Annotated in this window: 54 protein-coding genes, 1 tRNA gene and 1 pseudogene (2 of these 56 running past the window's edge); 27 read left to right on the forward strand and 29 right to left on the reverse strand. The window is 68.5% G+C overall.

The window, feature by feature from the left end; translation table 11 throughout:
• A protein-coding gene (locus ACWEOI_RS09365) for a hypothetical protein (protein WP_452359355.1) crosses the window boundary here: on the forward strand, positions 1 to 183 show its 3' portion. Its footprint begins 168 nt before the window's first position; 183 of the gene's 351 nt are visible here — the last part of the coding sequence; the start codon falls outside the window, past its left edge; the stop codon is at positions 181 to 183.
• On the opposite strand, the gene ACWEOI_RS09370 is transcribed toward ACWEOI_RS09365, so the two are convergent.
• A complete protein-coding gene (locus ACWEOI_RS09370; RefSeq protein WP_452359356.1) occupies positions 184 to 2322 on the reverse strand; it encodes a LuxR C-terminal-related transcriptional regulator in 2139 nt (712 codons plus the stop codon). It lies immediately after the preceding gene.
• Positions 2323 to 2490: 168 nt separating this feature from the next.
• The gene (locus tag ACWEOI_RS09375) at positions 2491 to 3048 is read right to left on the reverse strand and encodes a MarR family transcriptional regulator (protein WP_433668280.1); all 558 of its coding nucleotides are present in this window, start codon (positions 3046 to 3048) and stop codon (positions 2491 to 2493) included.
• Positions 3049 to 3120: 72 nt separating this feature from the next.
• On the opposite strand from ACWEOI_RS09375, the gene ACWEOI_RS09380 reads away from it, so the two are divergent.
• From ACWEOI_RS09380 to ACWEOI_RS09410, 7 genes are all read left to right on the forward strand, one after another.
• Complete coding sequence (locus tag ACWEOI_RS09380) at positions 3121 to 3795, forward strand: hypothetical protein (RefSeq protein ID WP_433668282.1); 675 nt, start codon at positions 3121 to 3123, stop codon at positions 3793 to 3795.
• A gap of 23 nt (positions 3796 to 3818) precedes the next feature.
• Complete coding sequence (locus tag ACWEOI_RS09385) at positions 3819 to 4640, forward strand: SGNH/GDSL hydrolase family protein (RefSeq protein WP_452359357.1); 822 nt, start codon at positions 3819 to 3821, stop codon at positions 4638 to 4640.
• Positions 4641 to 4650: 10 nt separating this feature from the next.
• Complete coding sequence (locus ACWEOI_RS09390) at positions 4651 to 5331, forward strand: hypothetical protein (RefSeq protein ID WP_433668285.1); 681 nt, start codon at positions 4651 to 4653, stop codon at positions 5329 to 5331.
• Between the two features lie 107 nt (positions 5332 to 5438).
• Positions 5439 to 6284 (forward strand): 3-hydroxybutyryl-CoA dehydrogenase, encoded by an 846-nt coding sequence (locus tag ACWEOI_RS09395; protein ID WP_357091916.1) that lies wholly within the window; start codon positions 5439 to 5441, stop codon positions 6282 to 6284.
• Between the two features lie 206 nt (positions 6285 to 6490).
• Entirely contained in the window at positions 6491 to 6901 is a 411-nt protein-coding gene (locus ACWEOI_RS09400) for a hypothetical protein (RefSeq protein WP_452359358.1), read from the forward strand.
• Positions 6902 to 7001: 100 nt separating this feature from the next.
• Positions 7002 to 7370, forward strand: a complete 369-nt coding sequence (locus ACWEOI_RS09405; protein WP_357091922.1) for a nuclear transport factor 2 family protein — start codon at positions 7002 to 7004, stop codon at positions 7368 to 7370.
• 73 nt (positions 7371 to 7443) lie between these two features.
• Positions 7444 to 8262 (forward strand): alpha/beta fold hydrolase, encoded by an 819-nt coding sequence (locus ACWEOI_RS09410; protein ID WP_452359359.1) that lies wholly within the window; start codon positions 7444 to 7446, stop codon positions 8260 to 8262.
• Between the two features lie 11 nt (positions 8263 to 8273).
• Here ACWEOI_RS09410 and ACWEOI_RS09415 read toward each other — a convergent pair whose 3' ends face one another.
• Complete coding sequence (locus ACWEOI_RS09415) at positions 8274 to 11012, reverse strand: ATP-binding protein (RefSeq protein ID WP_452359360.1); 2739 nt, start codon at positions 11010 to 11012, stop codon at positions 8274 to 8276.
• A 306-nt stretch (positions 11013 to 11318) separates the two neighbouring features.
• Between ACWEOI_RS09415 and ACWEOI_RS09420 the strand changes: the two genes are divergently transcribed.
• Together ACWEOI_RS09420 and ACWEOI_RS09425 are read left to right on the forward strand one after the other, a co-directional pair.
• Positions 11319 to 12800 (forward strand): DHA2 family efflux MFS transporter permease subunit, encoded by a 1482-nt coding sequence (locus ACWEOI_RS09420; RefSeq protein ID WP_433668292.1) that lies wholly within the window; start codon positions 11319 to 11321, stop codon positions 12798 to 12800.
• A gap of 115 nt (positions 12801 to 12915) precedes the next feature.
• A complete protein-coding gene (locus ACWEOI_RS09425) occupies positions 12916 to 13227 on the forward strand; it encodes a hypothetical protein (protein ID WP_433668294.1) in 312 nt (103 codons plus the stop codon).
• A gap of 11 nt (positions 13228 to 13238) precedes the next feature.
• Here the strand turns inward: ACWEOI_RS09425 and ACWEOI_RS09430 are convergent, their stop codons facing one another.
• The 7 genes from ACWEOI_RS09430 to ACWEOI_RS09460 form a co-directional block, all read right to left on the reverse strand.
• Entirely contained in the window at positions 13239 to 13379 is a 141-nt protein-coding gene (locus tag ACWEOI_RS09430) for a hypothetical protein (protein ID WP_452359361.1), read from the reverse strand.
• 170 nt (positions 13380 to 13549) lie between these two features.
• On the reverse strand, positions 13550 to 15016 hold the full coding sequence (locus ACWEOI_RS09435) for a peptide MFS transporter (RefSeq protein ID WP_452359362.1): 1467 nt from the start codon (positions 15014 to 15016) through the stop codon (positions 13550 to 13552).
• A 130-nt stretch (positions 15017 to 15146) separates the two neighbouring features.
• Positions 15147 to 16166 carry a Ppx/GppA phosphatase family protein gene (locus ACWEOI_RS09440; RefSeq protein ID WP_452359363.1) on the reverse strand — a complete coding sequence of 340 codons (1020 nt, stop codon included), beginning with the start codon at positions 16164 to 16166 and terminating at the stop codon, positions 15147 to 15149.
• A 52-nt stretch (positions 16167 to 16218) separates the two neighbouring features.
• Complete coding sequence (locus ACWEOI_RS09445) at positions 16219 to 16767, reverse strand: DUF501 domain-containing protein (protein WP_357280342.1); 549 nt, start codon at positions 16765 to 16767, stop codon at positions 16219 to 16221.
• Complete coding sequence (locus ACWEOI_RS09450) at positions 16764 to 17441, reverse strand: septum formation initiator family protein (RefSeq protein WP_433668301.1); 678 nt, start codon at positions 17439 to 17441, stop codon at positions 16764 to 16766. Before ACWEOI_RS09450 ends, ACWEOI_RS09445 begins: the two co-directional genes overlap by 4 nt.
• Positions 17442 to 17492: 51 nt before the next feature.
• Positions 17493 to 18779: a phosphopyruvate hydratase gene (gene eno, locus ACWEOI_RS09455; RefSeq protein ID WP_452359364.1), complete on the reverse strand. Its 1287-nt coding sequence runs from the start codon at positions 18777 to 18779 to the stop codon at positions 17493 to 17495.
• A 108-nt stretch (positions 18780 to 18887) separates the two neighbouring features.
• Positions 18888 to 19640, reverse strand: a complete 753-nt coding sequence (locus ACWEOI_RS09460; protein WP_433668303.1) for a lytic murein transglycosylase — start codon at positions 19638 to 19640, stop codon at positions 18888 to 18890.
• 215 nt (positions 19641 to 19855) lie between these two features.
• On the opposite strand from ACWEOI_RS09460, the gene ACWEOI_RS09465 reads away from it, so the two are divergent.
• The 7 genes and pseudogenes from ACWEOI_RS09465 (at position 19856) to ACWEOI_RS09495 (ending at position 29629) form a co-directional block, all read left to right on the forward strand.
• Positions 19856 to 20944, forward strand: coding sequence for a TauD/TfdA family dioxygenase (locus ACWEOI_RS09465; RefSeq protein ID WP_452359575.1), 1089 nt, complete (start codon positions 19856 to 19858; stop codon positions 20942 to 20944).
• Positions 20945 to 20967: 23 nt separating this feature from the next.
• On the forward strand, positions 20968 to 21930 hold the full coding sequence (locus ACWEOI_RS09470) for an ornithine cyclodeaminase family protein (protein ID WP_357092372.1): 963 nt from the start codon (positions 20968 to 20970) through the stop codon (positions 21928 to 21930).
• Positions 21931 to 22099: 169 nt separating this feature from the next.
• Positions 22100 to 23476, forward strand: coding sequence for a Y4yA family PLP-dependent enzyme (locus ACWEOI_RS09475; RefSeq protein WP_452359365.1), 1377 nt, complete (start codon positions 22100 to 22102; stop codon positions 23474 to 23476).
• Positions 23477 to 23536: 60 nt separating this feature from the next.
• A pseudogene (locus tag ACWEOI_RS09480) lies at positions 23537 to 24568 on the forward strand (PLP-dependent cysteine synthase family protein); the annotation flags it as partial.
• Positions 24569 to 24948: 380 nt separating this feature from the next.
• Positions 24949 to 26346 carry an MATE family efflux transporter gene (locus tag ACWEOI_RS09485; RefSeq protein WP_452359366.1) on the forward strand — a complete coding sequence of 466 codons (1398 nt, stop codon included), beginning with the start codon at positions 24949 to 24951 and terminating at the stop codon, positions 26344 to 26346.
• A 96-nt stretch (positions 26347 to 26442) separates the two neighbouring features.
• Entirely contained in the window at positions 26443 to 27396 is a 954-nt protein-coding gene (locus tag ACWEOI_RS09490; protein WP_433668309.1) for a metallophosphoesterase, read from the forward strand.
• A 142-nt stretch (positions 27397 to 27538) separates the two neighbouring features.
• Positions 27539 to 29629 (forward strand): hypothetical protein, encoded by a 2091-nt coding sequence (locus ACWEOI_RS09495; protein ID WP_452359367.1) that lies wholly within the window; start codon positions 27539 to 27541, stop codon positions 29627 to 29629.
• Positions 29630 to 29651: 22 nt separating this feature from the next.
• Here the strand turns inward: ACWEOI_RS09495 and ACWEOI_RS09500 are convergent, their stop codons facing one another.
• The 5 genes from ACWEOI_RS09500 to ACWEOI_RS09520 all read right to left on the reverse strand — a co-directional run bounded on the left by ACWEOI_RS09500 (position 29652) and on the right by ACWEOI_RS09520 (position 32860).
• A complete protein-coding gene (locus ACWEOI_RS09500; RefSeq protein ID WP_433668312.1) occupies positions 29652 to 30491 on the reverse strand; it encodes a DUF4389 domain-containing protein in 840 nt (279 codons plus the stop codon).
• A 131-nt stretch (positions 30492 to 30622) separates the two neighbouring features.
• Positions 30623 to 31003, reverse strand: a complete 381-nt coding sequence (locus ACWEOI_RS09505) for a hypothetical protein (protein ID WP_452359368.1) — start codon at positions 31001 to 31003, stop codon at positions 30623 to 30625.
• A 73-nt stretch (positions 31004 to 31076) separates the two neighbouring features.
• A complete protein-coding gene (locus tag ACWEOI_RS09510; protein WP_433668316.1) occupies positions 31077 to 31274 on the reverse strand; it encodes a hypothetical protein in 198 nt (65 codons plus the stop codon).
• A complete protein-coding gene (locus ACWEOI_RS09515) occupies positions 31271 to 31630 on the reverse strand; it encodes a hypothetical protein (RefSeq protein WP_433668318.1) in 360 nt (119 codons plus the stop codon). The genes ACWEOI_RS09510 and ACWEOI_RS09515 overlap by 4 nt, the downstream gene beginning before the upstream one ends.
• Positions 31631 to 31681: 51 nt before the next feature.
• Positions 31682 to 32860 carry a hypothetical protein gene (locus ACWEOI_RS09520; RefSeq protein ID WP_452359369.1) on the reverse strand — a complete coding sequence of 393 codons (1179 nt, stop codon included), beginning with the start codon at positions 32858 to 32860 and terminating at the stop codon, positions 31682 to 31684.
• A 183-nt stretch (positions 32861 to 33043) separates the two neighbouring features.
• On the opposite strand from ACWEOI_RS09520, the gene ACWEOI_RS09525 reads away from it, so the two are divergent.
• Together ACWEOI_RS09525 and ACWEOI_RS09530 are read left to right on the forward strand one after the other, a co-directional pair.
• Entirely contained in the window at positions 33044 to 33295 is a 252-nt protein-coding gene (locus ACWEOI_RS09525) for an Rpn family recombination-promoting nuclease/putative transposase (protein ID WP_452359370.1), read from the forward strand.
• Positions 33292 to 33525, forward strand: a complete 234-nt coding sequence (locus tag ACWEOI_RS09530; protein WP_433668323.1) for a hypothetical protein — start codon at positions 33292 to 33294, stop codon at positions 33523 to 33525. Before ACWEOI_RS09525 ends, ACWEOI_RS09530 begins: the two co-directional genes overlap by 4 nt.
• Positions 33526 to 33529: 4 nt before the next feature.
• Here ACWEOI_RS09530 and ACWEOI_RS09535 read toward each other — a convergent pair whose 3' ends face one another.
• Genes ACWEOI_RS09535 through ACWEOI_RS09545 form a run of 3 tightly spaced genes read right to left on the reverse strand, consistent with a single transcriptional unit; the run spans position 33530 to position 34903 of the window.
• Entirely contained in the window at positions 33530 to 33826 is a 297-nt protein-coding gene (locus tag ACWEOI_RS09535; protein ID WP_433668325.1) for an MTH1187 family thiamine-binding protein, read from the reverse strand.
• Positions 33823 to 34398 (reverse strand): TerD family protein, encoded by a 576-nt coding sequence (locus tag ACWEOI_RS09540; protein ID WP_357091978.1) that lies wholly within the window; start codon positions 34396 to 34398, stop codon positions 33823 to 33825. The genes ACWEOI_RS09535 and ACWEOI_RS09540 overlap by 4 nt, the downstream gene beginning before the upstream one ends.
• Before the next feature lie 16 nt (positions 34399 to 34414).
• Positions 34415 to 34903, reverse strand: a complete 489-nt coding sequence (locus ACWEOI_RS09545) for a hypothetical protein (protein ID WP_433668327.1) — start codon at positions 34901 to 34903, stop codon at positions 34415 to 34417.
• A gap of 443 nt (positions 34904 to 35346) precedes the next feature.
• On the opposite strand from ACWEOI_RS09545, the gene ACWEOI_RS09550 reads away from it, so the two are divergent.
• A complete protein-coding gene (locus tag ACWEOI_RS09550; protein ID WP_433673481.1) occupies positions 35347 to 36795 on the forward strand; it encodes a stealth family protein in 1449 nt (482 codons plus the stop codon).
• A gap of 27 nt (positions 36796 to 36822) precedes the next feature.
• On the opposite strand, the gene ACWEOI_RS09555 is transcribed toward ACWEOI_RS09550, so the two are convergent.
• From ACWEOI_RS09555 to ACWEOI_RS09580, 6 genes are all read right to left on the reverse strand, one after another.
• The gene (locus ACWEOI_RS09555; protein WP_452359371.1) at positions 36823 to 37923 is read right to left on the reverse strand and encodes an esterase/lipase family protein; all 1101 of its coding nucleotides are present in this window, start codon (positions 37921 to 37923) and stop codon (positions 36823 to 36825) included.
• A gap of 166 nt (positions 37924 to 38089) precedes the next feature.
• Positions 38090 to 39100, reverse strand: a complete 1011-nt coding sequence (locus tag ACWEOI_RS09560; RefSeq protein ID WP_433668330.1) for a hypothetical protein — start codon at positions 39098 to 39100, stop codon at positions 38090 to 38092.
• Positions 39101 to 39218: 118 nt separating this feature from the next.
• Positions 39219 to 39896, reverse strand: a complete 678-nt coding sequence (locus ACWEOI_RS09565; protein ID WP_452359576.1) for a MazG family protein — start codon at positions 39894 to 39896, stop codon at positions 39219 to 39221.
• A 47-nt stretch (positions 39897 to 39943) separates the two neighbouring features.
• Entirely contained in the window at positions 39944 to 43561 is a 3618-nt protein-coding gene (mfd, locus tag ACWEOI_RS09570) for a transcription-repair coupling factor (RefSeq protein ID WP_452359372.1), read from the reverse strand.
• 232 nt (positions 43562 to 43793) lie between these two features.
• A complete protein-coding gene (locus ACWEOI_RS09575; protein WP_357091991.1) occupies positions 43794 to 44441 on the reverse strand; it encodes a TetR/AcrR family transcriptional regulator in 648 nt (215 codons plus the stop codon).
• 229 nt (positions 44442 to 44670) lie between these two features.
• Entirely contained in the window at positions 44671 to 45285 is a 615-nt protein-coding gene (locus tag ACWEOI_RS09580; protein ID WP_357092380.1) for a TetR/AcrR family transcriptional regulator, read from the reverse strand.
• A 207-nt stretch (positions 45286 to 45492) separates the two neighbouring features.
• On the opposite strand from ACWEOI_RS09580, the gene ACWEOI_RS09585 reads away from it, so the two are divergent.
• The 5 genes from ACWEOI_RS09585 to ACWEOI_RS09605 all read left to right on the forward strand — a co-directional run bounded on the left by ACWEOI_RS09585 (position 45493) and on the right by ACWEOI_RS09605 (position 49290).
• Positions 45493 to 45563: transfer RNA gene (locus ACWEOI_RS09585), tRNA-Gln, on the forward strand.
• Positions 45564 to 45639: 76 nt separating this feature from the next.
• On the forward strand, positions 45640 to 47142 hold the full coding sequence (gene glmU / locus ACWEOI_RS09590; protein WP_452359373.1) for a bifunctional UDP-N-acetylglucosamine diphosphorylase/glucosamine-1-phosphate N-acetyltransferase GlmU: 1503 nt from the start codon (positions 45640 to 45642) through the stop codon (positions 47140 to 47142).
• Positions 47139 to 48119, forward strand: a complete 981-nt coding sequence (locus tag ACWEOI_RS09595) for a ribose-phosphate diphosphokinase (RefSeq protein WP_357091997.1) — start codon at positions 47139 to 47141, stop codon at positions 48117 to 48119. Before glmU ends, ACWEOI_RS09595 begins: the two co-directional genes overlap by 4 nt.
• A 157-nt stretch (positions 48120 to 48276) precedes the next feature.
• A complete protein-coding gene (locus ACWEOI_RS09600) occupies positions 48277 to 48609 on the forward strand; it encodes a hypothetical protein (protein ID WP_357092000.1) in 333 nt (110 codons plus the stop codon).
• Between the two features lie 42 nt (positions 48610 to 48651).
• Complete coding sequence (locus ACWEOI_RS09605) at positions 48652 to 49290, forward strand: DUF2461 domain-containing protein (protein ID WP_452359374.1); 639 nt, start codon at positions 48652 to 48654, stop codon at positions 49288 to 49290.
• A gap of 6 nt (positions 49291 to 49296) precedes the next feature.
• Here the strand turns inward: ACWEOI_RS09605 and egtD are convergent, their stop codons facing one another.
• Genes egtD through egtA form a run of 4 tightly spaced genes read right to left on the reverse strand, consistent with a single transcriptional unit; the run spans position 49297 to position 53783 of the window.
• A complete protein-coding gene (egtD, locus tag ACWEOI_RS09610; RefSeq protein WP_452359375.1) occupies positions 49297 to 50268 on the reverse strand; it encodes an L-histidine N(alpha)-methyltransferase in 972 nt (323 codons plus the stop codon).
• Positions 50265 to 51116 (reverse strand): class II glutamine amidotransferase, encoded by an 852-nt coding sequence (locus ACWEOI_RS09615; RefSeq protein WP_433668339.1) that lies wholly within the window; start codon positions 51114 to 51116, stop codon positions 50265 to 50267. Before ACWEOI_RS09615 ends, egtD begins: the two co-directional genes overlap by 4 nt.
• Complete coding sequence (egtB, locus tag ACWEOI_RS09620; protein ID WP_452359376.1) at positions 51116 to 52459, reverse strand: ergothioneine biosynthesis protein EgtB; 1344 nt, start codon at positions 52457 to 52459, stop codon at positions 51116 to 51118. Before egtB ends, ACWEOI_RS09615 begins: the two co-directional genes overlap by 1 nt.
• A gap of 25 nt (positions 52460 to 52484) precedes the next feature.
• On the reverse strand, positions 52485 to 53783 hold the full coding sequence (egtA, locus tag ACWEOI_RS09625; protein WP_452359377.1) for an ergothioneine biosynthesis glutamate--cysteine ligase EgtA: 1299 nt from the start codon (positions 53781 to 53783) through the stop codon (positions 52485 to 52487).
• A gap of 124 nt (positions 53784 to 53907) precedes the next feature.
• On the opposite strand from egtA, the gene ACWEOI_RS09630 reads away from it, so the two are divergent.
• Both ACWEOI_RS09630 and ACWEOI_RS09635 read left to right on the forward strand, forming a co-directional pair.
• Positions 53908 to 55080: an aminotransferase class V-fold PLP-dependent enzyme gene (locus ACWEOI_RS09630; RefSeq protein ID WP_452359378.1), complete on the forward strand. Its 1173-nt coding sequence runs from the start codon at positions 53908 to 53910 to the stop codon at positions 55078 to 55080.
• A 107-nt stretch (positions 55081 to 55187) separates the two neighbouring features.
• The gene (locus tag ACWEOI_RS09635; protein WP_433668347.1) at positions 55188 to 56834 is read left to right on the forward strand and encodes a fatty acyl-AMP ligase; all 1647 of its coding nucleotides are present in this window, start codon (positions 55188 to 55190) and stop codon (positions 56832 to 56834) included.
• 74 nt (positions 56835 to 56908) lie between these two features.
• On the opposite strand, the gene pth is transcribed toward ACWEOI_RS09635, so the two are convergent.
• On the reverse strand, positions 56909 to 57045 hold the end of the coding sequence (gene pth / locus ACWEOI_RS09640; RefSeq protein WP_357092023.1) for an aminoacyl-tRNA hydrolase. 445 nt of this gene lie beyond the right edge of the window; the window shows 137 of its 582 coding nt (coding positions 446-582); the start codon falls outside the window, past its right edge; it ends in the stop codon at positions 56909 to 56911.

Genomic DNA, 57045 nt, shown 5'->3' on the forward strand with positions numbered 1-57045 from the left:
GGGTATTGGGCCAGTTGGGTCGCGACGTTCGCCGTGATCATCGCGATCGGGGTGCTGGGGTCGCGGTATCGGTATACGCGGGCCGCGGCTGCGCCCGCGACGCTGTGGTTCGCGATCGTCGCCCTTCCGCTGGCCCTGCTGTTCATCGCGTTCGACTTCGGTGGTGCGCCGCATCCGAGTTGATCAGGCGGTTTGCTGGGCTTGTTGTTTGATCACCAGGGCGACGTGGAGGCGAGAGGGGCAGTCGAGTTTGGTCATGACCTGGCGGAGGTGGTTGACGACTGTCCATTCGGCGATGCCGAGGCGGCTGGCGATCATGCGGTTGGTCATGCCCTCGGTGACGAGGCGGGCGATTTCCAGTTGGCGTTTCGTCAGGCGGGAGACGGGGGAATCGGGGAGTTCGGCAGGAAGGGGCGGGGTGGAGAGGGCGTAGGCGATGGCCTCGTCGATGTCGAGGACGGAGCCGACGGTGGAGATGGCGGGGTCGTCGGAGTCGAGGGCGGGTTCGGGGATGCCGACGTGGTCGGTCAGTTGGGGGAGGGCATAGGCGTCGCGGATCCAATGGGCCGCGGCCGATAGTCGGTGCACATGGTCGGAATAGTGTTCGCCCGCAACGTGATAGGCGCGGGCGCAGCCCTCCAGGGCGACAACCATCTCGACGGCATTGCGGGCGGGGTCGGGGGTGCGGAGGGCGAGGCGGAAGACCTCGTGGGCGTGCTGGGGTGCGCCGGCGCGCAGGAGGGTGCGGCCGAGGGCGGCGAGGAGGCCGAGGCGGTCCCGGCGGTGGGGCAGGGCGGCGGCGCGGTCACGTAGGGTCTGCCAGCCGCCTTCGCCGTCCTGGGATCGGTCGAAGTGGATCAGCGCTTCGACCAGTTCGCCCGCTTCGCGTTCGCGGGGTGTGCGGGCGGTGGCGGGTGGGGCGCTGTCGACCAGGGTTCGGGCCCGCTGCGTGTCCCCCACTTCGTAGCAGGCCAGGGCTAGTCGCCAGACTGCCGAACCGGTCGGTTCGACGGCGGAGGTCAGCAGGCCGACGGCGTCCGCGAATCGGCCGGAGCGTAAAGCCCAGTGGCCCAGCAGTTCCCGGCCCAGAGCCGCCGCGACCGGATCCGCGGTCTTCGACATCCGGATGAGCGTCGCCTCCGCCCAGGTGAACGCGCGCCGCTCGATCCAGACGTCCTCGAGTTCGCGCAGCATGCGCACCGCGCGGGCCGCCTCGCCCTGGATCGTGAAGTAGTCGATGGTCGCGACCAGGTCGCCGTGCCAGCGCTCGGCCAGCCGCACCGCGGCGGGGCGACGGGCCGGATCGTCGAGCATGCGCGCGATACGGGCGGCGAGCTGACTCATACCGGCCGCGCGCATGGCCCGAATACGCAGTGCGCGTTCGGGATCCGCGGAGAGCAGCTGCCGCAGCCAGGTGCGCGTGAACCCGGACATGGCGTAGGTGTAGTGCCCGTTGCCGGCGACCGCGTGGTCGAGCAGGCTGCGGTTGACCAGGTCCGCGAGCCGATCCACGATGGCGTCACGCTGCTGACCGCACAGCAGCAACAGCACTTCCTCCAGATCGGTGAGCACGTCGGAGGTCGCGATCTGCAGCAGCAGATCGGTGGACAGCGGGTCGAGATCGCCGGTCCCCCACTCCAGGCACTCGCGGACGGTGCGATGCCGGGCGGGCGTGTCGACGAACGGCGACGGCGGCAGCGGCTGCCCGGATTCGATGCGTCGCAGCGTCCGCTCGGCCCCGAACCGCGCGATGGCGGCCGCGGCCAGTTCCAGCGCGAGGGGCACGCCGCCCAAGGCGGCCGCGATCTCCTCGACGATCGCGAGGTCCGCGGATGTGGCTCCCCGGAAACGGGTTTCGATGCTGTCGAGCAGCAGCCGCGCGGCCGGGCTCGGTGTCTCGGGGTCCGGAGAGATCGTTGTGGGCAGCGGGTGCACCTGGAAGAGGCATTCCTGGTAGAGCCCGAAGGCCCGGCGACTGGTGGTTACGACGGTCAGATCGGGACAGCGATTCAACACCGCCGGAAGCTCGTCCGCGAGCGCGCGAACGAGACGATCACAGTTGTCCAGGAACAGAATCGAGGGAACAGGCCCGGCCTCGATCGCGGCCCCGACCGCTGACGCATCCTCCAGCTCCGCCAGATCCACCGCGACCACCCGCGACACCCCATCCTGCACGGCTTCGGCGGCCAGTCGACTCTTGCCCACCCCCGCGATCCCGGTCACCGTCAATACCCGGACCCGAGAGTCCGCGATGAGCCGCCGAACCTCGTCGACCTGCCCTTTCCGCTCGAGTAGCGCGGGGATTCTGTAGCTGTCAGGCATCGCGAAGGCATCCCATCCGATCGAAATCCGGCAGTCGTCCCCCCGAAGCCGCAGTCTAGGACCGGTTCCGCAGGCCCGCGCCTCGACAGTGCCCCTGATTTCACCGGCACGGACCTGGCAGAAACTTGCCGGTGGCCGCCGCGACCGCAGGTCGGATACGTTGGCCGGTTACCGATTTCGCGCGTGGCCGGGATATCCGGCGGTGGCGCCGCGCACCTTTTCATCCGCGGGCAAGGAGGCGTATCCGGGATGCACGCCGGGGGTCAGGCCGCGAGCGGCGACCAGGCGATCCAGTAGGTCGGCGAGCTGCCGATACTCGTCGTCCGACAGCGCCGCGGTCTGTTCCCGTTCGTGCGCGAAGGCGATCGCGCCGAGCTGGGCGAGGAGTTCGCCCGCCGCCGGCGTGAGATGCAGTTCGTGGTTGCGGCGGTCGGCGGGGCTGCGGCGGCGTTCGATCAGGCCCTTGGTGTCGAGGGGGTCGATGAGGGCGACCACACGGCTGGGGACGACACCGAGTTCGGCGGCCAGGGAACGCTGACTGCGGCCCGGCTCCGCGGCGATCATCCGCAGGATGCCGACTTCGGGTGGGGTGAGCCCGATTTCGGCGATTCGCTCCGAGAACCGTTGCGTGGCCCGGGCGCCCAGCTGAGCGAGCTGGAAGGCGACCGCGCGCATGGGGCGGGTCGGCTGCGCTCGCCCGGATTCCTCTTGCTTCGCCTCGGCCACGGCGTTATCGTACACGGCAGGCAATCGTTCACAGAAGAGAACGATTCATGCAAGAGAACGGAATCATCCGTCATGTCTGCCGAATCCCCCGCCATTCCGAAGCCCGAGGCACTCGAGCCACCCCTGGGCAGCCTCGGCGTCGCCGTCGCCGGACTGTTCGTCGCCGGACTCGTCATCAGCACCGTTCAAGCAGGTGGCAGCCCATTTCCGTCACCCTTCGCGGATGCCGGGGACGCGCTCGCCTACTTCCGCGACCACTCCTCGGCCGTGCGCACCGGCGCGGTGTTGCAGTACGCGAGCGCCATCCCCTTGACCCTCTACACAGCCGCCGCCGCGGCCCGGCTGCGACGGGTCGCCGACGGCTTCGGGCCCACGCTCGCCGCGATCGGCGGCGCGCTCGCTGTCGTCTTCCTGATCTGCTCCGGACTCGTCAGCTGGGCGCTCACCGTGCCCGAGGTGGTGAGCGATCCGGCCCTGGTCCGCGGGTTGCACACGCTCGCGTTCCTGTGCGGCGGCCCGGCCAATGTGATGGCCACCGGCTTGCTCATCGCGGGAATCGCCGTGAGCGCCACGCCGCGACGGCTGCTCGCCCCGTGGCTGATCAGCGCGGGCCTGGTGATCGCGGTGATCGCCCTGTGCACCACCGCGGCGCTGGCCGTCACCGCGGCGGCTTTCCTGCTGCCGATCGCGCGCTTCACCGGCATGGCCTGGTTGATCGCCGCCGGATTCCTGCTTCCCCGTTCGTAATTCACACTCCCAGGAGAAATCCGATGACCACCCCGATGATCACCAAACTGGTGCGGTTCCAGCGGCCCGAACTGTCGCTCCCCTATCTGAACGGCATCGATGACGCCCATGTGGCCGCGCTGTTCGGCCTCGAATCCGACGGATATCGCTCGCTGTGTGAGGAATTCACGACGCAGGCGCGAGCCGCGGCGGCGGATCTGCTGACCGAGGACGCGGTCGCCGAGCAGGTCGACAGGCTCCCGTTCGCCCCCGGCGCGCGTGTGGTCGCGCTCGGTGAGAGCAGCACCGCGGATCGCCTGTCCTGGTTCGAGATCCTGCGCCACCTGCTCGAACTACGACGGCCGGGAGACGCGATCACCCTGCTCAATCTGGCGGTCACCGGTGCCACCACCACGAACACCCTGAAAGGCATTGCGGCGCTGGGCTTCCAACGCCCCGACTGGGTCCTGTGCCAGCTCGGCGCGAACGACGCGCAGCGCCTCGGCCCCGACGGGCCCCGCGTGGTCAGCGCCGAGGAGACCACACGCAATCTGGGCGTCCTGCACGACGAAGGGGTGCGGCTCAGCGGCGCGCGCTGGGTCTGGCTCACCCCGACCGACGCGGACGAGTCGCTGATCGCGACCTTCCCGCCGTTCCAGCAGGCCGGAATCAGCTGGCGCGCGGCCGATCACGAGGACACCGCGCGGTCGCTGCGCGAGCGGCCGGAACCGGTGATCGACACGCTCAACGTCACCCGCCCCGGCTCCGGTCATCGGCTCTACGAGCCGGACGGCGTGCACCTCACCCCGGTGGGCCAGGTCGCCGTCGCCCGGGCCGCGGTGTCGGCGCTCGCGGCGATGGCGTGAGGAAAAGCCCATGCGAATGACCATGATCGCCCTCGCTCCCCTGCTGGTCGCGGGCGTGTGCGCGACCCAGCCGACCGCTTCCGCCGCATCCGATGACGCCGTCGCGGTCACCGCTGCCCAGATCGGCGATGCCGCGGTCATCACCGTGCAGGACGGCGTCCTCGCCCTGCGGGATGGCGTGCTCACCATCGCGTCGCCCGGCGGCACCGTGCTCGCCGGAGCCGAAATGTCCTTCCGCGTGGACGATTTCGTCTTCCCGATCGCGGCCGCCATCACCGACCGGACCGCGACGCTGGTCCCCGACCTCGATCCCGCGCACGCCGTCTACGCTCCGGTCGCGCTGCCGTTCGAGGACTCCGCCGGATTCCAGACGCCCTATCAACGCGAGCAGGCCGCCTGGAATCGAATGAACAGCACCATCGGCATGGGCGCGGTCCTGGGCACGCTGGTCGGGGGTGTCGGCGGGGCGGCGGTCGGTTGCGTGCTGGGCGCGGCGGTCGGGGCCACGGTCGCCGCGGCCACCATCGTCGGGCTCTTCGGCCCGTTCCTGCCCGGCGCGGTGGTCGGGTGCCTGGGCGGTGTGGTCGCGATCGGGACGCTGGGCACCATCGCCGGCCAATTGCTGGTGACCGCGCCCGTGGCGGTCCTGGCGGCGGTCCAGTACTTCACCACCATCACCGCTCCCCTCTGACGACCGGGGCGGGTGTGCGGTGTACCTCACAATGTCCGCCCAGCTGAGAGTAGGTGCGGGCGGTCCAGGAAGATGGTGCCCGAGTAACTCGAGTACAAGGAGATTTCGTGGAACGCATTGGCGTGATCGGCGGCGGCACCATGGGTGCCGGTATCGCCGAGGTGGCGGCCCGCGCGGGCGGGTCGGTCCTGATCCTGGAGCGCGACACCCAGGCGGCGGACGCCGCGGTGGAGCGGATCGAGAAGTCGCTGGCGCGCGCGGTGAAGTCCGGGCGGCTCGAGCAGGCCGCGGCCGACGAGGCCCGCGCCCGCATCGCCCTGACCACCTCGATCGACGACTTCGCCGATCGCGAGCTGGTTATCGAGGCCGCGCCGGAGATCGAGTCGCTCAAGGCCGACTTCTTCACCAAGCTCGACGGCATCGTCTCCCCCGAGACCATCCTGGCCACCAACACCTCCTCCATCCCGGTGATCCGGCTGGCCAACGCCACCGCCCACCCGGAGCGCGTGGTCGGCGTCCACTTCTTCAACCCGGTGCCGGTGCTGCCGCTGGTCGAGATCGTGGTCACCCTCAAGACCGACCGCGCCGTGGTCGACAAGGTCACCGGCTACGCCCGCGACGTGCTGGGCAAGCGCACCATCGAGTCCAAGGATCAGGCGGGCTTCATCGTCAACGCCCTGCTGATCCCGTACCTGTGCAGCGCGATCCGCATGTTCGAGACCGGCTTCGCCAGCGCCGAGGACATCGACGAGGGCATGGTCAGCGGCTGCGCCCACCCCATGGGCCCGCTGCGTCTGTGCGACACCGTCGGCCTGGACGTCACCCTCGCGGTCGCCGAGTCGCTGTTCGCCGAGTTCGGTGAGCCGCAGTACGCGCCGCCGGTGCTGCTGCGCCGCATGGTGGACGCGGGCTACCTGGGCCGCAAGACCGGCCGCGGTTTCTACACCTACTGATTCACCCCGAATTCGGCCGCCCGCACTCGAAGTGCGGGCGGCCGTTTCGTGTCCGGCTGTGCGCGAACGAATGACGGTCACGAACTTATCAATTGTCCAACATGGTTGGTTTGTTATGCACTACCCTGACCCGCGATGCGCCGCTGACTTCCTGAAATCTGGTGCAGGAAACAGTGAATCGGTTCCGGAACAGCAAGGAAACAACCGTGCACGCACGCAGCCTCGTCACCGCCCTCGGCGCGTTCGCCGCCGCCGTCACCCTGGCCGCCGGTAACGCGCAGGCCATTCCCGCGCTGGCCGTCGACAGCGCGCGCGAGACCAATGGCAATGCCGTGATCACGGTTTCGTATTTGTGTACCGGACCCGCCGCCGCCCTGTCGGTGACCGTGCGGGCGACGCCCTACCAGGGGTCCGGGGTCAATGGCAGCACCCTCGCACCGGTCGTGTGCGCCGGGCAGCCGCAGCAGGCCACGGTCACGGTCAATCCGGTGCAGCTGTTCGGGGAATCGGCCAAGTTCCAGTCGGGGGCGCTCACCGACGTGACGGTCACCGTGCTGGACCTGACCCTGAATTCGCCGGTCAACACCACCAAGAGGCGGATCGAACACCTCGGCTGAGCGAGACCGGTCGTCAGTACCTAATGACGACAGATTCCCGGTCGCCGCGATCTTCATAACGTTGTCCTCATCAAGTTCACACGAACCGAGGAGAACGACAATGAGTGACATCACCGAACTCGTGCAGCGCTACCTGACCGCCTGGAACACCACCGACGCCGGGCAGCGGGCCGCACTGGTCGCCGAACTGTTCACCGAGGACGCCGAATACACCGACCCGCTGGTGTCGGTGCGCGGGCACGCCGGACTCGACGCCACCATCGCCGCCGTGCAGGCGCAGTTCGCCGGGCTCGAGTTCACCCTCGGCGGGGCCGTGGACGCCAACCACCACATCGCCCGATTCACCTGGCACCTGGGCGCTCCCGGCGCGGAACCGCTGGTGATCGGCTTCGACGTGGCCGCCCTCGCCGCCGACGGACGCATCGAGCGCGTCTACGGCTTCCTCGACCAGGTCCCGGCCGGACTCTGATCCACGACCGGCCGGGCGGGACGCGATACCGCCCGGCCCTCCACCGAAACTTCGGTACGACAAGGGGATTCCCATGTTCTTCACCACTCCCGCCGACAGCACCGTTCTCGCCTACGAGGACTACGGCACCGGCGCACCGCTGGTCTTCATCTCCGGCTGGGCCCTGCCCACCGACATGTGGGAGTGCCAGGTGCCCTTCTTCCTCGAGCAGGGCTACCGCTGTGTCCTGCTCGACCGCCGCGGCCACGGCCGTTCAGACCGACCGTCCTCCGGCTACGACACCGACACCCGCGCCGACGATCTCGCCGCACTGCTCGAACACCTGGACCTGCGGGACGCGACCCTGATCGCGCACTCCACCGGCGCGGCGGAAGCCGTCCGGTACCTCGCCCGCCACGGCGCGGACCGGGTATCGCGAATCGCCTTGCTGGGCCCCGCGATTCCGTACCTGCTCCAAACCGAGGACAACCCGATCGGCATTCCCGCCGCGATGATCGACGCCTCCACCGCGGACCTGCGCGCCGACCGCGCCCAGTGGCTGGCCGACCGCGCCCAGGGCTACTTCGCCACTCACCTGGGCACCCGGGTCTCCCCCGCCGCCATCGAGGCCGAGGTGCAGCGCAGCATGAGCTGCTCCCCGATCGCGGCGCTCGAGGTCCAGAAGGCGGTGGCCCGCACCGACCACCGCGCCGACGTCGCCGCACTGACGGTGCCCACCCTGCTGCTGCACGGCCTGCACGACCAGTCCATCCCGATCGAGGTCAGCAGCCACCAGGCCGTGCGGCTCTACCCCGCGGCGGTGCTGAAGGAGTACCCGACCGCCGGCCACGGGCTGTACCGCAGCCACGCCGACCAGGTGAACGCCGACCTCCTCGAGTTCGTCAAGGCGTGACGGCGCCGCGATCAATGCAGCTGCGCGGCAATTCCTTTCAACTCGCCGCGGGAAGTCACCCCGAGCTTCGGGTACGCCTTGTACAGGTGGTAGCCGACGGTGCGGTGACTGAGGAACAGCTGGGCCGCGATATCGCGATTGGACAGGCCCTCGGCGGCCAGGCGGACGATCTGCAACTCCTGCGGGGTCAGGCCGGTAGCGGTCGTCCGCGCACCGGAGGGATCGGCGGCGGGAGCGCCCGCCGCCGACAGCTCGTGGCGGGCCCGCTCGGCCCACGGGCGCAGGTCCAGGCGGTCGAAGACCTCGAGCGCCTCGGTCAGGTGGGTGCGGGCCTCGGACTTGCGGCGGGCGCGACGCAGCCATTCGCCGTACAGCAGTGCGGTGCGGGCGAATTCGATGGGGCGGGCCTCGCGATCATGGATCGCCAGAGCTCGGATGTAGAGGTACTCGGCGTGATCGTCGTCGAGCAGAGCGCGGCAGCGCAGTACCAAGGCCTCGGCCCACGGCTGGCCCACCGATTCCGCCCAGCCTGCCAGCTTCGCGAACGGGGCGGCGGCGCGGTCCGGGGCTCCGAGCCGGACGGCGGCCTCGACCAGATCCGGAATCGAGCGGGTGGCGCAGATGTGGTGGCTGAAGGGGACTTTCGTCAAACGCTCGAAGCGGGACAGGGCGGACTCGGCGCGGCCGGCGCCGAGGTCGAGCAAGCCCAGCGACCAGTGCGCCCAGGGCGCGCCGGGGGCGATCGATCCGGGAGTGTCGCCTTCCAGACCGAGGTCGGCGTGCGCACGGCATTCGGCCTCATCGCCGCGCAGGGCGTCGAGATGCGCCAGCACACTGCTGAGTTGGCGCACCCACTGCTGCTGGCCGGTGTCGCGGGCGAGGTCGCGGGCTTCGACGGTGGCGGTGCGCGCGTCGGTCAGGCGGCCGGTGAAGATATCGGCTTCGGCGGCGAAGAACAGCACGGTCGGCAAGCGGCCCGCGGCACCGGCGGCACGGTGCCGGGCCGCCAGGGATACGGCCAGATCGAAGGCGGGGCCGTCCTGGCCGCGGGCCAAGGCCACGCCACACAGGATCAGCAGAACCTGGTCGGAAACCTCACCACGGGAACGGATCTCGGCGAGTGTCTCGGTGAGTGACAGCGGTGTGCCGGGGCCGCTATCGAACAGTCGGCCCAGGAACCGCACGACGGGTGCCACGGCGGGTTCGTCCGTCAGGCGTAGGTCGCCGAGGCGCTTCAGTACCTCGGTCAGTTCCGGCTCACCCAGGTACCAGCCGGTATGGATGGCCTGCACCAGCATTCCCGCGGCCTGCTCCGGATCGTCGGCGGCGATGCTCGCGGCCGCGTCGATCAGCAGCCGATGCGCCTCGGGGAACTCGCCCTGCCAGAACTTGGCCAGGGCCTGAACCTGGGAAAGACCGGCGCGCAACGATTCCGAACTCACCTCCCGGGCGGTGCGGCGGGCCAGCTCTCCGGCCCGCTCGACATCACCCGATTCCAGGGATGCCTGAGCGGCCAGGGCCTGTCGGCGCGTACGGTCCTCGGGCCCATCGCTCAGCCGCGCCGCGCGATCGTAGGCAGCGGCCGCCGCCGTGTGACCGCCACGCTCACGAGCCCGAACGGCGGTGCGCTCCAACGCATCCGCCACCTCGGCATCGGGACCCAGCGCCGCCGACGCCAGATGCCAGGCCCGCCGATCCGACTGTTCCGGCGCATCGAGAGCCTCGGCCAGTGCCCGGTGCGCGGCCAAACGCTGTCCCAGCGGCGCACGTTGGTAGACGGCCGCGCGAATCAGCGGGTGGCGGAAGGTGATCGAGGTCCCGGAGTCGGGGCGCAGCAGATCCGCCGCCTCCGCGGGTGCGAGATCGTCGATCCCCGCGCCCAGGCTCGCCGACGCGCGCAGAATGACGGCGGGTTCACCGGATTCATCCGTGGCGAGCACGGTCAGCAGTGTTCGGGTCGCCTCCGGCAGGCGGCTGATCCGGCCGTGGAAGGCCAGCCGCAGCCGATCGGTCAGCGGCAGCGCGCCCGCGGCGAGATCGGGGGTGGCCTCGGCGGCCATGGCCAGCGGCAGTTCCCGCAGGGCGAGGGGGTTGCCGTGCGCTTCGGCCAGCAGCCGGTAGCGGACGGCCGGGGTGAGCTCGTGCTCGTCGAGCAGGGCGGCGGCGGCCTCGGGTGACAGACCGGTCAGTCGCCGCTCGGTCAGACCGACCGCCTCGAACGTGCCCTCCCCGTCCCGCACGCCGAACACCATCACCACGCCCTCTGCCCGCAGCCGCCGGGCCGCGAACAGCAGCGCGTCCCGTGACGCCCGGTCCAGCCACTGCGCGTCGTCGACGACGACCAGCAGACCCGATCCGTCCGCGTACTCGGTGAGCAGCGACAACACCGCCAGTCCGGTGAGCATGGGTTCGCGACCGCCGGGGCCGAGTCCGAGGGCAGCCGACAAGGCCTCACGCTGCGGGTCTGGCAGGCCGGGCAGCCGATCCAACGCCGGGGACAGGAGTAATTGCAGACCGGCGAACGGCAGTTCCGCCTCCGCCTCCAGGCCGGTGCCGCGCAGCACCCGCAATCCCTCGGCACGCGCGGCGGCGTCCTCCAGCAGCGCGGTCTTGCCGATCCCGGCCTCGCCGCGCACCACCAGGACCGCGCTGCGGCCCTCGCGCGCACCGTCGATCAGCGCGCCGAGCGCCTGTTGCTCCTGCTCGCGTCCACGCAGCGGCGGAAGCTGTTCGGCCACGGTCGTTCTCACACCGTCCATCATGGCGGGTAACAGAACATGCGCCGCCGGGCCGGTGGATACGAGAAAACGTGACCTGCCTCACTTTTCAATCTTTCCGGCCGTCATAAGCACTGGTGAGAGCACATATTCAGCATCCCGCTCAGCGGTGAGACGGCCGATAATCGGATGAATCCTGTCGGACCCCGCCGGAATACTTGTCGCCGACCGATGAGTTGAGCGATCAGTACCCGTCTGCATCGATGTGGCACCCGGACGGCGATCACCGATTCCGCGGACCACCCACCCCTCGAACACGAACACCCCGGAGGTTTACCGATGCCCGCCGACCTATCCGCGAGCTCGACCAAGCAGCGGACACCAACGGTCATCCGGTTGCTGGTGCTCGCGACATTCACGGTGATCCTCAACGAGACCATCATGATCAACGCGATTCCGCGGCTCATGAACGATCTCCACGTGACCGAGCGGTCCGCGCAGTGGGTGTCCACCGTCTTCATGCTCACCATGGCCGCCGTCATTCCGGTGACCGGCTGGTTCCTGCAGCGGGTCTCCACCCGCCGCGCGTACGCCATCGCCATGGGTGTCTTCCTGGTCGGCACCGCGCTCGCCGCGGTCGCGCCCTCGTTCGCCGTGCTGCTGATCGCGCGCGTCATCCAGGCCGGCGGCACCGCCGTCATGATGCCGCTGCTGATGACCACGCTGATGACCGTGGTTCCCGAGCAGGATCGCGGCCGCGTGATGGGCAATGTCACCCTCGCCATCTCGGTGGCCCCGGCCATGGGACCGGTCATCTCCGGCGCGGTGCTCAACTACGGCTCCTGGCGCTGGCTGTTCGTGCTGGTGCTGCCGATCGCCGGTGCGGTGACCGTGTTCGGTCTGCGCAACCTGGAGAATGTCGGTGAGCCGCAGACCGGTTCGATCGACTGGTTCAGTGTGGTGTTCGCGGGCTTCGGTTTCGGCGGTCTGGTGTACGGCCTGAGCAAGTTCGGTTCCGGCAGCGTCGCGACCCCCGCCCTGTTCGTGGCCGGTGGTCTGGCCCTGGTCGCCATCTTCGTGGTCCGTCAGATCTCGCTGCAGCGCAACGGCACCCCGCTGCTGGACCTGCGCGTCCTGCTGTCGGGCACCTACGCCAAGGCGCTGGTCCTGATGGCCGTGGCCTTCCTGGCCATGATGGGCTCGATGATCCTGCTGCCGCTGTACCTGCAGACCCTGCGGGAACTCACCCCGCTGCAGACCGGTCTGCTGGTCATGCCCGGTGGCCTGGCCATGGGTCTGCTCGGTCCCACCGTGGGCAAGATCTTCGACCGCTTCGGCGGACGGATCCTGGTGATCCCCGGCTCGATCGGCATCACCGCCGCCCTGGTCGGCTTCACCCAGATCTCGCTCACCACGCCCTACGCCGCCCTGGTCGCCCTGCACATCCTGCTGATGGTGTCCCTGGCCGCCGCCTTCACCCCGGTCTTCACCCTGGGCCTGGGCGCGCTCCCCATGCACCTGTACTCCCACGGCAGCTCGATGCTCGGCACCCTCCAGCAGGTGGCCGCCGCCTTCGGCACCGCCCTGGTCATCACCGTCATGACCTCCCGCGCCACCCATCTGGTCGACGGCGGCGAGAACCCGCTCAACGCCCACCTCGACGGCATGCGCCTGGCCTTCCTGGTCTCGGCGGGCCTGGCGCTGGTCGTCATCGTCATGGCGGTCCTGCTCCCCAACCGCTCCGACGCCCCGGCGCACGGCGAGCAGATCCCGGACACCCTGGACGAGCTCGACGACGCCCCGCAGCTGGTCAAGGACTGAATCCCGGCACCGAAAGCGCCCACGGCCGAACGCCGTGGGCGCTTTCGTATACCCGCACCGTGTCGCGGGATCTCGGCATACGATTGGCGAACAGTCGGAGAGACAGGAGCCACCGATGACCAAGTTCCTCGTGCTCTACAAATCCGATCAGTCCGCTCGCGAACAGATCGCGCAGAGCACCCCCGAAGCGCTCGCGGCCGGGATGCAGGCCTGGATGGATTGGGCCGGGCGCGCCGGCGCCGCGCTCGTCGATCTCGGTTCACCCCTCGGACCGGGCTCGGTGAACGCCGATGGCGGGGTCGGCGGCTTCTCGATCCTGCAGGCCGATTCGGCCGGAGACCTCCAGAAGGTCCTGGACGGCCATCCGCACACCGAATCGGGCGGCACCATCGAAGTCTACGAATTCCTCGCCATGCCCGGCATGTGACGCTCGGCCGTTCAGCCGACGGCGCGGCCCGCGCTGCCGGTGACGGCCGCGCGCTCGATCTCGACGGTCACCGTGTCGGGGTCCTCCAGTCTGGTGCAGTGACCCAGGCGGGGTAGTTCGATATAGCGGGGCTGGAATCCGTTGGCGCGCAACCCTTCGGCGATCCTTCGGGAGGCTGAGGGCGGGGTGAGGCGGTCCGCGCCGCCGACCAGGACGCGTCCAGGCCGCGCCGTTCACCGTCGCGCAGGACGCGGAGCACGAAATGGATGGGTACGGTGCGCGCCACAGGCACGAACCTAGCAACCCGCGGCCGGCGCGAGGGTCAGTGCACGCCCTCCATGTGGCGGCTGATCCACGGGGAGAGAGCCCAGACGACGATGCCGACGACGATGGCCACCAGGCCGGTGATGCCGAAGTAGGCGAGCTCGTGGGAGGGGTCGTAGTACTTGGCGAGGACGCCGGACATGGAGGTGCCGATGCCGACCGAGAAGAAGTAGAGGGCCATCATCTGGGCGCGGAAGGCGTTGGGGGCCAGCTTGGTTGTGACCGACAGGCCGATCGGGGACAGCATGAGCTCGGAGACGGCGAAGGCGCCGAGGATGAAGAAGACGATGACGAAGGACACCGATTTGCCCTCGGTGCCGGAGAACAGGGTGAAGAGGAGGAAGGCGGCGCCCATGCCGACGACGCCGAGGGAGAACTTGCGCGGGGTGCTGGGGGCGCGCATGCCGAGGCGGGTCCACATGATGGCGAACAGCGGCGACAGGGCGATGATCCAGACCGGTTCCATCGAGCCGATCCAGTTGGAGGGCGCGGTCCAGCCGAAGATGGACCAGGTCATGCGCTTGTCGGAGTAGGCCGACAGGACCGTGAAGATCTGCTGGAACAGCGACCAGAAGACGGCGTTGGCAATGAAGAGGGGCATGTAGGCGCGGACCCGGGTGCGCTCCACCGGGTTGACCTTGGCGCTGGTCAGCATGATGCCGAAGTAGACGATCGAGGCGGCGGTGATGACGCCGGTGGTGACGTTGGGCAGGTTGGACAGGGTCACCAGCCCGGTGGCGGCGGCGATCGCGACGATCACCGCGAAGGCGGCCAGAACCGCGATCACCTTCGGGATCTCGGTGCGCGGCAACGGGTTCGGGATGTCGCGACCGTGCTCGCCGAGGTTCTTGCGGAAGATGACGTACTGGGTGAGGCCGATCGCCATACCGACCGCCGCGGCGCCGAAGCCGTAGTGGAAGCCGATGTGGTCCTGCAGCAGGCCGGTGATCAGCGGGCCCGCGAAGGCGCCCAGGTTGATGCCCAGATAGAAGAGGGTGAAGCCGCCGTCCGCGCGCGGGTCGTCCTTGTCGTAGAGGGTGCCCAGCAGCGAGGAGGCGTTCGCCTTCAGACCACCCGAACCCAGCGCGACCAGCACCAGACCGACGCCGACACCGGCGAGTCCGGGCAGGATGGCCAGCGCGATGTGACCGGCCATGACGATGACGCCGCCGTAGAAGACGGTCCGCTCGGAACCGAGCAGCCGGTCGGCCACCCACGCGCCCAGCACCGTCGACAGGTAGACCAGACCGCCGTACGCGCCGACGATGCCGAGACCGGTCGACTCGGCCATGCCCAGGCCGCCGTCGGTGGTCGAGTAGTACAGGTAGTAGCCGAGAATGGTGAGCATCCCGTAGAACGAGAACCGTTCCCACAATTCGACGCCGAACAAATTCGCGATACCGATGGGATGGCCGAACAGGGTCCGTTCAGTGGCCGGTTTCGCGTCCTGTGCTACTCCTGACATACCGAGACCCTCCCATATCGGGCAATCTGACAGCAACCTCGCAAGTTAACTTACGTCACATTTTCCCAGGGGAAAGTCAGCCCGACCTCGGCATCGGGCAAATGGCCTTGAAAGCCCTCGAAGAATGTCCTTATGAGGCAATCGAAAGCGCGATGCCGTCCAGGATGTCGTGCTCGCTGACAATCAGTTCGGAGATCCCGGCCCGCCGCGCCAGCTCATCCGCCAGCACCTCGGCAACCACCGCGCCACCACCGATCACATCCACCCGGCCGGGGTGCATGGGCCCGAGCGCGGCCCGCTCGTCGTGGTTCATGCCGATCAGCCGATCGCACACCTTGCGCAGGTCCGACAGCGGCATGCGGGTGAGATGCACTCGCTCCGAATCGTATTCGGGCAGATCCAGCGCGACCGCCGCGATCGTGGTCATGGTTCCGGCCACGCCCACCCAGGTGCGCGCCCGCTCCACCGGCACCACGCCGAAGGCCTGCGCCAGCCGCTCGGAGGCGAAGAACCGCGCGGACGCGACCTCCTCGCGGGTGGGCGGATTGCCGTGCAGGCAGCGCTCGGTGATCCGCACGCACCCGATATCGGCCGAATACGCCGACTGCACACCGGCCGCGTCGCCGAGCACCACCTCGGTGGACCCGCCGCCGAGATCAACCACCACGAAAGGCCCTGCGGCACTGGAGAGTTCCCCGACCGCACCCGCGAACGACAGCCGCGCCTCCTCGTCACCGGTGATGACCTCGGCCTGCGCGCCGGTCACCACCCGGCCCAGTTCCTCGCCGGTCATGCCGAAGAAGTCCTCGCGGTTCGAGGCGTCGCGGGTGGCGGAGGTGGCGACCATCCGCACCCGGGTCACCCCGTGCTTCAGCATCAGGTCCACGTAGTCGCGCAGCGCGACCCGGGTCCGTTCGATCGCTTCGGGATTCAGCGAGCCGGTGGCGTCGACGCCCTGCCCCAAGCGCACGATCCGCATCTCGCGGTGCACGTCGGTGAGGTGCGGCGCGCCCGCCTCGTCGCGGGTGGCGTCGGCGATCAGCAGACGAATCGAATTGGTGCCGCAGTCGATCGCCGCGATCCGCTCGTGTCCTTCGGCCGCCGTGTCGCCGGCAGCCGCCGAGCTCTGGGCGAATTCCGCATTGCTCATCAATGACCTCTGAATTCGAGTGGTGCCGAACGACTCCGGCGAACGCGCCGGGTCAGGCGTCGCCGGTGGCCGAATCGGTGCGGTACTGGTCGTATTTCGGCCAGTCGGCGGGGATGGCGGTGCCGCGCAGGCCGTGTTCGGCCGCCAGGGCGACGGCCTCGTCACCGAGCGTATTGAGCCCCGGCCCCTTGGCCAAGGAATGAGCGATCAGGACGTGCAGGCACTTCACCCGGTCGGGCATGCCGCCCCCGGCGAAATCGGTGCCCAGGTCCTCGATGGCATTGCGTTCGGCCAGGTAGCTGTCGTACGCGGCACGGTAGGCGGCGGCCAGTTCCGGATCGCGGGTGAGGCGTTCGGACATGTCGCGCATCAGGCCCGTGGTCTCGAGCCGGCTCGCTTCCGCGGTCAGCCGCGGGTCGGTCAGGTAGTACAGGGTCGGGAAGGGCGTGCCGTCGGGCAGCTTGGGCGCGGTCTTCACGACCGCGGGCAGGCCGTCGGGGGTGTGATACGCGATGGCGAGCACGCCGCGCGGAGCCCGGCCCAGTTGCTCGGCGACGATCGCGAGATCGCGCTCGCTGGGTTCGTTCTCGGCTGCGGTCACCTGGGTTGTCCTTCCTCGGACGGTATGGGCGGCGGGGGCGGCGCCGGGGTGGTGGTGGGTGCGGGGGCGGCGACCGGTTGCGGCGACGAGATGCTGCGCCACACCTGCGTGTACCAGGGGTCGGGCTCCCGCGGTTTGGCGGGCTGGGTCGGGATGGCCGGCTGCTCGATCTCGGGGATCTGCACGATGTAGGGGGTGTCCCCCGGCATCACCAGGCGCAGGCGGTCCCGGGCCTCGGCCTTGATGTAGTTCGGATCCTGTTGCTGCGCACGGCGATCACGCAGCACCGAGACTTCCTCTTCCAGCTGATTGTGCTGGGTGGCCAGTTCGGCGGCATCGGTGCGCTGGGTGAAATAGGTGCGCAGCGGGACCGCCAGGGTGAGCGCCAGGCCCGCCAGCACCGCGGCCAGCAGGACCGCGCGACCCGTGGACAGGCCCAGGATCTTGCGTTCGTGCCGTTCGGAATTCGCGGCGGACGTGGTGCGGCGCTTGGCCGTGGCCTTGGCCGCGGTCCGGGTCTTGCTCGCGACCTTGGCGGCCGCGCCCGACTTGGATGCCGCGGTGGCGGTTTCGGTCCGCTTCCCGCCCGAGGCGGTCTTGGACCGGGTGGAGCGCGACGGGCGCCGGTCACTTCGTCCCGCAGGACTGGTACCGCGCGCCCGTCGCTCCGTCATCTCACACCTCGAAAGTCAGCTGATCGATTGCCTTCTCAGCCTTCGACTATGTCAGCCTTCGAACGCGAAACGCGGGAAGGCCGCGTCACCGGCGTAGCGCGCCGAGTCGCCCAGGGCGTCCTCGATACGCAGCAGCTGGTTGTACTTGGCGACACGCTCGGAACGAGCCGGGGCGCCGGTCTTGATCTGGCCGGAACCGACGGCCACGGCCAGGTCGGCGATGGTGGTGTCCTCGGTCTCGCCGGACCGGTGGCTCATCATCGTCTTGTAGCCGTTGCGGTGGGCCAGGTCGACCGCGTCCAGGGTCTCGGTCAGGGTGCCGATCTGGTTGACCTTCACCAGCAGCGCGTTGGCCGCGCCCTTGGCGATGCCCTCTTCCAGGCGGTCCGGGTTGGTGACGAACAGGTCGTCGCCGACCAGCTGCACCTTGTCGCCGATCTGGTCGGTCAGCGAGACCCAGCCGTCCCAGTCGTCCTCGGACAGCGGGTCCTCGATCGAGACGATCGGGTAGTTGCCCAGCAGGCCGGCGTAGAAGTCCGACATCTCGGCCGCGGTGTGCAGCTTGCCCTCGAACTTGTAACCCTCACCGGTGGTGTAGAACTCGGTGGCGGCCACGTCGAGCGCCAGCGCGATCTCGCTGCCCAGCTTGAAACCGGTCTTCTCGATCGCGGAGACGATCAGGTCCAGGGCGGCGCGGGTGTTGGCGACCGACGGCGCGAAACCGCCCTCGTCGCCCAGGCCGGTGGACAGGCCCTGAGCCTTCAGCACCGACTTCAGGGTGTGGTAGACCTCGGCACCCCAGCGCAGCGACTCCTTGAAGGTCGGCGCGCCGATGGGGGCGATCATGAACTCCTGGACGTCGACGCCGGAGTCGGCGTGCGCGCCACCGTTGAGGATGTTCATCATCGGGACGGGCAGTACGTGGGCGTTCGGGCCGCCGACGTAGCGGAACAGCTCCAGGCCCGAGGACTCGGCGGCGGCGCGGGCCACGGCCAGCGACACGCCGAGCAGGGCGTTCGCACCCAGGCGCGACTTGTCCGGGGTGCCATCCAGATCCAGCAGGGTCTGGTCGACGGTGCGCTGCTCGACGGCGTCGAGACCGATCACGGCCGGGGCGATCTCGTCGAGGACGCCCTCGACGGCCTTCTGCACACCCTTGCCCTGGTAGCGGTCGCCACCGTCACGCAGCTCGACGGCCTCGTGCTCACCGGTGGACGCGCCGGAGGGCACGGCCGCGCGGGTGAGGGTGCCGTCGTCGAGAGCGATCTCGACCTCGACAGTGGGGTTGCCACGAGAATCCAGGATCTCGCGAGCTCCGACCTGTTCGATGATGGCCACGAAACGACACTCCTTCGGCTGCTGACTCGGCAGGTCGCACGGCTATCCCGTGCTGCCGAAAAGCCTAGCAGTGCGCTATTCGACCTCTGGGCATCACTCCGAGACCGGTCAGACGGTGCGGCCCACGCTGTAGGCGGCGGCTCGATACCGGACGGTATTCATATAGCTGGTGGATTGGTTGTAGGTGAGCAGGGCCTGCTGCCAGCCTGGGGCCGCGGTCAGGTCGCCGCCCATGGCGCAGAGGTAGCGGGCGGCGGTGAGGGCCGCGTCGTCGATGTTGTCGGGATCGATTTTGCCGTCGCCGTTGGCGTCCACGCCCCAGCGCTGCCAGGTCTCGGGGATGAACTGGAACGGGCCCATGGCGCGGGCGTAGACCGGGTTCGCGTCGGTGGCGCCGACATCGAGGATGCGGGCGCGGCCCGGTGAGCCGTCCAGGGCCAGGCCGCGGATCGGGGGCGACACCGTGCCGTCGTCGGCGATGCGGGATCCGGCGTGGGTGCCGTGCTGACTCTCGACGCTGGCGATGCCCGCCAGGGTGGTCCAGCCGATCCCGCACTCGGGCCTGGAGCGGGCCATCACCGCGGCCGCGTACCCGTACGCCTCGAGCGCGAGCACCGGGATGCCGGTCGATTCGCGCTGTTCCTTCGCCCAGTCGCGGAGCTGAATCGCGGTGCGGCCCGGGGCATCCAGATCGATCGCGGGCACCGGCGCCCCCGCTCGGGGCGGCATGTCGTCGGGCACCGGCGTGAGATGGGTTGTCCCGCAACCGGTCAGCACGAGCAGGGCGACGGCCGCGCCCACCAGGCCGGCGCGGGTCAGCGGGGCCCGGAGGCCGGCCATTCGGATACGCACACCGTTCATCATCCAGATGGATCGGCACGCGGGCGAGAAACGTCAACGCGGTTCGCCCGAACGAGACCGATTCGATTACCCTCCGCGCGGGAATCCTATACGCATTCGCTATTTCTACGACACACCCTTAGGTAAGCCTTGCCAAATTAATGCGGGGGCAATACCGTCTTCGGTCGAGCCGAGATCACCATGTCACCGCCCCAGCCAGGAAGGCCCCTCCCTTGGTGAAAAGCGTTCTCTCCGAACGTCACCCGCTCCACCCCGACCACCCCGACCAGCTCGAACGGCGCGACCTGCCGGAATCCGCGACCCGGGCCATCCGCTACCTCGCCGCTGAGATCGCGGTCACAGTGGGCGCCACGCCGGAGATCGCAGCCACCCTCTCGCATCCGGTCCTGTTGCGCCACATCGACGCCAAATACGGCAGGTTGCCCGACGTCGTGCACGAGGCGATGCGCCCGCCCGCCACCGCCGCGGGCGTCGCGGTGATCGGCCGGCTACCGATCGACGAGGACGTGCTCGGCCCGACCCCGTTCAACTGGGAGGAGGCCGCGCGCTGGGCCGGCGAACGCTCGCGGCGAGCCGGGTCGTTCGAACTCGACATCGCCATGCTGCTGCTGGCCCGGTGCGCCGGTGAGCCGTTCGGCTGGCACGGGCAGCAGGCCGGGCGGCTGGTGAACAACATCCTGCCCACCCCCGGCCACGAGCACGAGCAGTCCGGGGCCAGCAGCACCGCGCTGCTCAGCCCGCACACCGAGGACGCCTTCCACCCCGAGCGCGCCAACCTGCTGATGCTGGGCTGTCTGCGCAACCCCGACCGGGTCGCCACCACCGTGTCCTCGATCCGGCAGGTGGAACTCGATGCGGCGCACTGGGACATCCTGCGCGCCGCCCGGCTGCCGATCCTGCCCGACGTCTCCTACGGCGACGACTTCGGCGACCGGACCGCGCCGCCGATCCCCACCGTCGGGGCCGACACCGACGGGCCGACACTGCGTTTCGACCCCGCGTACACCCCGCTCGACCGGGCCGACGACGAATTTCGTTGCGCCTACCAGCATTTGACCAGCGAATTGCATCGCGTAAGTCGCGCGGTCGCTTTGGCTCCCGGCGAGCTATTGCTGGTGGACAATGATTCCGTGGTCCACGGCAGGGTGCCTTTCGCGCCGCGTTACGACGGCAGCGACCGCTGGCTCAAGCGGGTGAATATCCGTCTGCCCCAACGCCGCCGCGCCGCGGCCGAAGCCGACGAGGACGGCTACGGTCAGCGCGTGGTCGCTCCCTTCAGCACGACCAGAGGACAGTGCCCGTGAACTACCGCCCCACCCCGCTCCGGGTGCTCAGCCGCAGCGATCTGGCGGATGTCCCGATCAGCCCCGCCGAGGTGGTGCGCGCCGTCGAGGACGCGTATCTCGCACTGGCGGGCGGTGATTCGGACAACCCGCGGAAGCTGAGCGTGGCGCACCCGGACGGCTGGTCGGTCGCGTACGCCATGCTGGGCCGCGACGGCCGCCGCCGGGTGGTGGCGATGAAGACCAGCTACAAGTTCGATCCGCACCACGACCGCTCCAACAAGCGGTACTTCACCACCATCTCGCTCTACGACGACTCCACGGGAACGCCCATCGCGCTGATGGACTGCGCCCGCGTCGGCGCGCTGCGCACACCCGCGGTCTCGGCTCTGCTGGTGCGCGAATGCGTCCGGCCGGGCGCGCGCAGCGCGCTGCTGATCGGCACCGGCACCCAGGGGCGCAACGCGCTGCCCCACCTGCTGGCGGCGAACCCGCAACTGAACCGACTCATGCTCTATGGCACCCACCCCGAAGGCCTGGAAGCCGTGTATCAGCAACTGCTGCACCACCATCCGCACGCGGAACTGGAGACCGTCGACGACCCCAACGCGGCGGCGCGGGAGGCGGACGTGGTCCTCGCCACCGCGGGTCCGGGCACCCAGGTCGCCATCGACTCCGAGGATCTCGCGCCCGGCTCGACCGTGGTGCTGGTCGGCTACGGCCTGGCCCCCTCCACGCTGGTGCACGCCGACCGCGTGATCGCCACCAGCGCCGAGCAGATGGCGCTCACCGGAACCGATATGGCGGGCCCGGACGGCCGACTACGCCGGGTCGACGCCGAGCTACCCCAGATCCTGGGACATCGCGCCGTCGGCCGAATCTCCGATGACGAACGAATCTTCGTGTACAACAGCGGGCTGGTGCTCACCGATATCGCCGTCGCCCACGCGCTGGCCAATCGCGCCATCGCCGAGGGACGGGGCACCGAGGTTTCGCTCTGGGACTGATCGCCGGAATTGACCGGCTGGATTCGCCTCAGAAATTCACCCGAAACGGTTATTCGCGACATTGATCCAATCGATAACCGCTCGGGTCTAACGTTTCGAACGACACATTCTCATGCATGTTGGCTATCGCCGCGCCCGAGAGGCAGCCCCCGCGCGCCCGAAAGGAAAAATGTCCGCCTCCACCGAGACCGTGGTCGCCCCTCCCGGTATCTCCACCATTACCGCCAGCCCGATGCCCGCGCACCGACACGCCTGGGAACAGGGGCTACTCGACCACCCGGAGGCGCTGCGGCAAATCGCCCGGCAGATCGACGGACCGTTCCACGTCATGTATCCCGACCAGGTCGTGGAGAACATTCGAGGATTCCAGCGGGAATTCACCCGGGCCGGAGTGCGGGGCTCCGTCTACTACGGGAAGAAGGCCAACAAGGCCGACTGCGTCGTCCGCGCCTGCGCCGAGGCCGGCTGCGGCGTCGATGTCGCCAGCGTCGACGAGCTGAACGACGCCCTCCGGGGCGGCATCCCCGGCACCGACCTGATGGTCACCGGACCGGCGAAATCGGATCGGCTGCTCGAACTCGCGGCCCGGGCGCGGGCGCTGATCGCGGTCGACGGCCTGGACGAGCTCACGCGACTGAGCAAGTTCCCGGAACCGAGCCGGGTCCTGCTGCGCGTGCTGCCGCCGGGCTCCACCAGCCGGTTCGGGCTGACCGAGCCGGAATTGGACCTCGCCCTCACCGACATCGATCGCAACGTTGTCCACCTGCACGGCTTCAGTTTTCACCTCTCCGGCTACGAGGCGGCCCCGCGCGCGGCGCTCACCCACGCGCTGATCGAACGCTGCCGCAAGGCCCGGGTACTCGACCATCCGATCAGCACCATTTCGATCGGCGGCGGCTTCGGCGTGGACTACGTCTCCGGGGACGACTGGGAGGCCTTCCGCAAGGGCGTGAATCCGCGCTGGTTCCACGGTGACCGGGCCCCCGGCGCGGGCTCCTACTACCCGTATCACTGCCCGGTGCCCGGGCCCGCCATGCTCGCCACCATCCTCGGAACCGACGACCTCGCGGACACGCTGCGCGAAACCGGCATTCGGCTGGCGATCGAACCCGGGCGGGCGCTGCTGGACCGCGCGGGCAGCACAGTATTCGGGATCCAGGGCGTCAAAACGCGGTACGCGCACGGCGTCCCGTACGACATTCTCACCGCCAACGGGACCAGCCTCAGCCTTTCCGAACAATGGTTCAACAGTGAATACCTGCCCGACCCGGTGCTGTGGCCGCAACGCCCGGGAAATCTCACCCCGACCTGCGTCGGCGGGTCGTCCTGCCTCGAAGATGACATGCTGAGCTGGCGCCGGATCCCGCTCCCCCGGCCCGCCACCACCGATGATCTGCTCATTTACCCGAATACCGCCGGTTATCAGATGGACAGCAACGAGTCCTCATTTCACGGGCTCCCCATTCCGCCGAAGGTAGTCTTGCGAAGCTCGCCGGATCGACGACAATTCAATTGGCGCCTCGATACCGCTCTCGACGCGTTCTGAACCGTTTTCAGTCACCGCCCCGCTCCCCGCTCCAGCGACCTTCCCGAGGAGAAACACTCGATGCCGGTTATCGCCAGGCGAGTGTCCGAGCTGATCGGCCGGACCCCGCTGTTCGAGCTGGCCGTCAGCCCGGCCACCGGGACACGGCTGTTCCTGAAACTCGAGACCATGAACCCGACCGGGACCGCCAAGATCCGGATGGCCCGGGCCATGGTGCTGGACGCGGAGCGGCGCGGGCAGTTGGGGCCGGGCGGGCACATCATCGAATCGACCTCCGGCAATACAGGTTTGGGGCTGGCGGTGGTCGCGCGCGAACGCGGGTACCGCTTCACCGCGGTGGTCGACCATCACGCGTGCAAGGCCAAGCTGAACGCCATGCGGGCCATGGGCGCGACGCTCGAATTCGTCTCCGACGAGGGTGACGACGGGCTGTCCACCTCCGCGCGGGAGGAGCGGGCGGCGGAGATGGCCGAGCAGACCGGCGCGTACTTCCCGGCGCAGCACGCCAATCCGGCCAATGGCGTCGGATATGTCGCGCTCGCCGGGGAATTGGTGGCCGACCTCGGGCACGTCGACGTGCTGGTCGCGGCGGTCGGGACCGGCGGTTCCCTGTTCGGGACGGCGCGGGGACTGCGGGAGAAGGGTTGTGATCCGCGGCTGATCGGGGTCGAACCGGAAGGGTCCATCGCCTTCGGCGGGCCCGGGCACGACTACTGGCAGTCCGGCACCGGGACGCCGATCGGCGCGGAACCCGGGGTGCACGTGGATCAGGACCTCCATCTGATCGACGAGCGGGACCGGGTGAAGGTGTCGGACGTGGACGCCTTCGCCACCACCCGCGCGCTGGCCGCCCGGCTGGGACTGCTGATCGGCGGGTCGTCGGGCAGCTCGGTGTACGCGGCGCTCACCCGGATCGACGAATTCCCCTGCCACTCCACCGTTGTCGTGATCATCAACGACGACGGCGAGAAGTACCTCGACACCGTCTTCGACGGCGAGTGGATGAGCGACCGCGACCTGCTCGACACCGAACGCGAGACCGAGATCGCGCGACTGCTCGAGACCCACCGGCCCGCCGCCCGCCCCGACCCGCGCGAGCGCTCGGCGCTGCGGCACCTGCACTACGCGCTGCCCGACGACTACGCCGTCGAACGCGGCCTCACCGGACGGCCGCTGCGCGATTACGCCGACCAGATGGTGCCCGAGGCCACCCTGATCCACCAGCTGGAACTGGCCGACATGCCCGCCCACGAGATCGGGGAGCTGCTCGCCGCCGGCGACACCGGACTGGTCTGCCTCGCCCTCGACAAGTACCGGCAGCGGCTCGAGGACCAGGCCGCCATGGTCGCGCAACTGCTCTCGAAACTCCGTGGCACCGCGCCCGAACCGCCCGGCACCCACACCATCCTGGTGCCGGACGCCACGCCCGTCGCGGACGCGGCGACCACACCCGCGGACGGGGCTGCCACGACATGATCGGGGCGCTTCGGCAATCCGATGGGCGGCAGCTGACCTCGCTGGCCACGCCCATCGCCCTGACCCAGCTCGCCCAGGTCGCGGTGTCCACCACCAATATCGCGCTGATGGGGACGCTCGGCGTGCGGGAAGTCGCCGCGGGCGGGCTGGCGCTGGTGCTGTTCAACCAGATTCGGACCATGTGCGTCGGGCTGATCACCGGGACCGGGAATCAGGTGGCCACCGTGGTGAGCCGCGCCGAGAAGCAGGAGCGGCGGGCCGAGGCTCTGGTCCGGGAGGTGGTGCGGTCGAGTTTCCTGATCGCCACCGTGGCCGGATTGCTCGGCGGCGCACTGCTGATCGGGCTCGGCTGGGCGTTGCGGTGGCTGGGGCAGGACGCCGCCGTGCTGGCGCAGGCGCGGCCGATGATGGTGGCGCTCGCGCCGGGACTGGTGCCGTGCCTGTGGTTCCAGGTGCTGCGGCAGTACACGGTCGGGATGCAACGGCCGCAGGCGCTGCTGCTGGTGACGCTCGGATCGGTGGCGCTGAATCTGGTGCTGGCGCTGACCTTCATGCACGGCTGGGCCGGGCTGCCCGCACTCGGGTTGACGGGTGTCGGCGTGGCGACCTCGCTGGTCTTCCTGATCACCTTCGGGGTGTTCTGGGCGATGGTGCGGCGGGATCCGAAACTGCGTGCGACGCTGCCGGTTCGGATGTGGCCGGTGCACGCGGCGACGGTGCGGGAGGAACTGCGGCTGGGGACGCCGATCGCGCTCACCTATGGGTCCGAGGCGGGCATGTTCTCGGTGCTGGCGCTGGTCATGGGGAGTCTCGGGGCGGCGGCGCTGGCGGCGCACAATGTCGTCTACCAGATCGTGTACATCGTGTTCCAGGTGGCGATCGGGCTCTCGCACGGGGCGTCGATCCTGGTGAGCCGGGCGGTGGCGCGCGACGAGTACTCGCACGCGCGCTCGGTGGCGTGGCTGGCGCTGCGCTACGCGGGACTGATCGCGGCGCTCACCGGCCTGGCGTATGTGCTCGCGCCGGACTGGGTGTTGAAGCCGTTCCTGGCCGACAGTGATTCCGCCACCGTGGCTTTGGCGCACACGCTGCTGCTGATCGCGATCGTGCTGCAGTTCTTCGACGCCGCCCAGAACATCGGGGTGGGGTTGCTGCGCGGGCTCAAGGACACCAAGGCCGGGTTCCGGCTCTCGCTGGTGGGGTATTGGGGTGTGGGATTGCCCACGGCGCTGCTGCTCGCGTTCCCCGTAGGATTGGGCGCGGCCGGGGTCTGGTGGGGACTGACGGCCGGACTGGCCACCACCGCTGTCCTGATGCTGCGTCGCTACTTCGCCCTGCTGCACGCACGTGAGCAGGAACATCCGCGAGTGCTGGCCGGTAGCCTCGGGCATTAGCCCGACACCCAAACCTCACCTTCCCGCAAGCATGCCGTCATTGTGCGCGGGCAGTCTGGAAGAAACGGCCTTACGAACATGCCGGGGAGGATGTCCGTGCACATCTCGCGAGTCGCCGAATACGCCAGGGCGGACCATGTCCTGTTCCACTTCAGCGACACCCACCTGATCGCCGCCGACACCGAGCTGTACGGCGCGGTCGACGCGGAGGCGCGACTGTCGACGCTGCTGGGCCAGGCCGAGGCCAGTGGCATCGCCCCGACCGCCATCGTCTTCACCGGCGACCTCACCGACCAGGGCGAGCCCGGCGCGTACCGCAAACTGCGGGACCTGGTGGAGCCGTGGGCCGAACGCATCGGCGCCCCCGTCGTCTGGGTGGCGGGCAACCACGACGAGCGCGGCGCCCTCCGCGAGCACCTGCTCGACGAAACCCCTTCCGCCGCACCGTTCGACGCCGTCCACCTGTTCGACGGCCTGCGCGTCATCGCCCTCGACACCACCGTCCCCGGCCACCACTGGGGCGAGATCACCGATGCCCAATTGACCTGGCTGCGTGACGTTCTCGCCGAACCGGCCCCCTTCGGCACCATCCTCGCCATGCACCACCCGCCCATCCCCTGCGTCCAGGACCTGGCCGTCCTGGTGGAGCTCCGCGACCAGCGCCGCCTGGCCGACGTCCTCGACGGCACCGACGTCCGCGCCATCCTCGCCGGCCACCTACACCTGTCGAGCACCGCCACCTTCGCCGGAATCCCCGTCTCCGTGGCATCGGCGACCTGCTACAGCCAGGACATGTCCGCCCGCGACGGCGGTCAGCGCGGCCGAGACGCCGCCCAAGCCTTCAACTACGTCCACATCTACCCGGACACCATCGTCCACTCGGTAGTCCCCATCGGCCAGGGCCCCACCGTCGGCCAACCCGCCGACCCCGACCAGGCCGCCGCCAAACTCGCCGCCGCCGGCATCGTCATCCCACCCGCGGCCCGCATCCCCCACGTCCTCCGCCACCCCTCCGAAGCCCCCGAATCCGACGGAGAATCAATCCTCTGACCGCTCCCCGCGAGCCATCGGGCAAGGATTTCGAGTAGTCGGGTACTCGCGCTAGCCGGGCGCCTCGACACGAGGATTACCCGCAATCGGGTTGGCAGTACGCGATGCGTTGCCTTACTTCACAGATTGCGGGGGAACATCCATGACCAAGAACATGCGCCTCGGCATCATCCGGGCTCGACACGACACCGCCGTTCCGGTCATCCCCGATGCCGCGTGCATCGCCATGCTCATGACCGGTGAGCACGCGGTGCTGAAGTACTGGATCAACACCACCCGTGGCCATCTGGACTTCATCGACTCACCGATGTTTCCGTGGGTCGACATGACACTGGGCGCCGACACCAGCCGGGCGGCACAGGCCAAGGCCGCGGTGGACGCACTGGTCGCCAAGTTCCCCGATCCCAACCCGCTGGCCGGATTGGACGGTCTGATCGTGCTCACCCACCCCGGAGCGGCCACCTTCGGGGCAGGCGCCACCAGCGCCGCCGGTTTGCCCGTCGCGGTCCTGTCGGCCGCCTTCAGCAATCACACCTTCATGTGCCACGAGACCGGTCACGTGCTCGGGTTCCAGCACAGCTTCGGGCTGGACAACAATGGCACCGACTGGAACCCCAACGACGCCACGATCATCGTCGGGCCCGAATACGGTTCCCCCTACGACCTGATGTCCTCGGCGTCGTTCGGCAGCCGGTGGCTGGGCGCGGGGCCGACCTACTCGGCGTCGCCGACCTTCGTCGGACCGAGCATCGCCGCCTGGCCCAATGCCGGCGCCTTCTCCATGGGACCGCATCTATCGCGGGCGAACCTGCACCTGCACATGCCCGATGCCTTGGCCGGCCGGGTCATCGAGAAGGCCTTCCCGCCGCCCGGGGCGACTGTCGCCGCCCGGCTGGTGCCGGCCTCGGCCGCCACCGGCACGTGCCTGCTCATCCTGCATCCGCCGGGTGAGCCCCCGACCGGCGCGGGCCGGGTGTATGTGGAGTACCGCGTCCCGGAGGGGTGGGACGCGGGACTGGATCCGGTCGGCCCCAGCCTGTCTCGCTCCGGTGTGGTCGTGCACTCGCTCGTCGATCAGCCGAACGCGGGTCCCCGCGTCTGGTACCGCGGCAGCATCCCGACGGTGTCGGTGGACCGTGACGTCACCGTCGCCATGACCCCGTTGGTCGTGCGCGCCGACGGCGTCGACGACGGCTGGGTCGACGTCGCGGTCACCGTCGGCGCCGAGCGCCGGGTCGAGATCGTGCGGGGATATCACTCCGACGACATGGTCGGTGTCATCGGAGAACTCCAGCAGTCGATCAGCCCCTGCGGCGACCCGATCCGGAAAGGCTCGTTCGCGACCGCGACAACCGACCAGTTCGACGTGCGCACAACCGGTTTCGGCGGGGCCGGCGTTCCTGTCGCCGCGGCGCCCACCGTCACCTGGACGGTGGGCGGGGTGCCGGTGACGGGGCCGAACGGACAGGTCGACGTTCCCGTCGGCGACGTGACCTACCCGGTCGACTACACCATCGACCCGGTGGTGTTCGAGTTGCAACTGACCTCCCGGGGTGGGGAGCGCTACGAAACCCCGGTCGTGGTCACCGTCGCCGGTGACGGCGCCAGCGCCACGGCGAGCACGACGTTCAGCGCCCTGGGTTGGTTCGACGGCATCCACCCCGAGGACGTCGAGATTCTGGGCGACTGCCTGCGGCGGATCGCCGACCGCTATCACGTCGCGCCGCCGCCGTTCCGCAAGCCCAGTCCCGATCCGCCGTGGGCGCCACCGATGCTGCGACGCCTGGCCGACGTGCGCTGGTTCGACAAGGCGGTGCGACTGCTCGAGGAGCTGCCCGTCCTGGAGGCCGAGGGCCGCGACGCACTTCTGCAGATCGTGTCGTCACAAGTCCAGCCCGTCCCCAGCATGCTGGATCGGCTGGGAGCGGACAGCATCGATTTCAGCGTGCCGGAAGTCGAGCTGACCGATTGGCTCGGCAATCCCGACTTCACGCCGTACCCGGCGCTGGCCGGAGCACTGCTGAAACTGTTGGACGGCAACCAACTTCGACGCCCGGTGTACCTGGATGTCATCGTCTTCAACTACGAGCAGACGCCGGGAATCGCCTCACCGCGAAGGGTGGAGGACGTCGACATGCACGTGTTGGAGACGGCCGTCGTCGACGGGTCGAACGATCGCTACGGCGAGGTGGTGTCGAATTTCGGGGAGCTGCTCGGCTCCGGAGGCGGGTAGCCGGACCCCGAGGGCTCGATGGTCAGGGGGTCGGGCGGGGCCATTCGATGTGGGTCGGCTGGGACGGTCCGTCGTCGTCGGTGCTGAAGTCGGCGCTGGGGTTGAAGAAGCTCCAGATGATGCCGAGGACGAGGATGACCCAGAGGAGGATTTTGCCTGCTTGGGAGACCAGGAGCGGGCGGGTCGGGGAGGCGGGGGTGAAGCCGGGGGGCAGAGTGGCGCCGCCCTCGGGGGTGGGGCCGTCGCCGAAGACCTGCTTGAGGTAGGTGGGGGTAAGCATGAGCCAGTACGCCTCGGTGCGGATCTGGACTCGGAGGACCGCCGACGTCGCTTGGAAGAGGGCGGCGGGCATGCGGCCGGTGATGAGGACGATCAGCCAGACGATCGGGGAGATGACCATCCAGCCGGTCGAGAGCCAGGTGGCGAGGAGCTGGATCGGGAAGCCCAGGATGAAGCGGAAGAGGACGGCCCAGCGGTTGAGGCGGGTGGGGGCCGGGAAGAGTACGCGCACCGGGTAGTTCACGTCGACGTCGACGGTGAACGGGGGGTACTCGTCGACCAGCAGGTAGAGGTAGCCCTCCACGCGGGCCGCGTAGGCGACCGTCCAGCGGAGGTAGTCGGCGCACCACTGGGGCAGGGCGCCGGTGATCAGGGCAGCGAACCAGCCGATGATGGCCACCACGAACTGGCCGAGGAACAGGATGAACAGCACGAACAGGTGCGGGATGGCGAGGATGAAGCGGATCAGGACGGTCCAGCGGCGCTGCTGCGCGGGCGGGAAGACATCCAGGTCGACGCTGGGCTCGAGCATCGGCTGCGGCGGCGGCATCGACGCCGGCGGCATCGGCGGGTATTCGACCATGATCGCGCCCTCGCTTCCAGATCCGTGATCGGCGGAAAGTGACGTTTCCTGGTCAGCGTCCCACATGAATCAAGGAGCGCGCCGAGGGCGCGCTCCACGAATTCAGGGCAATGGAATGGGAATCGGAACGATCAGTTGATCTTGACGCCGAGGCCGTAGTCGAGGGTGCGGTGCTGCGGCGAGGTCACCACGACCTCGTAGGAGCCGTTCACCGGCAGGGTGAACTTGGCCCACTGCTGCCCGGAGGTCAGGGTGCCGGTCGGGCCCTTCACCGTGACCACCACGTCCGACCAGTACGGGGCCGCGCTGACGATCATCGTCTGCCCGCCCCGGGCGTCGAGCTTGTAGTGGTCACTGTCGAACCCCTGCAGGTGGCCGCTGACGAAACCGTTGTCGGAGCCGTAGGCGAAATGGATCTGACGGGTCTCGTCCGCGGCGGCCGACCCGGTGCCCAGAATGGTGGCGGTGGAAGCGGCGGCGAGAACGGCGGAGGCGATGAACTTCTTTTTCATGCCGTAAGCGTCGACCCCGGCACCAATCGGATTCCAACAGAAGACTATTGGCCCGAGATCCCGCCGCCACCGGTCACCAGTTGGGCGGCGCGGAGATCCTCGACCCGAACTCCTCCTCGTACCAGTCCTCGTGAGTCAGCGAGTCCGGATGCCCGGCCTGCTCCTCCGCTGCTCGCGACTCCGACCACGCCCGCTGCGCATCGAGCTCCTGCCGCTCACCTCGCGCCCACATCTCCGCGTACTCGGGAGGGAGCGGTTCACCACCGCTCAATGGTCACTCCCGCAGATACGAGTTCGCTTGTCGAGGTAGTCGTTCTGCAGTTGTTTGCCGATATCGGCGCCTCCATCCGCCTTATTCAGCAGCTCGGTGACGCTCGCCCGGTTGACGTTGGCCTGACTTTCAGTCCCGTTGTTGATCACATCCCATGGTTTGAGGTTTTCGCCGTCGAACAGGTTGGGGTACTGCTGCTTCAGGTTCGGCTGTATCTGCTGTTGGGCCAGGGCGTCATAGTTCCAGTGCACGAAATCCGGCCAAGGCTCGGAACACAACGGCGGATGCTCGGCGACCGGTGTTTCCTTCTTCTCGGTGCACGCTGCCGTCACCGCCGGGATCAGCACGATCACCATCGTGGCGATGATTCGGCAGGTCGACTTCGCTCGTCTCATATCCCTTCACTCCTACTTGTCGGGGCGACCGGGTAGGCCCGCGGCTGCTTTGCCGTATGCATCGCGCATCTGCTGACCGCTGTCGACTTCTCCGTCCAGCTTGTTCAGGAGCTCAGTGAGGCCAGCTCTGTTGCGATTTGCCTCGCTGTCGGTCCCGTTGTTCAAGATGTCCCATGATTTGAGTCGACCATCGTCGAAGAGGCTCGGATACTGTTGCTGCAGTTGCGCAGGAATCTGCGCCTGGCTGAGGATATTGTGGGTACGGAATACATCGTCCGGCCGCGTGAGCATGGGGTTTTCACCCGCATGGGGTTTGGGTCCGATCATCGATTCCTTGACCGGATCCGTTTGCCCGTCCATAAGATCCCAGGTGATGTCACCGGCCAATGGCAGCCGCTTGACCGAAATCGCAGCAACAGACTTACCGGTATTGAACCATCGTTCCTTGCGATCATAAGCATCTTGGGCTGCCTGGTTCTGGTCTGCGACGCGATCCTTCGCCTCGTCGAGGAGTCCGCCATCGATGAGACCGTCGATCCGACCCGCAGTCTCCAGATGCGTAGTTGCTTGTGGCACACCAATGTTGTGTGCAAACTCAACCTCGTTGGCGCGCGCCAGTTTTGCCGCGTTTTCGGTGAAGGTCTTGCCCGCCTCGTCATCTGTGTACATCAACGAGAAGACGTGCCGCGAACCGCGATAAGAGCCATTCCCGTCAGGATCGAGCCAGCTTCTCCCATCGTGCCTGGACTGGTCGAATCCGATCACGTCCGGCCGATCCGCCCCTGCCAGTTCTTCGATGTACGGGCTCATGCTGGTCGAGAGCTGGCGGACCAGCAGGGGGTTGCGTTCACCGGCGGACTGACTGTTGTCGCCAGCCAGGTTCGCGAGGTGCTTCCAATGTTCTTCGTCGGCAGTGTATTTTGCGACAGCGCTCATGATGTTGCCCTCTCGCTCAGCGGATTTGACATCGATCTTGTCGTTCGGGTTCTCGACGGTTGCGGCGTTGTCGTCGAAGGCGAAGAGCTTGGCCGCTGCCTGGCCGTCGTCGTACCAGTCGCGGCTGAGGGTGTTGCCGATGAAGCGCTGGCCCTTGTCGCCGTCGGTGACTATGTCGCGGACGGCGTCATCACCGCCATCACCTCGACCGGCCGAGTCACCCTCTGCAATGGCGAGTGCTTCTCCCCCACCCACCTGACACCCGGAACCAAAGACGCCGCACGCTACTTCGAGAAGCTCAACCGCCTGTCCGGCGTGACGAAGTCGGCCCGCAAACCATGAAGCGGAACAAACCCGGTCCGCAGGACTACGCGTGTCGCACCGCGAGTACGAATGAAATCGACTGTCAGCCATGGACGCGCCATAGGTTGCCCCAATATGGCTGAGCCGCCGAACAATCCGCACGACGCCTACTTCCGGCGAGTCCTCGAGCAACCCGCCAACGCTGCCGGGGAGCTGCGGGCCGTACTCCCGGCCTCCGTGTCAGCCCGCGTGGACCGGGACGCACTGCGCCTGCAGCCGTGCAGCTATGTCTCACCAGCGCTGCGCCCACGCTTCAGCGATCTACTGTTCCGCACCTGGAACCGCTCATCGAACGACTCGGTCCCCACGCTAGGGAGGTCATCATGACAACCGCAGATCGCCTCCGCGCGGAGGGCGAAGCGCTGGGTGAGGCCAGAGGAGAGGCGAGAGGTGAGCTCCGGGGGCGAGCCGAGGCCCTGCTCGAGCAATTGTCTCTGAAGTTCGGGAAGTTGCCGGCGGCCGTGGTTGCCACGGTGCGCGCAGCGGATTCGGCACAGCTGCGTGCGTGGTCGGCACGCGTGCTGACCGCCCGCAGCCTCGACGAAGCGATTCGGTGATGGCTCAGTCCGCCGCGAGGTAGCGTTCCACGGTTTCGACCTTGCCGGTCATCGCGCCGGTGACGCCCGGGCGGATATCGGCCTTGAGTACGAGGCTGCAGCGTGGGGCGACCGCGGTGATGGCGTCGGTCGCCTGTTTCACCACGGCCATCACTTCGTCCCATTCACCCTCGATGATCGTGAACATCGAGTTGGTTTCGTTGGGGAGGCCGCTCGCGCGAACGATGCGGACGGCCTCGGCGACGGCGCGGCCCACGTCCGCGCCGACGCCCATGGGTGTCACCGAAAAGGCGACGATCATACGTTCACGCCATAGTCGCGGGCGATCCCGGCCAGGCCGGAGGCGTAGCCCTGGCCGATGGCGCGGAACTTCCACTCGGGGCCGTGGCGGTAGAGCTCGCCGAAGACCATGGCGGTTTCGGTGGAGGCGTCCTCGGTGAGGTCGAAGCGGGCCAGCTCGGCGTTGGTGACCGCGTCGATGACGCGGATGTAGGCGTTGCGGACCTGGCCGAAGGACTGGCGGCGGACATCGGCCTCGTGGATGGAGACGGGGAAGAAGATGTTGGTGATGGTCGGCGGCATGGCGGCCAGGTCGACATTGATCACCTCGTCGTCACCGTCGCCCGCGCCGGTGAGGTTGTCACCGGTGTGCTCGATGGTGCCTTCGGGCGAGCGCAGGTTGTTGTAGAAGATGAAGTGCGCGTCCGACAGCACCCGCTGATTGGATCCGCAGGCCATGGCACTCGCGTCGAGGTCATAGTCGGCACCGGTGGTGGTGCGCACATCCCAGCCCAGCGCCACCGCGACCTTGGTCAGATTCGGGGCCTGTTTGGACAGCGAGACATTTCCGCCCTTGGCCAAGCTGACAGACACACGATCTCCTTCGATCTCAGTTGCGGTCGGCCGCCATTGCTTTGAGCGTCGCGACCCGATTCTCCAGATAGCGTAGTTCGGTGTCGTCGAGGACGGTGCGCTGAATTCCCGAGATCACCGCGAAAGCCGACTGACGGTGGTCGTCGATCACGTCGACGGTCAATTCCACCGCCACGTAATCGTCCGCGCCGGGCAGCGGATCCGCGACCACCTTGCCGGTGCCGCGGGCGCACAACGCCACATTGCCGCCGCCCAGGATGAGCAGCGCCAGCTCCGGCCGCTCCCGCAGCCGGGCCAGCGAGCCGCGGTCCGACTTGAGGCTGAGCAGGATTCGCCGGTCGCCGGCGCGCACCGGCCAGGAGACGGGAATGGCGTGCGGGGCGGGATCGGTGGTCACCAGCACCGCGATGGTGTCCAGCGGCCACTCGGGTAGAACGTCCAGTTCGGGGTGGTCGGGTTGCGTGTCCGTCGAGGGCTCCTGACGTTCCCGGGCGTCGGCTACCATCTGTGTCCCCTCACCATCTGGGTTCGCACAGCGGGCTGGACTGCGCTGCCCGCAAGTGTATGCCGTTGCCGCACTGGCCCGCTGGTCTCCGAAGCGGGCCCCGGGCCTGCCGGATAAGGGTGTTTCGTCCGTTACGACTGTGAAAACACCTCTGGACCTGCGGGGAAACAGATTGACGAGAAGCGATAACGGTTGCATCATTCGTAACAGTCCCTCGACTCGACGAGGTCACGCGAGTAGCCGGCCGATGACCGCCCGGTGAAGTTCGCCTGTGGAAACACGCCCCGCATCACCCGTCCGCCCCGTTCTTCTGACTGCGCAACAGATTTCACGGCGTGTACCGGCCCGGGCGTGTCCCGGGCCGGTAGGCGGCTGTGCCGGCGTGGCCGCCGCAAGACGTGAGGTGAACGGCCCCGAAGAGAGCGGAGATGGCGATGGTGGACATGGGTGCGGGACAGCAGCCGGAGATGACGGAGACGGTGGGGCGCGCGACGGTGGCGAATCTGGCGGTGTCCGAGGCGGTCATCGACGATCTGCGCTACCTGCGCTCCGAATTGACCGCCGCCGAGGTTCCCTACCTGCTGGTTCGTGACGCCGACCATCGCCTGGTGCTGGCCGTGGACACCGGTCACAGATCCGCGCTCAGGCGGGTGCTGGGAGCGGCCATGGTTGCCGGATTTTCCTGTAATGAGAAGCCACACAACGTCTTCCGGCTCGGCCGAGACCTGGACCCGGCCCATCACGTGGAGATCGAGCTGTGGGAATACCACGGCGACACTGTCGAGTGCCCGCGCCCGAATGCGCTGACCCGCATGGTCTTCGACCTCGCCGACGTGGAGCCCACGACCGTGCTGCTCTACGACGCCAGCTGGCCCACCCTGGCCGGGATGTTCACCCCCAACCCCGCCGATGTCGGCTTCGACATCGACATCGTCTTCTCCTGGGTGGACGGTTCCGACCCCGAATTCCGGGCCCGCCGTGCGGGAATGCTGGCGCAGGTGGTGGTCGGTGAGGGCGACGAGGCCGACGCCCGCATCCGTCAGATCGACGAACTGCGCTACGCGCTGCGCTCGGTCCGCAAGAACGCGCCGTGGATCCGCCGCATCTTCATCGCCACCGATTCCCGCGTCCCCGACTGGCTCGGCGACGATCCGCAGGTCACCATCGTCCGCGCGGTGGACCACTTCTCGGATATCAGCGGCCTGCCGATCTTCAATTCCCATGCGGTGGAATGCCAATTGCAGCACATCGACGGTTTGTCGGAGCATTTCCTCTATTCCAACGACGACATGTTCTTCGCGCGCCCGGTACGCCCGTCCATGTTCTTCACCCCCGCGGGCATCAGTCGCTACATCGAGGCGGGCACCCGCATCGGCCCGGGCACGAACAACGAACGGCGCAGCGGTTTCGAGAACGCGGCCCGCGTCAACCGCGCCCTGCTGTCGGCGCGCTTCGGCCACGTCATCACCCGTCACCTCGAGCACACCCCGGTTCCCTTGCGCCGCAGCGTGCTGCTGGAGATGGAGCAGGTCTTCGCCGAGGACTTCGCCCGCACCCGCGCCAGCCGCTTCCGCGCCGCCACCGACATCTCGGTCACCAATTCCCTCTACCACTACTACGCCCTGCTCACCGGCCGCGCCGTCCCGCAGGAAGCGGCGAAGATGCGCTACGTCGACACCACCAGCTACACCGGTCTGGCCCTGCTCGACGGGCTGGAGAAACGCCGGAACGTGGATTTCTTCTGCCTCAACGACGGCAGTTTCCCGGAGGTCCCGGAGGCCGAACGGGTGCGGGCGGTCTCGGAATTCCTGGAATCGTATTTCCCGGAGCCGGCGCCGTGGGAGAAGCCGGACGCGGTCACCCTGACGGCCTTCGAATCGGGCGCGGCCTGACCGGGCCGGCGGCCGCGCCCGAGACGGTCAGAGCACGTACGGGTTGAAGGCGCACACCAGGTTCGGATGGCCGGCCGGGTCCAGGGCGCGCAGCGCGATGGAGACCGCCCGCGGGGAGTACATCATCGACAGGTGGTCGGAGAAGTCGATCCCGCAGCCGTCCTGCAGGGTCACATTGCTGACCGTCGCGCCGGGCCCGGCGGTCAGGAAGGTGGCGTCGTACGGCGTCGAGACCTCGTCGTTCTTGGTGGCGACACTGGTGTAGTGAACCCCCGAGACGGTATCGCCGCCCGCGTTGAGTTTCGCGTAGAAGCTGGATCCGGCGACCTGCTCGATGAGCCCTTCACCGACGAGCAGCTGGCTGAATCCCAGTGCGTTGAAACCCATATCGGTGATGCGCCGTCCCAGGGTGGCGATGCCGTCGAGGCTGGTGCCGTGGTGGGTCGCGCCGAAGGTGATCAACTGATCCACCTTCGCCGCGCCGCCGCCGAACTTCAGGTATTGGTCGGCCACGGTGCCGCCCTGGGAATGCCCGATGATGTCGACCTTCGTGGCCCCGGTCGACGCGAGCACCTTGTCGACGAACACGGCCACTTCCTTGGCCGACTCCTCCATGGGCGCGACGCCGTTGACGCCGGGCACCAGCGCGCCCAACCCGCCCTGCTGCACCAAACCCTCCTGGCCGTAATTCAGTGCATAGACACAGAATCCGGCCTGCTTGATCTTCGGTGACATCCGAGCAAAGCCGTCGTAGGCGTTCATCCAGGACCCGTGCAGCAGCACCACCGGCTCGGGATGCGCGGCCGTGGGCTTGCAGTTCCAGTCGTTGGCGCCCGCCGGGGCCATGTTCTCGTTGGCCAGCGAGAAGGTGAAAGCGGCCAGGGTGTCGGTCATCTCGGGGCCGTTGCCCGAGGGAATGGTGGAGTGCGGCGCGCTGGCGATCCCGGTGTCCGCGAGCGCTTTACCGGCGGTCTTCACGCCGGAATTGATGGCGTCGACGAGATTCTGGATAGTCCGCGGGGTATCGGCGCGGGCATCCATCGCACCGGTGCCGGTCCCGACGGCGAGGGCGGCCACGCCCATGATCGCCGCGGCGACGCGCATCCGTATCCGTTTGCTCGTAGTCATCTGTCGTCCTTCCTGCAGGTGCCGGGCTTCGCTGCCCGAACCTGGATGCAGAAAGTAGAGGGGTGACCACGGCGGCTACGCGTGCTTGCGGACAGGTTCTCCGTTCCAACAACGCCGCGAAACCGGCGGTGTGAGAATCGTCAACCCGTCGAAAGACCGAGGCCGGTCAGGAGATGCGCTGGCGCAGCCAGGCGGGGATCTCGTCGCCGGCTCGCGGGTAGGTGGCGAGTTCGCGGCGGCATTCGTCGGGCTCGGGAATCGGGAGCCAGTCGGGAATTTCCTTGAAGGACAAGGTGAATTGCGCCTTGGTGGAGTCGGCGCGGAGCAGGACCTGGCCGCTGAGCCAGGTGCCGGTCATCTGGTCATAGCAGACTTCCTTGAGGCGGTTGAGCAGCATGAGCACTTCCTCGGAGGGTTGTAGCTCCTCGGAGGGGACGCCGGACTCGGGGACCTCGGGGACGGGTTTGCCGGACAGCTCCAGTTGCAGTCCCGCGTGGCCGTCGTCTCCGACCAGGGAGAACCACAGCACCGCGAGGGTCCAGCCGGTGGGTAGCTCATCGGTGAGGGCGCTGACCAGGGCGCTCTCCACCATGTCGCGATCGGCCGAGCGGGGCGCGACGGGCGGTTCGGGGGCAGCGCCGGGAACGTCCTCGACGGTTCTGACCACCAGGCCGGGACAGTTTTCGCGCATGACCTCCACGACCGCGGGCACCGGCACGGGTAGGCGTTCGGCGACGATGTACAGCGGGCGGTCGACCTGGCGGCGGGCGATCACATCGCCGAGCGCCCGGACCCGGTGCCGGAACTCCTCCGGATCACGCAGCACCACTTCGGCGAAGAGTTCGGTGCGCCCGCCCTTGCGTAATCGGCCGACGCCCAGCCGGATCCGCTCCACCTCGCTCCACGCCACGTGCGGGAAACCGCGATACGTGAAGCCGTGATCATTGAGCAGCAGCGTCGGCTGCGGGCGGAACAGATCGTCGGCCATGGTGTAGACGCCGAAACCGAACACCGCCATGAGCACTCCGGCCACGACCCGCATGACCGGATGTTCCGCGTCGTTGAACACCACGAAACCCGGTAGCACCGTCATCACCAGGAAGAACACCAGCGCGACGATCGCACCCGTTCTCCGCGGGTAGTACTCGGTGATCGATTCGCGCCCCGAAGCATGCACCCCTGTGACGCTAGCCGAAACCGGCCCCGCGCAACACCGCCGTTATCGCCCGGCATCGCCACCGCTATGCCGAATTTGCCGGGAATCACCATGATTCCAGGTCCGTCCGCTCGGCGGGTCAGCCGCGCGGCCAGTACCGATGCCAATCCTCGGCGGTCAGCGCGTCGCGCGTGCCTCGATCGAATTCCGCGGCGTCCTCGGCGGCGCGCACCGTGGCGGCGAAGTCGAGAGTGGCCTTGCGCAGGCGTTCTTCGGCGCTGTCGGGCCCGCCGAGCTTCACCACCCGCAACGCGGCCGGAATCAGCTCCTCCGGTAAACCCGCCTTGATGCCGCGCGAGCGCACCTTCTCGGCGAGCGCCAGCGCGGGCTGCGCCATGGCGATCCCGTCGAGGCAGGAGCGCCGCGCCTTCTCGGCGGATTTCTGCTCCTCCCAAGCCTTTTCCTGCGCCGCGATCTTCTCCGCCACCGACGCGCCGGGAGCGGTGAAAGCGTCGAGCGCGTCGCTCAGGTGCGGGCTGCGGTGCACCAGCTTGGCGACCAGCGCCGCCGCCACCTCCGCGACCGTGAATTCGCCTGCGGCCTCGGCGATCCGGGAGTGGAACAGCACCTGCAGCAGCAGATCGCCGAGCTCCTCCTTGATGGTCTCGGCGTCCTCGTCCTGGATGGCGTCGAGCAGCTCGTAGGTCTCCTCCAGCAGGTAGGGGCGCAGCGAATCGTGGGTCTGCGTCACCTCCCAGCCGCCGAAGTTCCACAGCCGGTCCATCACCTCGACGGCCTCGCCCAGCGCCTCGGTCATGCGCGCGGTATCGGCCGCGGTCTCGGCGGCGACGCCCTCCCCCGATGTCATCGGTCGGCCATCACCTCGGCCGGAACCCGGACATCCACGGCGCCGGGCGCCTTTCCATCCAGGGCCAGCAGCAGATCGGCCACGAACTGCAGCACCTGGACGTCGCGGACGCGGGCGGCGCCGACGCTGTCCTCCACCCGCGGCAGCGGCAGCTGGACGATGCCGGTGGCCGCGCGGTAGGTGGCGTTCGGGTAGAGCCGCTTGAGCCGCAGCTGCTTGGAGTCCGGCAGTTGCAGCGGCGACACCTTCACCGTGGTTCCGGTGACGCCGATCTCGGCGATCGAATAGGCGCGGGCCAGCAACCGCAGCTTGGCCACCGACACCAGGCGGCCCACCTCCACCGGCAACGGCCCGTACCGGTCCACCAGCTCCTCGACCACGGCCGACAGCCCCGAATCGTCCTGGGCGGCGGCGAGTTTGCGGTACGCCTCCAGGCGCAGGCGATCGGAGGTGATGTAGTCCGGCGGGATGTGCGCGTCCACGGGCAGGTCGATGCGCACCTCCTTGATCTCCTCGTCGACCGAGATCGGGCGGCCGTCGGCGGCGGCGCGATACGCCTCCACCGCCTCCCCGACCAGGCGCACGTAGAGATCGAAGCCGACACCCGCGACATGGCCGGACTGTTCGGCGCCCAGCACGTTGCCCGCGCCGCGAATCTCCAGGTCCTTCATGGCCACCGCCATACCGGCGCCCAGATCCGAGTTCTGCGAGATGGTGGCGAGCCGGTCGTAGGCGGTCTCGGTGAGCGGCTTCTCCGGCGGGTACAGGAAGTAGGCGTACCCGCGTTCCCGGGACCGGCCGACGCGGCCGCGCAGCTGGTGCAGCTGCGAAAGGCCCAGGGCGTCGGCGCGTTCCACCAACAGGGTGTTCGCGTTGGAGATGTCCAGACCGGTCTCGATGATGGTGGTGCACACCAGCACATCGAATTCCCGCTCCCAGAAGCCCTGCACGGTCTTCTCGAGCATGTCCTCGTTCATCTGCCCGTGCGCGACCACCACCCGGGCCTCCGGCACCAGGTCGCGAATCTTCTTGGCCGCCTTGTCGATCGACGACACGCGGTTGTGCACGTAGAACACCTGGCCGTCGCGCAGCAGCTCACGGCGGATGGCCGCGGCCACCTGCTTGTCGTTGTAGGCGCCGACATAGGTGAGGACGGGATGCCGTTCCTCGGGCGGGGTGAGGATGGTCGACATCTCGCGGATGCCCGCGAGCGACATCTCCAGGGTGCGCGGAATCGGCGTGGCGGACATGGTCAGCACGTCGACGTGCGTGCGCAGCGCCTTGATGTGCTCCTTGTGCTCGACGCCGAAACGCTGCTCCTCGTCGACGATGACCAGGCCGAGGTCCTTCCAGCGCACGCCCGTCTGCAGCAGCCGGTGCGTGCCCACCACGATGTCGACATCCTTGGTGGTCATGCCCTCCAGGATCTCGCGCGATTCGGCGCCGTCGGTGAACCGGGACAGGCCCTTCACCACCACCGGGAATCCGGCCATCCGCTCGGTGAAGGTCTGCAGATGCTGTTGCGCCAGCAGCGTGGTCGGCACCAGCACCGCCACCTGCTTGCCGTCCTGCACCGCCTTGAAGGCCGCGCGCACCGCGATCTCGGTCTTGCCGTAGCCGACGTCACCGCAGATGACGCGGTCCATCGGGACCGCCTTCTCCATATCGGACTTCACCTCGGCGATGGCCGAGAGCTGGTCGACGGTCTCGGTGAACGCGAACGCGTCCTCCATCTCCTGCTGCCACGGGGTGTCCGGGGCGAAGGCGTGACCGGGCGCGGCCTGGCGGGCGGCGTAGAGCTGCACCAGCTCGGTGGCGATCTCGCGAACCGCCTTGCGCGCCTTGCGTTTGGTATTGGCCCAGTCCGAACCGCCCAGCTTGGACAGCGACGGCATCTCGCCGCCGACATAGCGGGACAGCTGGTCGAGGGAGTCCATCGGCACGAACAGCCGGTCGCCGGGCTGGCCGCGCTTGCCGGGCGCGTATTCGATGACCAGGTACTCGCGGCGCGCGCCGCCGATGGTGCGCTCGATCATCTCCACGAAGCGGCCGATGCCGTGCTGATCGTGCACCACCATGTCGCCCGCGGTCAGGGCCAGCGGATCGACCTGGTTGCGGCGACGGGCGGGCAGCTTCTTGCCCTCGCCGGGCGCCGTGACCCGGTTGCCGGTGAGGTCGGATTCGGCGATCACCACCAGTTTGGCGTCGTCGAACACCACGCCGTCGTGCAGCGAACCGCACAGCACTCCGACCAGTCCGCGGACCGGTTCGGCGCCGGCCTCCAGCGCCGCGGCGGGCACCTCGGCGTCGGCGAGACGTTCCAGAATGCGTTGCGCCGTACCGTGTCCCGCCACCACGATGACCGCGCGGCCGCCGGTGGCGACGTGCGCGCGCAGCGAGGCGAAGATGGTGGCGACCAGTTCCTCCGAACCGCGCGCGGAGGCGGCGGCCAGCACCGGCAGCACGATCTCGTCCGGGGCGTCGGCGGCCAGCGGGCTCAGCGTCCACCACGGCAGGCCGCGGCGGTCGGCGTCGGCGCGCACCACGTCCAGGCCGCGATAGCCGGAGGCGGCCAGGTCCAGGCCGTGCGCGCCCAGCGGCGCGGCCCCGCCGAAGGAGGCCGCCGTCCACGACGCCTCCAGGAATTCCTGCCCGGTGCGCACCAGGTCGGCGGCACGGGTGCGGACCTTCTCCGGATCACACAGCAGCACATGGGTTTCCGCGGGCAGCGCGTCCACCAGCAGCTGGAGTTCGCCGGGCTGCAGCACCGGCAGCAGCGCCTCCATGCCCTCCACCGGGATGCCCTCGGCGATCTTCTCCAGCATCTCGACCAGCGCGGCGTCGGCCGGATTGTCGGCGGCCACCTGGGCGGCCCGCTCGCGCAGGGCGTCGGTCAGCAGCAGTTCACGGCACGGCGGCGCGACCACCAGATCGATCGGCACCTCGTGGATGGACCGCTGGTCCTGCACCGAGAAGGCGCGCAGTTCGGAGACCTCGTCACCCCAGAACTCCACGCGCACCGGATGATCCGCGGTGGGCGGGAAAAGGTCCAGAATGCCGCCGCGGACCGCGAATTCGCCGCGCTTGCCGACCATGTCGACCCGCTCGTAGGCGAATTCCACCAGCCGCGTGAGCAATTCGTCGAAGTCGAACTCGGCGCCGGGTCGCAGCACGATCGGCTCGACCTCCCCCAGCCCCGCCGCCATCGGCTGCATGAGGGAGCGCACCGTGGTCACCACCACCCGCAGCGGCCCGGTCACCCCCGGATCCTCCGGATGCGCCAGCCGCCGCAAAACCTGCATCCGCCGGCCCACGGTGTCCGCCCCCGGCGAGAGCCGCTCATGCGGCAGCGTCTCCCAGGACGGGAACAGCGCGACCGAATCGCCCAGGATCTCGGTCAGCTCCGCGGTCAGATCATCGGCCTCACGCCCGGTGGCTGTCACCACCAGCAGCGGCCGCTGCCCGGCGACGGTCGAGGCCACGAAAGGCCGCACCGCCGACGGCGCGACCAGCCTGGCCTCCGCGCGCCCGATCAGGCTCGCGACGTGCGTCAACGCGGCGTCGGCACCCGCCACCGCAGCAAGTCCCGACAGAGGCGGACGATCGGTGGTCATGGGGAGACTCCTCGGCGCAGAATCAGCGTTTCAGACGGCCAACCGAGTCTAGTGGCGCGCACTGACGACCCACGATGCGCCCAGCCACACACCACCCACAGGTTCGCGGCCCGCCCCGGCCTGGACTGCGGCTTGATAGACCTCCGCCTTGGAGCGGGGGAGCGAAGCGGAGGAGGGAAGGCCGGGGTTACGAGGGCCGCGAACAGCCCGGAGCGAAGCGGAGGGCAAATAATTACTGCACGTAGCGGCGGAGGCGGCGGGCGGCGAACTCGCGGAAGTAGGCGACCTTCTCCTGGGGGACGATGCTCGGCAGGAGGAAGTACCAGGCGCGTTCCATGCGGGTGGCCATCTGGTCGATGGACTCGGTGCTGACCGCGACGATGTGGACGCCGGTGGTCATCTCCTGTAGGAGCATGCCGATGGTGTCGGGGTCGAGGTCGGGCTCGAGGTCGCCCTGGGCGATCGCGCGTTCGGCGAGCAAACGGTGCGTCTCGCCCCAGGTCTTGGCGATATTGTCACCTGTCGCGCCGCGGTAGTCGCCGATCTGGTGGGTGAGTTTGAGCATCGCGCCGACCATGGGGTCGTTCATGGTGAGGTCGGCGACCACGTAGGTGATCCCGATGCAGGCTTCCAGCGCGGGCACTCGCGGATCGAAGAAACCCTGGCATGCGCTGATCAGTCGCTCGTTGCCCTGATCGACGACCGCGCGCGCCAGTTCTTCCTTGGATCCGAAGTGAAAGTACAAGGCGCCCTTGGTCACATTCGACTGCGCGATGATCTCGGACAGGGACGCGTTCGCGTAGCCCAGTCGGAGAAAGACATCGGCAGCGCCCGCGAGCACGGAATCGCGAGTGATCTCCGCACGCGCTTGCCTAGCCATCAGATCCGCCCGTCATCAAACCAGCCATCCTGAAGTAGACCGCCATCCCGAAGTTGACCGACATCACAGTTCGAACAGCACTCGAAGGATGGGTGAACCGTACCACCCGGCTGCGTGCTGCCAGCCGATTCGAGCATTCGACCCGTCCTCCTTCGCAATTCGCTGGTTAACTGTCCAGTTCTGCCCCGCTACGACAGACATATCAGACCAAAATTCAGACCGCAGGGTTCTATAACCCCTTGCCGCTCGGCCATTCCGACTTCAACTCCGGTTCCGCCTCCAAATGCGTGAGCCCGTTCCAGCACAGATTCACCAGATGCGCGGCCACCACTTCCTTCGAGGGCTGGCGCTCGTCCAGCCACCAGGTCGCCGCCGTCGCAACCATTCCCACCAGCGCCTGCCCGTACAGCGTCGCCAGGGTCGGATCCAGGCCGCGACGTTCGAAATCCCCGGCGAGAATATGGGCCACCTGATTCACGGCCTCGTTGAGCAGACTCGAATAGGTGCCCTCGGCCGCCGACACCGGCTGATCCCGCATCAGGATCCGGAAGCCGTCGGTGCGCTCCTCCATATAGGTGAGCAACGCCAGCGCCACCTGCTCGAGCCGCACCCGCGAACGATTCTGGGTGAGCGAGGAGGTGATCATTTCGAGCAGCGTCGACATCTCCCGGTCGACCACGACGGCGTACAGCCCCTCCTTGCCGCCGAAGTGCTCGTACACCACCGGTTTCGATACCTGCGCCCGCGCCGCGATCTCCTCGATCGAGGTGGCGTCGTAGCCGCGCTCGGCGAACAGCGCCCGCCCGATCTCGATGAGCTGCTGACGACGCTGGGTGCCGGTCATGCGCGCCCGCGCCGGCCGTTGGCCCTCGCCAGCCGTCATCGCCCACCTGCCCCTTTCGCCCTGCCCGCGAGCACCTTTGCGGGGTCGCGCGCCCCGCGCCCACCGCGGTTCGGTAGGTAGCCTATCGACAGACACGATGGACACTGTGTAAGCGGTTCGACGTGGAGGCGTACTTCATGCGAGGATCAGACCCGCATGACGCTGCAATCCGCCGTGGTGTAATGGCAGCACAACTGATTTTGGTTCAGTTTGTCCAGGTTCGAGTCCTGGCGGCGGAGCTCGCGCGCAGGGTCGCTATGGTTGGCCCCGCACAACCTGACTCAGCACACGATGACTGGCAGCCGAGGGAGATCCATGCCACAGGAGACCGCCGTCGTCGTTCTCGCCGCCGGAGCCGGAACCCGAATGCGGTCCAAGACACCCAAGGTGTTGCACCCGCTGGCCGGCCGGAGCATGCTCGCACACGCACTGCATGCCGCGCACGAGATCGACCCGACGTCGCTCATCACCGTGATCGGCCACGATCGCGAACAGGTCGGCGACGCGGTCGGCAAGGTGGGAGCGGAACTGGGCCGCCCGATCACCCTCGCAGTACAGAACGAGCAGCGCGGCACCGGCCACGCCGTGCAGTGCGCGCTCACCTCGCTGCCCGAGGATTTCGCGGGCGATGTCCTCGTCACCTACGCCGACGTCCCGCTGCTGGACGGTCACACCCTGCACGCGCTGCTCGACGAGCACCGCAGCTATTCCGACGGATCCGCCGCCACCGTACTGACTTTCGTGCCCGAGGACCCCAACGGCTACGGCCGCATCGTGCGCGATGACGAGGGCCGGGTCATGGAGATCGTCGAGCACGCCGACGCCACCCCGGAACAGGCCGCGATCACCGAGGTCAACTCCGGCGTCTATGTCTTCGACGCGGCCGTGCTGCGAATCATGATCTCGCGCATCGACACCGCCAACGCCCGCCACGAGCTGTACCTGACCGACGTGCTCAAGCTGGCCCGCGAGGCCGGGCACCCGGTGCACGGCGCGCGGCTGGTGGATTCCGCCAAGGTCACCGGCGTGAACGACCGGGTGCAGCTGGCCGGTGCGGCCAAGACGCTGAACCGCTACATCCTGGAACGGCACATGCGCGCCGGGGTCACCATCATCGATCCGGGCACCACCTGGATCGACGGCAATGTGGTGATCGGCCGCGACACCGTCATCCGGCCCGGCGTACAGCTGTTGGGCGACACCGTGATCGGTGAGGACGCCGAGATCGGCCCCGACTGCACGCTCACCGATGTCACCGTCGGCGACCGCGCCACGGTGGTCCGCACCCACGGCGAGAAGTCCAGCATCGGCGCGGGCGCCAACGTCGGCCCGTTCGCCTACCTCCGGCCCGGCACTTCGCTCGGCGAGGAGGGCAAGATCGGCGGCTTCGTCGAGACCAAGAACGCCACCATCGGCGCCCACTCCAAGGTCCCGCACCTGACGTATGTGGGCGACGCCACCATCGGCGAGTACAGCAATATCGGCGCATCCAGCGTTTTCGTCAATTACGACGGCGTCAAGAAGCACCACACCACGGTCGGCTCGCATGTGCGGACCGGTAGCGACACCATGTTCGTCGCCCCGGTCACCGTGGGTGACGGCGCGTACTCGGCGGCGGGTACTGTACTGCGCAGAAACGTTCCTCCGGGGGCGCTCGCGGTATCGGGTGGAGCACAGCGCAATCTCGAGGGTTGGGTACAGCGCAATCGCCCCGGTACCGATGCTGCTCGCGCGGCCGAAGCGGCTCTCGCTTCGAACCCGGAGGATGCGGGAACCACCGAGAAAACCAACGAGCAAAAGGATGGCGAACGTCAGTGACCGCGTTCTCTACCGATAACCAGAAGAATCTGATGCTGTTCTCGGGACGCGCTCATCCCGAGCTCGCCGAGGCGGTGGCGAAGGAACTCAACGTCCACGTCACCCCCCAGACCGCTCGTGATTTCGCGAACGGCGAGACCTTCGTCCGGTTCGAGGAATCGGTGCGCGGCTCCGACGCCTTCGTGCTGCAGAGCTTCCCGGCCCCGCTGAACCAGTGGGTCATGGAGCACCTGATCATGATCGACGCGCTCAAGCGCGGTTCGGCCAAGCGCATCACCTCGGTGCTGCCGTTCTACCCCTACGCCCGCCAGGACAAGAAGCACCGCGGCCGCGAGCCCATCTCGGCCCGCCTGGTCGCCGACCTGCTCAAGACCGCGGGCGCGGACCGGATCATCACCATCGACCTGCACACCGATCAGATCCAGGGCTTCTTCGACGGCCCGGTCGATCACATGCACGCGCAGGTGCAGCTGGCCGAGCACATCCGCAACAACTACGACCTGTCCAACATCACGGTCGTCTCCCCCGACGCCGGCCGCGTGAAGGTCGCCGAGAAGTGGGCCAACTCGCTGGCGGACGCGCCGATGGCGTTCATCCACAAGACTCGCGACCCGCTGGTCCCCAACCAGACCGTCTCCAACCGCGTGGTCGGTGAGGTCGAGGGCCGCACCTGCATCCTGATCGACGACATGATCGACACCGGTGGCACCATCGCCGGCGCGGTCAAGGTGCTCAAGAAGGCCGGCGCGGGCGACGTGGTCATCGCCGCCACCCACGGCATCCTGTCCGACCCGGCCGCCGAGCGTCTCGCCAACTGCGGGGCCAAGGAAGTCGTGGTCACCAACACGCTGCCGATCGACGAGGCCAAGAAGTTCCCGACCTTGACCGTGCTGTCGATCGCGCCGCTGCTGGCGCAGACGATCCGCGAGGTCTTCGAGAACGGCTCCGTCACGGGCCTTTTCAACGGGAACGCGTAACAGCACTCGCATCGAAGCGCCCCTCCTGGATTCAGGAGGGGCGCTTCTGCGTGAAATGGGGCCGACAAGCGTGTTCGTTTCGGCGGGCAGGCGGTAGCGTTGGGTCGGACGTACGGTTTGCTACTGGTGCGCTGACAGCGCGGAGAGGTGGTGCCGCATGGCCGACCGGCCCGACGAGGACGACGCCCGCCTGATGGACGAGGTCTTCGACACCGATCAGGTCTACGACAGCGATGTCGACAACCTCGACTACGACCTCGGCGACGACGACCAGGAAGACGAGATCCGCGAGTACCAGCGCTACATCGCCGATCCGCCCTCCGACCTGGTCATCCGCAATCGCGAGAACGACGACGACGGCCGCCTCGGCATCGGCGACGAACTCGACCAGGAATGGACCCGCCGCCGTCAGCGCGAGGAACTCGGGATCGAGGACAACCGGCCCGCCGAGGTCGCCGCCATGGACATCGTCGAGGAGCTCGAGGACTAGGGCGGTCGCGCGCGTCGGCCGGGCATCACGGACACTCGATCCATGACCGCGTTCACGGGATTCCCGCTCGCCGGACTCGACTTCTACGAGGACCTGGAAGCCGACAATTCCAAGGCCTTCTGGACCACCCACAAGACCGTGTGGGAAGAGTCGGTCCGGGATCCGATGAAGGCGCTGGTCGCCGACCTGGAACCCGACTTCGGCACCGCCAAGATCTTCCGCCCCTACCGCGACGTGCGCTTCGCCAAGGACAAGTCGCCGTACAAGAACCATCAGGGCGCGGTGGTCTACAGCGCCCAGTACTCCGGCTGGTACGTGCAGATCGGCGCGGGCGGGCTGCGGGTGGCCGGCGGCATGTACGCCGCCGAGGCCGCCCAGCTCACCGCGCTGCGCGCCGCCATCGACGACGAGGTGCGCGGCGCGGAACTGGAGGCGCTGATCGCCCGGTTGATCGCGGACGGCTACGCCATCGGCGGGGACAAACTGGCCACCAAGCCCAAGGGCTACGACATCGACCATCCGCGCATCGAGTTACTGCGGCACAAATCCCTCACCGCCGGAAGGGATTTCGGCGCCCCGAAGTGGCTGACCACCCCGCGCGCCGCCCGGGAGGTCCGGGCGGCGTGGGAGCAGTTGCGGCCGCTCATCGAATGGCTGGCGGCCGTGACCGCGCAGAAGTAGCCGCGCCTACCGGCGTTCGGCGAGCACCAGGGCGAACCGCTGGTCCGGGTCGGTCCAGATGTGCTCGGTGCGGAATCCGGCGGCGTCCAGCTCGCTGTCGAGCGCCTCCCGGCGGAACTTCGCGGAGATCTCGGTGCGCAGTTGCTCGCCCGCCGCGAAATCGACGGTGAGGTCGAGTTCGGGAATGCGGACGGTCATGGCCTCGGTGGCCTCGAGCCGCATCTCGATCCACTCGTTCTCGGCGTCCCAGAGGGCGACGTGCGCGAACTTGTCCGGCACGAAGTCCGCGCCCAGGCGGGCGTTGAGGACGTGCAGCACATTGCGATTGAACTCCGCGGTGACACCGGCGGCATCGTCGTAGGCGGGAACCAGCACCGCCGGATCGATGACCAGGCCCGCCCCGAGCAGCAGCTGCTCGCCGGGTTCGAGCACATCCCGGATGCCCGCCAGGAATTCGGCGCGCTCGGCCGGAACCAGATTGCCGATGGTGCCGCCCAGGAAGGCGACCATGCGCCGGCCGCCGCCGGGCAGATTGTCCAGCGTGTTGGTGAAGTCGCTGACCACGCCGTGCACGGCCAGACCCGGGAACTCCGCCGCCACCTCGTCCGCGGCCATACGCAGCGCCGAGACCGAGACGTCCTGGGGCACATAGCTCTTCAACGGTCCCGCCGCGGAGAGCGCGTTCAGCAGCAGCCGGGTCTTGGCCGCCGAACCCGCGCCGAGCTCGACCAGCGCCTCGGCCCCGGCGATCCGCGCGATCTCCCCGACCACCCGTTCCAGCAACGCCCGCTCGGTGCGGGTCGGGTAGTACTCCGGCAGTTCGGTGATCTTCTCGAACAGCTCGCTGCCGCGCGCGTCGTAGAACCATTTGGGCGGCAGCCACTTCGACTCCGCCGTCAGCCCGCGCCGCACGTCCTCGCGCAACGCGGTCGTCAAATCCTCGTCCGTCAGATGGATTTCCACCGTAGCCGCAGTCATGAACCAGCCCTTCCGATCTCGATATCCAGTGGTTCCACCGTCATTTCGCCGACTCGCGCCCGCACCAGCCGCCGATCCTCGATCGGCCGCCAGCGCGGATCGTCGTCGAACGGTTCCGACGCCACCACCACGAAGCCATCGCCCGACAGCAGCGACAACGAGTGATGCCAGGTCGTCGCCCACACTCCGGACCCGTTGCCCAGCAGCAAGTTCAATCGCGCCCGCGGTGATCGCTCCAGCACCGCGGCCATCACCCGCCGCACTACCCCACCCGGTTCCGCGCCGTCCTCGAGCAAGTGGCGCAGGATCACCCAGAGCACACCGGAATCCGTCAGCGCCTCGGCGTCGAGCAGGGACCCCGCTCCGAATTCGGCGGCCACGGCGGTCAGCACGGCACGCCAGTCGGGTATCGCGCCGTTGTGACTGAACGCCCAGCGTCCGTGGACGAACGGCGCGCAGGCCGCCCGCTCCACGGGCATGCCCACGGTCGCGGAACGGATCGCGGCCAGTACCGCCGTCGAGCGGATCTGCGGCAGCACCTCGTCCACGGCCGGATCGGTCCACATCGGGACGGGATTGCGGTAGCGGCTGACCACCGGATCGATCAGCGGCGGGTTCTCCGCCGGATCGCCGGTCGCGCCACCGTGCCAGACGACGCCGGGGCCGTGGTCGAGCGCCGCCGCGTCGGGGTGGTGCCACCAGGCGACGCCGAAGCCGTCGGCATTGATGGTTCCGCCACCGCGCATCTCCCGCGGCGCCCAGGACTGGGTGCGCAGCGAGTGCGGGCCCTGGGTGAGCAGCGCGCCGACCGGGGTCGGCGGACCCAGATAGGCCAGGTGACGGCACATCAGCGCTCGTCCGATCGCAGATCCCTGGCCAGCCGGAAACCGGAGAAGATCTGACGGCGGATGGGGTGGTCCCAGTTGCGGAAGGTGCCGCGGCAGGCGACCTGGTCCGCGCCGAAGGAGCCGCCGCGCAACATCTTGTAGTCGCCGCCGAAGAAGACCTCGGAGTATTCGCGGTACGGGAACGCCCGGAAGCCCGGGTACGCCTCGAAACCCGAGGACGTCCACTCCCACACGTCGCCGATCAGCTGATGGACCCCGGCCGGCGACGCGCCGTCCGGATAGGCCCCGACATCGGCCGGTTCCAGGTGGTGCTGACCGAGATTCGCGAGCGCCTCGGTGGGATCGCCATCGCCCCACGGGAATCGGCGGGAGCGCCCGGTGCTCGCGTCGAAGCGCGCGGCCTTCTCCCATTCCGCCTCGGTGGGCAGGCGCTTGCCGGCCCAGCGGGCGTACGCCTCGGCCTCGAACCAGCACACGTGCACCACCGGCTGCCGCGCGCGCAGCGGCTGCATGACGCCGAAAACCCGTCGCCACCAACGCCCGCCGCCGTCCTGCTCCCAGAACTGCGGCGCGGTCAGCCCGGCCTCCACCCGGTGCGCCCAGCCGCGCTCGGACCACAGTTCCGGCCGCTCGTAGCCGCCGTCGTCGACGAAGGCGAGGTACTGCTCGTTGGTGATCGGCGCGGCGTCGATGGCGAAACCGTCGACGTGGACCGGGTGCGCGGGCTTCTCGTTGTCCAGCGCCCACGGGTCACTGTCGGTGCCCATGGTGAATTCGCCTGCGGGAACCACGACTTCACCGGTGACCGCCACCCGCGCGGCGGGGGTCGGCGACGCGGACAGCACCGCCGCACCGGTCCGCAGCTGGTGGGTGGCCAGCATGGTCTCGTCGTGCTGCTGCTCGTGCTGGGCGATCATGCCGAAGGCGAACCCGTCCCGCACCAGATCCGGACCGCGTAACGGGCTGCGGTCCAGCACATCCCACACCTTCTCGCGCACGGTGCCGACATAGTCGCGGGCCTGCGTCGGATCCAGCAGCGGCAGGGTGGGCCGGTCCGCGCGGGCGTGTTTGAACGCGTCGTAGAGGTGGTCGATGTCCTGCCGCACCGGTTCGCGTCCGCCCACATCGCGCACCAGCCACAGCTCTTCCTGGTTGCCGATATGCGCGAGATCCCACACCAACGGGCTCATCAACCGCGAATGCTGCGCCACCAGCTCGGCCTCGTCGAGGCATTCGGTCAGCCCGATCGTCCGCCGCCGCGCCCGCTCCAGGGACTCCGCGATCCGCGACCGCAGCGCCTCGGTCTCGGCCCGGTCCGACCCCGGCAGATGCTGAACAGTCATGAGAGGACTCCCGATTCGTGAGATGTCATGCGCCGCCTCCGCAATGGACGCCGGTGGGGGTCAGTCCGCTGCGACATCGGTCGGCGGCGGCGATCAGCTCCGCCTCGGCCTCGCGGGTGGCGGCGTGGGCGACGGCCAGGTCGAGCAGGGCGACCGCGGTGGCCCGCAGGTCCGGGTCGGCCAGGCCGCGGCGGGCGGCCTCGGACCAGCGGTCGGCGGTGTCGGCGGCCAGAGCCGTTGCCTCCGTGATGGCTCCGGGATCCGACAGCAGCGCGTCGATGACGTGCACCGGCACCGACCAGTCGTCGCCCGGCTGGGCGTCCAGGTAGCGGACCTCGAGGTGCCCGGACGCGCGGACCGGCGGGAACAGGGTGGTGAGGTGATAGTCGAGATCCGCCTGGTCCGGGCGGCGGCCGATCTCCTCGTCCAGGGCCCCGCACAGCCAGTCGGCGAAGGTGGCCCCGCGCGGGGCCGACCAGTCGGCGGCCAGCGGATCCTCGGCCCGCACGCACAGCAGAGGCACGTCCAGGGCCCACCGGGCGTACCCGGTGATGGGATCGGCCCAGTCCTGCACGGGCGGGCGGGTACGGAGCTGATCGAGCCGCTGCCAGGCCCGCATGCGCTGCGAGGCCCACGCCCCCGGCGGGGCGGTGTGCAGGCCCGGTGAGCAGGCGAAGGCCGCCAGCAGGGCCGGTCCCACCGCGTACAGCGCCCGCCAGCGGGCGGCGATCTCGGCGGGGTCCGCGCCCGCGTCGACGCTGACCTGGGTGGCGGCGGTATTGCACATCATGAGGGCCCCGAACGGGCCCAGACCGGCGAAGGACTCCTCCATGGCCCGGTAGCGCGGCAACTGCAGCACGCGCAGGGGCAGCCGGACCGCGTCGGCGGCGCCGGAAATGGTTCGGATACCGCGGGATTGGAGCAGCTCCCGCAAGCTGGTCGTGTCTGCCCGTAAGCGCTCGCACAGTTCGGCGGCGGTTCCGAACGGGGCACTGGACAGTTCGATCTGACCGCCGGGTTCGAGGGTGACCCGGCTGCCGCCCGGCAACGGATCGGCCGGGGAATCGGGGGAAATGGACCGCGGCGCATACGGCCCGAGGGCGTCCGCGAGAACCGTGAGGTCCGGACGCGAATTCGTCGCCGAAAGTTCACCTTGCGCGGTGAGCCACTCCAGTTCGGCGCCGATGAGCAACGGTGGGCCCTGTTTGAAACAGACTTTTCCGACATACGCCTCAGCGGCGGCGCGTGAGGTGAATTCGCCGCCGGGTTCCGAGACATCCAGGCCACTGCGCAGCACATCGACGGGTGACGCTGTGACAGCCATTACCAACCTCCGTCTGATGCGGTCGCCGCTGGGGATCGGAACGACGACCCAAACCAGAGTAGCGAGCGACTGTGACAAGAAATCTGACGAAATGAAGAACGCGGCAAGCTATATGGTCGATTCCATGCTGGATATGGCTGGATTGCGGGCCGATACCCCCGGATGTGAAAACCAGGTATTTCTCGACAGTGCGGGCTCCTCGTTGCCCCCGCGGGCCGTCGTCGACACCACCATCGCCCACCTGCGCCGCGAAGCGGAGATCGGTGGCTACCGCGCGGCCAACGAGCGCATCGATGACCTGTACGCCGTCAAGACGGCGATCGGCGAACTGATCAACGCCGACCCCGCCGCCCTGGCCCTCAGCGACAGCGCCAGCCGCTCCTGGAGCGACTTCTTCTACTCGGTCCCACTGGCCCCCGGCGACCGCATCCTGATCTCCGGCGCGGACTACGGCAGCAATGCCATCGCCGCCCTGCAGCGCTCCCGGCAGACCGGCGCGGTCGTCGAGGCCATCCCCAGCGACAGCAGCGGCCAGCTCGACCTCGACGCGCTCACCGCCATGATGGACGAACGCGTGAAACTGGTATCGCTGGTTCACGTTCCGACCAACGGCGGCCTGGTGAACCCGGTCGCCGAGGCCACCCGCATCGCGCACCGGTCCGGCGCGCTGGTGCTGCTGGACGCCTGCCAGTCGGCCGGTCAGCTGCCCCTCGACATCGCGGCCCTGGATGTGGACGCGCTGTCCGCCACCGGCCGCAAATGGCTGCGCGGCCCGCGCGGCACCGGGTTCCTGTACGTGCGTCCAGAACTGGCGCTGAGCCTGGAACCCGGCCGCCTCGACCTGCACAGCGCCGAATGGACCGCCCCCGACGACTACATGCTCTCCCCCGACGCCGGGCGCTTCGAGTTCTGGGAGCACTCGGTCGCCGCCCGGCTGGGCCTGGGCGCGGCCGTGCGGTACCTGCTCGACCTCGGCCCGGCCGCCGTCTACGCCGCCATCGCCGAGCGTGCCGAGTATCTGCGCAAGGCGCTGGCCGAGATTCCCGGCGTGGATGTGCGCGACCGGGGCATCCAGCACGCGGGCATCGTGTCATTCACCCTGGACGGGCTGGAACCGATCCGGGTGCGCGACCGGCTGGCCGCGGAGTCGATCACCGTGACGGTGAGCCACCGCAGCTCCACCTTGCTGGATATGTCGGCGCGAGAACTGAACTCGGTGGTTCGGGCCTCCCCGCACTGCTTCGTGAGCTTCGAGGATCTGGACCGCTTCGCCGGGGCCGTACGAGCTCTCGTTTAGATCCTCAGAACCCTCACATACCAGACCGGATCACCCGAAAACGGTTAACAGCGCACCTCGAACACGGGATATTTGAATGCTGGTCCGGCATTCGAGGAGTGTTCTGCGTGAGCCGCTTCACCGACGAAATGTATGCCACCGCCCGCGTTTCCCAGCGCGGACTGGTGACCGGAGAGCCCGACGCACCACTGCGTCAGACATGGTCCGAGATCCACGACATCGCCCGCCGTATGGCGGGCGGGCTGGCGGCCGCCGGCATCGGCCCCGGCGACGCCGTGGGCGTGCTGGCCGGGATGCCGGTCGACATCGCGCCCGCCTGCCAGGCGGCGTGGATGCGTGGCGCCTCGCTCACCATGCTCCATCAACCCACGCCGCGCACCGATCTGGAGGTGTGGGCCCACGACACCGAGACGGTGCTGGGCATGATCGAGGCGCGGGCGGTCATCCTGGGCGCGCCCTTCGAGATCGCGGAACCGCTACTGCGCGAACGCGGTATCACCGTGGTGACCCTGGACTCCATGCGCGCGGGCGACCCCATCGACCCGGTGCCCACGGGCGAAGACGATATCGCGTTGCAGCAGTTGACCTCCGGGTCGACCGGCTCGCCGAAGGCCGTGCGGATCACGCACGGCAATTTCTTCGTCAACGCCTATGCCATGTTCGACCGGGTGAAGTTCCAGCTCGACGACGACGTGATGGTCAGCTGGCTGCCGCTGTTCCACGACATGGGGATGGTCGGATTCCTCAGCGTGCCGATGCAATTCGGCGCCGAAGTGGTGTGCGTGACCCCGCTGGACTTCCTGGCCCGGCCCATCCTGTGGGCCGAGCTGATCTCCAAATATCGCGGAACCGTCACCGCCGCACCGAATTTCGCGTACTCGCTGCTGGCCCGGCGATTACGCAACGCCGACGAGGGCTCGCTGGATCTGAGCAGCGTGCGCTACATGTGGAACGGCGCGGAACCCGTCGACGCCGACACCATGGAGGCGCTCGCCGTGGCCGGACAGCGCTTCGGCCTCAACCCCGCGGCCCTCACCCCGGTCTACGGCATGGCCGAGACCACGCTGGCCGTCTCCATCCCGGATCCGGGACTGGGCCAGATCCTCGATGTCGTCGACGCCGATCTGCTCGAGGCCCTCGGCAAGGCGGTGCCGGTCCGCGATTCGGAACACCATCACGGGGGCGTGCGCCGCCTGCCCACCCTGGGCTACCTGGTCGACAATCTCGAGGGCCGGGTGGTCGACACCGAGCGTCAGCCGCTGCCCGCCCGCAGTGTCGGCGTCATCGAATTGCGCGGGCCCGCGGTGACTTCCGGCTATGTCACCGTCGAAGGCTTCCGCCCCGCGCAGGACGCCGAGGGCTGGCTCGACACCGGCGACATCGGCTACTTCACCGAGGAGGGCTATATCGTCGTCTGCGGCCGGATCAAGGACGTCATCATCATGGGCGGCCGCAATATCTATCCGACCGATATCGAGCGAGCGGCCTTGCGCGTCAAGGGAGTTCGACCCGGCAACGCGGTGGCGGTGCGGCTCGACGCGGGCCAGAAGCGCGAGAGTTTCGCGGTGGTGGTGGAATCCAACGATCACCAGGATCCGGCGGAGGTGCACCGCATCGAGCACGACATCGTGCACGCGGTGTTCTCGGAGGTGGGGGTGCGCCCCCGCAGCGTGACCGTGCTGGGCCCCGGCGCGCTGCCCAAGACCTCCTCCGGCAAGCTGCGCCGCTCGGCGACGGCCACCAACGTGTCCTGAGACGCGAAGCGCCCCGGGGATCGAATCACCCGGGGCGCAACGTAGTCGGTGGCTCAGCGCAGCCGGTCGGCGGCTCAGTGCAGCTGGTTCTGCGCGGTCTCCAGACCCACGCGCAGCAGCAGCTCGACCGCGTCCGCGGTCTGTTCGACGATCACCGGAACCTCTTTGCGCTCCGGCGCGGAGAACGGCTTCAGCACGTAATCGGCGGGAT

The sequence above is a fragment of the Nocardia sp. NPDC004340 genome (assembly GCF_053602575.1).

Coding starts and splice junctions, on each gene's coding strand:
- ACWEOI_RS09555 (WP_452359371.1), bottom strand. CDS start 37,923: ATGACTACGAGCAAACGGATACGGATGCGCGTCGCCGCGGCGATCATG.
- ACWEOI_RS09530 (WP_433668323.1), top strand. CDS start 33,292: ATGACAACCGCAGATCGCCTCCGCGCGGAGGGCGAAGCGCTGGGTGAG.
- glmU (WP_452359373.1), top strand. CDS start 45,640: ATGCCACAGGAGACCGCCGTCGTCGTTCTCGCCGCCGGAGCCGGAACC.
- egtA (WP_452359377.1), bottom strand. CDS start 53,783: ATGGCTGTCACAGCGTCACCCGTCGATGTGCTGCGCAGTGGCCTGGAT.
- ACWEOI_RS09550 (WP_433673481.1), top strand. CDS start 35,347: ATGGGTGCGGGACAGCAGCCGGAGATGACGGAGACGGTGGGGCGCGCG.
- ACWEOI_RS09535 (WP_433668325.1), bottom strand. CDS start 33,826: ATGATCGTCGCCTTTTCGGTGACACCCATGGGCGTCGGCGCGGACGTG.
- ACWEOI_RS09385 (WP_452359357.1), top strand. CDS start 3,819: ATGACCACCCCGATGATCACCAAACTGGTGCGGTTCCAGCGGCCCGAA.
- ACWEOI_RS09435 (WP_452359362.1), bottom strand. CDS start 15,016: ATGTCAGGAGTAGCACAGGACGCGAAACCGGCCACTGAACGGACCCTG.
- ACWEOI_RS09390 (WP_433668285.1), top strand. CDS start 4,651: ATGCGAATGACCATGATCGCCCTCGCTCCCCTGCTGGTCGCGGGCGTG.
- ACWEOI_RS09545 (WP_433668327.1), bottom strand. CDS start 34,903: ATGGTAGCCGACGCCCGGGAACGTCAGGAGCCCTCGACGGACACGCAA.
- ACWEOI_RS09565 (WP_452359576.1), bottom strand. CDS start 39,896: ATGACCGAGGCGCTGGGCGAGGCCGTCGAGGTGATGGACCGGCTGTGG.
- egtD (WP_452359375.1), bottom strand. CDS start 50,268: ATGACTGCGGCTACGGTGGAAATCCATCTGACGGACGAGGATTTGACG.
- ACWEOI_RS09605 (WP_452359374.1), top strand. CDS start 48,652: ATGACCGCGTTCACGGGATTCCCGCTCGCCGGACTCGACTTCTACGAG.
- mfd (WP_452359372.1), bottom strand. CDS start 43,561: ATGACCACCGATCGTCCGCCTCTGTCGGGACTTGCTGCGGTGGCGGGT.
- ACWEOI_RS09420 (WP_433668292.1), top strand. CDS start 11,319: ATGCCCGCCGACCTATCCGCGAGCTCGACCAAGCAGCGGACACCAACG.
- egtB (WP_452359376.1), bottom strand. CDS start 52,459: ATGACTGTTCAGCATCTGCCGGGGTCGGACCGGGCCGAGACCGAGGCG.
- ACWEOI_RS09450 (WP_433668301.1), bottom strand. CDS start 17,441: ATGACGGAGCGACGGGCGCGCGGTACCAGTCCTGCGGGACGAAGTGAC.
- ACWEOI_RS09630 (WP_452359378.1), top strand. CDS start 53,908: ATGCTGGATATGGCTGGATTGCGGGCCGATACCCCCGGATGTGAAAAC.
- ACWEOI_RS09475 (WP_452359365.1), top strand. CDS start 22,100: ATGTCCGCCTCCACCGAGACCGTGGTCGCCCCTCCCGGTATCTCCACC.
- ACWEOI_RS09425 (WP_433668294.1), top strand. CDS start 12,916: ATGACCAAGTTCCTCGTGCTCTACAAATCCGATCAGTCCGCTCGCGAA.
- ACWEOI_RS09580 (WP_357092380.1), bottom strand. CDS start 45,285: ATGACCGGCACCCAGCGTCGTCAGCAGCTCATCGAGATCGGGCGGGCG.
- ACWEOI_RS09460 (WP_433668303.1), bottom strand. CDS start 19,640: ATGAACGGTGTGCGTATCCGAATGGCCGGCCTCCGGGCCCCGCTGACC.
- ACWEOI_RS09370 (WP_452359356.1), bottom strand. CDS start 2,322: ATGCCTGACAGCTACAGAATCCCCGCGCTACTCGAGCGGAAAGGGCAG.
- ACWEOI_RS09500 (WP_433668312.1), bottom strand. CDS start 30,491: ATGGTCGAATACCCGCCGATGCCGCCGGCGTCGATGCCGCCGCCGCAG.
- ACWEOI_RS09515 (WP_433668318.1), bottom strand. CDS start 31,630: ATGGTGATCGTGCTGATCCCGGCGGTGACGGCAGCGTGCACCGAGAAG.
- ACWEOI_RS09600 (WP_357092000.1), top strand. CDS start 48,277: ATGGCCGACCGGCCCGACGAGGACGACGCCCGCCTGATGGACGAGGTC.
- ACWEOI_RS09380 (WP_433668282.1), top strand. CDS start 3,121: ATGTCTGCCGAATCCCCCGCCATTCCGAAGCCCGAGGCACTCGAGCCA.
- ACWEOI_RS09440 (WP_452359363.1), bottom strand. CDS start 16,166: ATGAGCAATGCGGAATTCGCCCAGAGCTCGGCGGCTGCCGGCGACACG.
- ACWEOI_RS09575 (WP_357091991.1), bottom strand. CDS start 44,441: ATGGCTAGGCAAGCGCGTGCGGAGATCACTCGCGATTCCGTGCTCGCG.
- ACWEOI_RS09615 (WP_433668339.1), bottom strand. CDS start 51,116: ATGTGCCGTCACCTGGCCTATCTGGGTCCGCCGACCCCGGTCGGCGCG.
- ACWEOI_RS09410 (WP_452359359.1), top strand. CDS start 7,444: ATGTTCTTCACCACTCCCGCCGACAGCACCGTTCTCGCCTACGAGGAC.
- ACWEOI_RS09405 (WP_357091922.1), top strand. CDS start 7,002: ATGAGTGACATCACCGAACTCGTGCAGCGCTACCTGACCGCCTGGAAC.
- ACWEOI_RS09495 (WP_452359367.1), top strand. CDS start 27,539: ATGACCAAGAACATGCGCCTCGGCATCATCCGGGCTCGACACGACACC.
- ACWEOI_RS09525 (WP_452359370.1), top strand. CDS start 33,044: ATGGCTGAGCCGCCGAACAATCCGCACGACGCCTACTTCCGGCGAGTC.
- ACWEOI_RS09485 (WP_452359366.1), top strand. CDS start 24,949: ATGATCGGGGCGCTTCGGCAATCCGATGGGCGGCAGCTGACCTCGCTG.
- ACWEOI_RS09505 (WP_452359368.1), bottom strand. CDS start 31,003: ATGAAAAAGAAGTTCATCGCCTCCGCCGTTCTCGCCGCCGCTTCCACC.